Raw genomic sequence first — 55286 nt, forward strand, 5'->3', positions numbered from 1 at the left:
GATCCGATCCCCAGCGACGCCTTCTCCGCGGTCGTCACCGATCCCGATGGCGCGCGGATCGGCATGGTGGGGCCGCGTCGCGGCTGATCCCCCCTTGAGCCGCGAGGGAGAATAGCTACGTAGGCGGCAACGGGCATGTTTGCGGCAAGCCCCGCGATCGTGTACCCGCCCCATGAACGGTGCCGGTGCGTGTTGGTGCGCGCCGACGATCCACCACGAAGACGAGACGCGCGCATGGCCGAGTTCACGCTCCCGAAGAACAGCAAGATCAAGGGCGGGCAGAAGCATCCCTCGCCGCAACCCGGCGGCACGATGCGCAACTTCAAGGTCTATCGCTACGATCCCGATTCGGGCGAGAACCCGCGCTACGATACGTTCGAGGTCAATCTCGACGAATGCGGCCCGATGGTCCTCGACGCGCTCATCAAGATCAAGTCGGAGCAGGATTCGTCGCTCACGTTCCGCCGCTCGTGCCGCGAGGGGATCTGCGGCTCGTGTTCGATGAACATCGACGGGCGCAATGGCCTCGCCTGCACCACCGCGATCGAGGACGTGAAGGGCGAGATCAAGATCACGCCGCTGCCCGCGATGGACGTCATCAAGGATCTGGTGCCGGACTTCACGCATTTCTACGCGCAATATGCCTCGATCACGCCCTGGCTGCAGACGGTCACCCCGCCGCCCGCCGGCAAGGAGCGGCTCCAGTCGCCGGAAGAGCGCGCCAAGCTCGACGGCCTGTACGAGTGCATCCTGTGCGCCTGCTGCTCGACCAGCTGCCCGAGCTACTGGTGGAACGGCGAGCGTTACCTGGGCCCGGCGATCCTGCTGCAGGCCTACCGCTGGATCATCGACTCGCGCGATGAGGACACCGGTGCGCGCCTGGACGATCTGGAAGATCCGTTCAAGCTGTACCGCTGCCACACCATCATGAACTGCGCCCGGACCTGCCCGAAGGGCCTGAATCCGGCGCTGGCGATCGCCGAGATCAAGAAGCTGATGATGGAACGCCGCGCCTGACACGGCTCGGCTGCACCCGGTAGAGCCACGCCACGCGTGGCTGTGCCACCCCAGTAGAGCCACGCCATGCGTGGCTTTGCTGTATCTGGAGAAACACGATGGAAGAAGACGTTCTGCTGAAGAAGCTGCGCTGGCGCTGCCGCCGCGGCATGCGCGAGCTGGACCAGCTGTTCGGGCGTTACCTCGACCACGAATGGAGCACTGCGCCGACCGAAGAGCGCGAGGTTTTCCTGTTCCTGCTCGACTGCGAGGACGATAAGTTGTGGCGCTGGTTCATGGGCTACGAGGCCTGCCCGCATGCGCACGCGATCCCCCTCATGCAGAAGATCCTCGCCCTCAAGCCTTGAGTGGCGCCCTTCGCGGCTGCAGGCCGCCGCTCAGTTGGCGGTGCTGCTGGCCGCACCCTGGTTGTTGCGCGCCTCGGACCTGCCGTCTCGGCTGTTGATTCCTGCCGTGCTGCTGGCCTGGGCGGTTGGCCTCGCCGAGACGCTGTGGCGGCTGCGCAGGCCGCACCAGGCAGTGTTGCTGCCGCCGGCCCCGGCGTCGCTGCAGGTGGCGGGGCAGGACATCGAGGCGCCGCGGCTGGTGGTGCGCGGGCCGTGGCTGCTGCTGCACTGGCGTGAGGATCGGCGCCGCCGCCGCCTTCTGTTCTGGCCGGATGTGCTCGATTCCGGGCAGCGACGTGAACTGCGACTGGCCGTGGCCGCACGCAGCGTTTCCCGTCGGCCCCGGTCAATGGCACCATAAGCTGAATTGACCGGCGTGCCTGCATGTTCAAACCCATCCCCGTGGCTATCGGCCTGCGCTACCTGCGCGCCAAGCGCCGCAACGGCTTCATCTCCTTCATCTCGATGGCATCGATCCTGGGCATTGCGCTCGGCGTGACGGTGCTGATCACCACCCTGGCGGTCATGAGCGGTTTCCAGAAGGAAATCCGCAGCCGCCTGCTGCAGATGACCGCGCATACCACCATCAGCCGCGACGGCGAGCCGATGCCGGACTGGATGCGCGTGGTCGAGGTGGCCCGCAAGGACCCACGCGTGGCCGGTGCTGCGCCGTACATCGAGATCCAGTCGATGATCAGCGGCCCGCGCGTGCAGGGTGCGATCATCCAGGGCATCGACCCGGCGCTGGAACCGAAGGTGTCGGTGATCGACAAGAAGGTCACCAAGGGCAGCTATGACAGCCTCAAGCCGGGCAGCTTCAACCTGCTGCTGGGCAAGGAACTGGCGATCTGGCTGGGCGTGGATGTCGGCGACCAGGTGCTGGTGACCTTAGCCGAAGTGCAGGGCACGCCGGCCGGCGCGGTGCCGCGGATGAAGCGCTTCACCGTCAGTGGCATCTTCGAGGCCGGCTACAACGAGGTCGACCGTGGCGTCGGCTTCGCCAACATGCAGGACCTGGAACGCGTGCTGCGCAGCGACGGCGCCACGGGCGTGCGCTTGAAACTGCACGACATGGACCGCTCGCTGGAAGTGGGTGTGGATCTTGCGCAGAGCCTCGGCGGTGCCTACCGGGTGAGCGACTGGACACAGCAGAACGCCAACCTCTACCACTCGCTGCGCATGGAGAAGGTGGTGATGGGCATCCTGCTGTCGCTGATCATCGCGATGGGCGCGTTCAACCTGGTCTCCTCCCAGGTGATGCTGGTGACCGACAAGCAGGCCGATATTGCGATCCTGCGCACGCTGGGCCTGACCCCGGGCGGGGTGATGCAGGTGTTCATGGTGCAGGGCTCGCTGATCGGCATCTTCGGGACGCTGGCCGGCCTGATCGGCGGCATTACCCTGACCCTCAACCTGGAGCGCATCCTCGGCGCCATCGAAAGCGTGTTCAACGTCAAGCTGCTGCCGGAGGATGTCTACTACATCACCGGCCTGCCGACCGACATGCAGACCGGCGACGTGGTGGCGATCACCGTGGTCGCGCTGCTGATGAGCTTCCTGGCCACCCTGTATCCCGCCTGGCGGGCAGCACGCACCCAGCCGGCGGAGGCCCTGCGTTATGAATAAGGTCTTCAATCGCGGCGATGAAGTGATCCGCGCCGAAGCATTGGGCAAGACCTACGCCGAGGGACGCATGCAGACCCCGGTGTTCGATGGCCTGGACCTGACCGTGACCGCTGGCGAAACGGTGGCGATTATCGGTGCTTCAGGTGCCGGCAAGAGCACGCTGCTGCACCTGCTGGGCGGGCTCGACATTCCGACCGCCGGCGAGGTCTATGTGACCGGCCAGCGCATGTCGGCGCTGTCGGACACCGCGCGAGGCCTGCTGCGCAACCAGGCGCTGGGCTTCGTCTACCAGTTCCATCACCTGCTGCCGGAGTTCACCGCGCTGGAAAACGTGATGATGCCGGTGCTGCTGGCAAAGTCGCATTCGGTGCTGTCGCAGCGCCTGGCGTACGCGGGACTGGGCGTGGTGGGGTCGGCGCTGGCCAGCATCGTCAACGGCGCGACATCGTTCGTCCGCGGTCGCCCAGAGGTGGAAGAGGCGGTTGCGCGCGCCACCGCGCTGCTGGAGTCGGTCGGGCTGGGCCATCGCCTTGACCACAAGCCGGGCGAGCTGTCCGGTGGTGAGCGCCAGCGTGCCGCCGTGGCGCGCGCGCTGGTCAACCATCCGGCCTGCGTGCTCGGTGACGAGCCGACCGGCAACCTGGATGACCGCACGGCTGCAACGGTGTTCGAGCTGATGCTGGAACTCAACCGCGCGCGACACACCAGCCTGGTGCTGGTCACCCATGACCGCAGCCTGGCAAGGCGCCTGGACCGGGTGCTGGAACTGCGCGAAGGGCGCCTGCACGCGCTGGCCCACGCCGACGTCTGAGCGCAGGGCCCGCTTTGGTGGAAGCCGACCTCGGTCGGCCGCGGGAGCCGCCGACCGGCGCCTGAATGGGTCCGCCCATCGTCGCGCCGGCGCCACCTGACCGGGCGCATGATGGCGACAGTTCCCCGAGGAGATCGCCATGAAGACCCCGCTTCTGCTGGCCGGCCTCTGTCTGGCCCTGGCCGCCTGTGCCACCACTGGTCGCCTCAGCAGCACTGAAAAACTGGACCTGTACCGCGCCCATGCTGGCGCGCCGCAGAACGACATGCAGTTCTTCGGCAGCCTCAATGGCTGGACCGAACTGGGGGACAGCGCGCTGGCGGTGTGGACCCGGCCCAGCGAGGCTTATCTGCTGGAATTGAGAGGCCCCTGCCAGGACCTGCCGTATGCCACCGCCATCGGCCTGACCAGCCAGATGGGCCGCGTGTCGTCGCGCTTCGACAAGGTGCTGGTGCGCGACCCCACCGGCGGCCCGCGCATGCCCTGCTTCATCGACAGCATCCGGAAGCTGGACGTGAAGGCACTGCGCACCTCCGAACAGGAACTGCGCCAGGCGCAGGTGCAGGAGCGCGAGGAAAATACGAAGTAGCGCGGTAGTGCCGGCCGCTGGCCGGCATCCCGCGGATACCGGGTCTCTGGCCTGCGGCCGGCACTACCTGTGCGTCAGGCTTCCGGGGTGAAGCCAGCGGGCTTCTCAGCGTCCTTCTCGAACAGGAACTTGACCAGCTCGGTTTCCAGCATCGCGCGGTGCTCCGGCGTGCGCGGCGACAGGCGGTTTTCGTTGATCAGCATGGTCTGGTGCGCCAGCCACGCGGCCCAGGCCTGCTTGCCGATGTGGTTGAAGATGCGCTGGCCCAGCTCGCCCGGATAGGGCACGAAGTCCAGGCCCTCCGCATCGCGTTGTTCGTACTGGCAGAAGACGGTTCGGGGCATGGCACTCACTCGTGGTTGCGGGGTTTCGATGGTTTTCGTTTCGGCGCCTTGATGATGGCGCCATCGAGCAGCTTGCGGATCGGTGCCGGCAGGCCCAGTGCGGGCAGCTCGTCGGCGGCGACCCAGCGCAGCGTGGGTTCTTCCACGCGCAGGCCATGTACCTGCCGCGACAATACCTGCAGATGCAGCCGGTAGTGGCTGAACGTGTGCTGCAGCACCGGCAGTTCTTCGGCATCTTCCAGTGAGCCCTCGACGTGCGCGTCGAACCAGTCCTGAAGCTCGCTGCCGGCCTCGGCCTGCGGCAGGGTCCACAGCTGCGCCCAGATGCCGCTGTCCGGCCGCTTCTGCAGCAGTACGCGCTGCTGGGCGTCGCGCAGCAGCAGGGCGACCGCTTCACGCTCGGGCAGCGTCTTGCTTGGCTTGGGCGTGGGCAGCTCAACGGTGCGGCCTTCGCGGCGTGCCACGCAGTCGTCCTGCAACGGGCAGATCACGCACGCCGGCTTGGCACGGCTGCACACCGTCGCGCCCAGGTCCATCTGCGCCTGGGTGTAGTCGGCCATGCGCCCGGCCGGTACGTGCGTCACGTGCGCCTCTGCGATTGCCCACAGCTGCTTCTCGATGGCCGGCAGGCCGGGGAAGCCGTCAACGCCGTGGTAGCGGCTGAGCACACGCTTGACGTTGCCGTCGAGGATCGCAAACGGATCGTTCCAGGCCTGGCTGAGGATCGCACCGGCAGTGCTGCGGCCGATACCGGGAAGGGCGTGCAGCGCATCGAAGTCGCGTGGCAGGTCGCCCTCGTGCAGTTCCACGCAGCGTTTGGCTGCTGCGTGCAGGTTGCGCGCGCGGGCGTAGTAGCCAAGCCCGGCCCACTGCGCCATCACCGCGTCATTGCTGGCGGCGGCGAGGTCGGGCAGGGTCGGGAAGTGCTGCAGGAACCGCAGGAAATACGGGATGACCGTGGCCACCTGGGTCTGTTGCAGCATGATCTCCGACAGCCAGACCCGATACGGGCTGCGCGGGTGCTGCCAGGGCAGGTCGTGGCGACCGTGGTCGTCAAACCAGTGCAGCAGGCGGGCGACGAAGCCGTCGTGCTGGGCGGTGTCGGCGCTGGCGTGCGGCTGGCGGGGCATCGGGGTTCCGGGAAAGGGCAGCCACCCGTGGGGTGGCTCTACCATGGTGTCGCGCGGGACCGGGGCGTCGCGCGCGGGGCAGTAGAGCCACGCCATGCGTGGCTGCGCGGCATATCAGCCGCCCAGCGCTTCAGGCAGCAGGGCGTCGACGAAGGCTTCCGGATCGAACACGCGCAGGTCTTCCGGGCGCTCGCCGATGCCGGCGAAACGGATCGGAATGCCGAACTCGCGGGCCAGCGCGAACACCACGCCACCCTTGGCGGTGCCGTCCAGCTTGGTCACCACCAGGCCGGTCACGTTCACCGCGGCGTTGAACTGGCGCAGCTGCGACAGCGCGTTCTGGCCGGTGGTGCCATCGATCACCATCAGCACCTCGTGCGGTGCGGTGGGGTCGATCTTGCCGAGCACGCGGCGGATCTTGCCCAGCTCGTTCATCAGGCCGGACTGGGTGTGCAGGCGGCCGGCGGTGTCAGCAATCAGCACCGAGGTGCCGCGGGCCTTGCCGGCCTGCAGCGCGTCGAATGCCACCGAAGCGGCATCGGCGTTCTGGCCCTGCGCGACCACGGCCACGCCGTTGCGCTCGCCCCAGGCCTGCAGCTGGGCCACAGCGGCGGCACGGAAGGTATCGCCGGCGGCCAGCATCAGACTGTGGCCCTCGTCCTTGAAGCGCTTGGCCAGCTTGCCGATGGTGGTGGTCTTGCCGACGCCGTTGACGCCTACGGTCAGCACCACGAAGGGCTTGGCATTGCGGTCGATCACCAGCGGCTTGGCCACCGGCTGCAGGATCGCGATCAGCTCGGCGCGCAGGGCGGCCAGCAGCGCATTGGCATCGGCGAACTCGCGCGACTTCATGCGCTTGCGCAGGCCTTCGACCAGATCGGTGGTGGCGCCAACGCCGACGTCGGCAGTGATCAATGCGGTTTCCAGCTCGTCCAGCAGGTCGTCATCGAGCTTGGGGTTGCGCGAGAACAGGCCGCCGAAGCTGCGCGCGATGACGCTGTTGCGCAGGCGCTCGCGCCAGCCGGGCTTGCCGGCGGGGGCCGGCGGGGCATCCACCAGGGCCGGCAAGTCGGCGGCGGGCGCGGCCGGTTCCTCGGCCAGAATGACCGGGGCCAGCGGGGCAAGCACGGCGGCGGCGGCGAGCGCTTCGGCCTGCACGTCTTCGGCCACGACCACCGGCTCGGCGGCCTGCAGCGGCGGAGCTTCGGCGATGGAGGCCTCTACCGGTGCCGGGGCAGCCGGCGCGGGCTTGGCCACCGCAGCGGTGGCGGCTTGCTCGGCGGGCGCGGCAGACGGGAACGCTGCCGCCAGCTCTTCAGCCGAGTAGTGCTGGGTCTTGGGCGCGTCCGTTACGGCGGCGTCCTGGGGCTTCTTGCGGCGGAAAAAACTGAGCATTGGCAAAAGGCGCTGAAATCAGGGGGATATGCTACCACTCGTGCCTGTCGGGCCGATGTGGACTCAAGGTCGCGGCCCGCCGGCCGTTAACCTGTCCGGAGGGCTGCGTCGTGCGGCCCGGAGACGGCCATGGACAACGTGATGGGAACCGCCCTCGGTGGCATGCGCGCGGCCCAGCAGGGCCTGCAGGTGGCTGCACGCAACGTTGCCAACCTGGCGAGGCCCGAAGCCGAGCGCTTGCAGTTGCAGCGAAGTGCTGTGGCGCAGGGCGGGGTGGAGACAGCGGTGGCCGCCAGCGGCGCTGATCCGAGCGCGCCATTGGGCGATCTGCTGGCGGCCAAGGCCGAAGTCGTGGCCTTTGCCGCCAATGCCGCAGTGATCCGTCGCCAGGACCAGCTGCTGGGGTCGCTGCTGGATCGGAACGCCTGAGGCGACTGCTCTGGTAGGTGTCAACGGACGCCTCTGGGGGGTCCCGACCTCAGTCGCCACGCCCGACCCGCCCTCGCAAGTGCCAACCTTGGTTGGCACCCACAAGGCAGCCGAGCATGGCTCGGCTCTACAGAAGCCTGCCATGCCCGGCGCTCAGCCGATCACTCAGGCCGACAGCTCCAGCAGCAGCTTGTTCAGGCGTGCCACGTAGGCGCCTGGGTCCTTCAGGCTGTCACCGGCGGCCAGCGCGGCCTGGTCGAACAGCACCCGGCCCAGATCATCGAAGCGTGCACCATCGGCCTCGGCATCGAGCTTGGCGATCAGCGGGTGGCCCGGGTTGATCTCCAGCACCGGCTTGCTGTCCGGCACCTTCTGGCCGCTGGCTTCCAGGATCTGGCGCATCTGAAGGCCCAGGTCCTGTTCGCCGATGGCCAGCACCGCCGGCGAATCGGTCAGGCGGTGCGACACGCGCACTTCGGCCACGTCATCGCCCAGCACGGTCTTCAGGCGCTCGACCAAAGCCTGCTTGTCCTTGGCGGCGGCTTCCTGTTCCTGCTTGTCCGCTTCGGTCTCCAGCGCGCCGAGGTCGAGGTCGCCGCGGGCGATGTCGACGAAGCCCTTGCCATCGAAATCGGTCAGGTAGCCCATCAGCCACTCGTCGATGCGATCAGTCAACAGCAGCACTTCCACGCCCTTCTTGCGGAACACTTCCAGGTGCGGGCTGTTGCGCACCTGGCTGTAGCTCTCGCCGGTCAGGTAATAGATCTTGTCCTGGCCTTCGGCCATGCGGGCGATGTAATCAGCCAGCGACACGGTCTGCGCGTCAGCGTCGCCGCGGGTGGAGGCGAAGCGCAGCAGGCCGGCCACCTTCTCGCGGTTGTTGTAGTCCTCAGCCGGGCCCTCCTTCAGTACTTGGCCGAATTCCTTCCAGAACGTGGCGTACTGCTCAGGCTTGTCGGCAGCCAGCTTCTCCAGCATGTCCAGCGAGCGCTTGGTCAGCGCGGCCTTCATCGAATCGATGACCGGGCCGGACTGCAGGATCTCGCGCGAGACGTTCAGCGACAGGTCGTTGGAATCGACCACGCCCTTGATGAAGCGCAGGTACAGCGGCAGGAACTGCTCGGCCTGGTCCATCACGAACACGCGCTGCACGTACAGCTTCAGGCCCTTCGGCGCATCGCGGTGGTACAGGTCGAACGGCGCACGGCCCGGCACGTACAGCAGCGAGGTGTACTCCAGCTTGCCCTCGACCTTGTTGTGGCTCCACGCCAGCGGGTCGCTGTGGTCGTGCGCCACGTGCTTGTAGAACTCGGTGTACTCGCTGTCGCTGATCTCGGTGCGCGGGCGGGTCCACAGGGCGCTGGCACGGTTGACGGTTTCCCATTCGACCGCGGCGCCTTCTTCGCCACCTTCCTTCGTCATCTGGATCGGCAGGCCGATATGGTCCGAATACTTCTTGAGGATGCTGCGCAGGCGCCAGCCATCAGCGAAGTCGTGCTCGCCGTCCTTCAGGTGCAGCACGATGCGGGTGCCGCGCTCGGCCTTGTCGACCGTGGCCACTTCGAAATCACCTTCGCCGCGCGAGGTCCAGCGCACGCCTTCGCCTGCGGCCAGGCCGGCGCGGCGCGAGGTCACTTCGACTTCGTCGGCGACGATGAACGCGCTGTAGAAGCCGACGCCGAACTGGCCGATCAGCTGCGAATCCTTCTTCTGGTCGCCGGACAGCTGGCGCAGGAAATCGCCGGTGCCGGACTTTGCAATCGTGCCGAGGTGGGCGATGGCTTCGGCGCGGCTCATGCCGATGCCGTTGTCTTCGATGGTGATGGTGTGGGCGGCGGCGTCGAAGCTGACGCGCACGCGCAGCTCACTGTCACCTTCCAGCAGGGCCGGCTGGGTCAAGGCCTCGAAGCGCAGCTTGTCGGCGGCATCGGCGGCGTTGGAGACCAGCTCGCGCAGGAAGATTTCCTTGTTGGAGTACAGCGAGTGGATCATCAGCTGCAGCAGCTGCTTGACTTCGGTCTGGAAGCCAAGGGTTTCGGTCTGGGTGGTCTCGGTCATCGATTAGGGCTCCATGTGCAATGCCGCGCCAGCGCGTGCGGCCTCGCCAAGGGGTAGGGATGATTGTCCCGAAATCAAGGGGTTGGTCGGGCAGGGCGGCGCCCTGCACCCGCAGAGCCCGAAGCAACACCAGCAGCAACAGCAACAGCAACAGCAACAGCAACAGCAACAGCAACAGCAACAGCAACAGCAGCCCATCCGTGCGATGGCGGGGCGGCGTGGGTTGGCAGGACACGCCGTCAACCCGTCCCTGGGGGCTCGATGGCGCCATCCATGGCGCCAACGGTCCTGCCAACCCACGCCGCCCCGCCTTCGACAGTTGGCCGGTGGCCAGTAGATCCACGCCATGCGTGGATGAGATCTCTCAGATCTCGAAATCCAGACTGGGGTCAGATCCGTTTTCCGTAGGAAAACGGATCTGACCCCAAGAATCGTTCCGACAGATCGCAGGACACTGTCGAAGGCGGGGTGGGTCAGGTTGTGGGGGTGTCCGCGGCATGGATGCCGCGGCCAAGCCCCCATGGACGGGTTCACGGCGTCCCCCACAGCCTGACCCACCCCGCCTACCCGCAGGAAACCAGCTTCTGCGGTTGCTTCGGCCGTTGCTTCGGCCTCTGCGGGTTCCGGGCGCCGCCCGGACGACTACAATCCCGCTCATGCTGAAATTCTCGAATGAACCCCACCGGGGGCGCCGATGAGCGGCCGCGGGGGCAATGATGGCCAGGTCCGCATCATCGGCGGGCGCTGGCGCAACACCCGCCTGCCGGTGCCGTCCGTGCCGGGCCTGCGGCCGAGCAGCGACCGGGTGCGCGAGACCCTGTTCAACTGGCTGATGCCCAAGCTGGGCGGTGCACGGGTGCTGGACCTGTTCGCAGGTAGCGGCGCGCTGGGGCTGGAGGCGGTCTCGCGCGGTGCCGCCCACGCCACCCTGATCGAGCGCGATGCACAGCTGGGCCGCAACCTGACCGCCGCCGTCGCCAAGCTTCAGGCCAGCGACCAGATCACCGTCGTGCAGGCCGATGCCCTGCGCTGGCTGCAGAGCGCGTCGGCACAGCAGGCCGATCTGGTGTTCATCGACCCGCCGTTCGCCGATGGCCTGTGGCAGGAGGTGCTGGCCCAGTTGCCACGGCACCTCTCCGCCGAGGCCTGGCTGTACCTGGAATCGCCGGCCGGCCACGTGCCGGTGCTGCCGCCGGGTTGGCTGCTGCACCGCGAGGGCGGCAGCCGCGAGGTGCGCTTTGCCCTGTACCGCCGTGCCACTGCTACACTTTGACCTCATCTGAACATCTGCAACCGCCCATGACCGTGGCCAACCGCCGCATCGCCGTCTACCCCGGCACGTTCGACCCGATCACCAATGGTCATATCGACCTGGTCAGCCGGGCCGCGCCGCTGTTCGAAAAGGTCGTGGTCGGCGTGGCGCAGAGCCCGTCCAAGGGCCCGGCGCTGCCGCTGGAGCAGCGCGTGCAGCTGGCGCGGGGCGCGCTGGGTCACCACAGCAATGTCGAGGTGATCGGCTTCGATACGCTGCTGGCCCATTTCGTACGCTCTGTGCAGGGTGGCGTGCTGCTGCGTGGCCTGCGTGCGGTGTCCGATTTCGAGTACGAGTTCCAGATGGCCAGCATGAACCGCCACCTGATCCCCGAGGTCGAGACCTTGTTCCTGACCCCGGCCGAGCAGCACAGCTTCATTTCGTCCTCGCTGGTCCGCGAGATCGCGCGCCTGGGCGGCGACGTGTCCGGTTTCGTGCCGGCCGCGGTGCTTGAGGCCCTGCGCAAGGTCCGCGAAGCGAAGGCGGCACAGTCGTAAGCCCCGCTGTACCCGCACCCCATTACGTACAACACCACGCACCATTCCGGGAGGAAACCCATGAACACCACCATGCGCGCGATGCTGATCGCTTCGTTGGCCCTGGCCTTCACCGCCTGCAAGAAGGAAGAGGCCGCTCCGGTCGACGAGGCCAAGCAGGCCCTGGTCGCGCCGTCCAGGGACGACGATGCAGGCTGGAAGAAGTACCTGCAGGAAGTGGCCATCCAGAACATGGGCAACATCACCAACAGCCCGTTCCTGTACTACCTCTCGCCGGAATCGGACCCGGACTTCCAGGCCAAGTACGAGCGCCAGACCGAGAGCGCGACCCAGGCCGTGGCCCGTGGCGTGCAGCCGGGCAACATGCTGGCCTTCGGTTCGTCGGCCTCGGGCAAGATGGCTGACATGATCCAGGCCGTGTTCAAGGACGTATCGCCGGATTCGATGAAGGGCGTGCGCGTCGTCTTCATCGGCCAGTCGGCCGACAACGCCCGCGTGCAGGCAGCGATCCAGCCGACCGGTGCCGAGTACATTTTCGTCGAAGCCAAGTAATACCGAGCCATGGCGGCCATGCTCCGGCATGGCCCGGGCGGCGCTCCGCAAGGGCGCCGCTGATGACCTGACCGGCCCGCGCGCCCGCGCTGGCCGGTCCTTTGTCCCAGGGCGCGGGCGAGGAGTATCGCCGTGTCGCTGAAAATCAACGAGCTCTGCGTCAACTGCGACGTATGCGAGCCGGCCTGCCCGAACCAGGCCATTGCGATGGGTGAAACCATCTACGTGATCGACCCTGCGCGCTGCACCGAATGCGTGGGCCATTTCGACGAGCCACAGTGCGTGGTCGTCTGCCCGGTCGAGTGCATCGACCCGGACCCGGAGATCGTGGAAACGGAAGACCAGCTGCTGGCCAAGCTGCGCCAGCTGCAGCACGATCACCCCGAACTCTACGCGGAGCCCCCATCCGAATGAAGACGCTGATCGTCCGCCCCCTGTTGCTGCTTGGCCTGCTGCTGAGCCCGATGGCCTGGGCCGACAGCCCGGCCCGTGCCGAGCGCCCCGATGGCGCGGCCATTGCCAGTGGCCACGCGCTGGCCACCCAGGCCGGCATCGATATCCTGGCGCAGGGCGGCAATGCCTTCGATGCCGCCGTGGCAGTGTCGTCCACGCTGGCGGTGGTCGAGCCGATCAGCTCCGGCCTGGGCGGCGGCGGCTTCTTCCTGCTGCATGACGCGGCCACCGGCAAGGACGTGATGCTGGACGCCCGCGAGACCGCGCCAGCAGCCGCAACTCCGCAGGCCTTCCTCGACAAGCAGGGCAACCTGGACCGTGACCGCTCGGTCAACGGCGCGTGGTCGGCCGGTATTCCGGGCCTGCCTGCGGCGCTGGTCGAACTGTCGGCCAAGCACGGCAAGCTCCCGCTGTCGGCGTCGCTGCAACCGGCGATCCGCATCGCGCGTGAAGGCTTCCCGGTGTACGACCGCATGGCCAAGGGCTATGCCTCGCGTCGTGAAGTGATGGAGCGCTATCCAGGCACCCGTGAGGTCTACCTGCGCAATGGCCGGCCGATCGCCAGCGGTGACCTGTTCAAGCAACCGGAGCTGGCGCAGACGCTCGAGCGCCTGGCGGCCGGTGGCTTCGATGGCTTCTACAAGGGCCGGACCGGCAAGCTGCTTCTGGCCGGCGTGAAGCAGGCCGGTGGCCAATGGACGGCTGAAGAGCTGGCCGGCTACCGCGTGAAGCTGCGCGAGCCGATCGTGTTCAACTACAACGGCTGGAAGATCACCACCGCGCCGCCGCCGTCGTCCGGTGGCATCGCGCTGGCCAGCATGCTGCAGATCCTGGAAGGCTGGGACATCAAGCAGATGGACCCGGCACACCGCACGCACCTGGTGGTGGAGTCGATGCGCCGCGCCTACCGCGACCGCACCTTCTTCCTCGGCGATCCGGACTTCGTGCAGATCCCGCAGAAGGTGCTGACCAGCAAGGACTACGCACAGGGCCTGCGCGCCACCATCCACCCGGAGAAGGCCACGCCCAGCGACCTGCTGTCGGGCAACCCCACGCCGCTGGAAGACGACGAGACCACCCACTTCTCGATCATCGACCGCGACGGCAACCGTGTTGGCGCCACCCAGACCGTCAACCTGCTGTACGGCTCGGGGCTGATTCCGAAGGGCACCGGCGTGCTGCTGAACAACGAGATGGACGATTTCGCGCTGAAGCCGGGCACGCCCAACGCGTTCGGCGTGATGGGCTACGCGGCCAATGCACCGAAGCCGGGCAAGCGCATGCTCAGCTCGATGACGCCGACCTTCATGGAGAACGACGACAAGGTGATCGTGCTGGGCACTCCGGGGGGCAGCCGCATCATCACCATGGTGCTGCTGGGCATCCTCGGCTACGACGCCGGCCTGGATGCGCAGCAGGTGGCCGCGTTGCCGCGTTACCACCACCAGTGGCTGCCGGACCTGATCGAAGCGGAGGACGATGCGTTCGACGCGGCCACGGTGAAGCAGCTGCAGGCGATGGGCCACAAGATCGACCTGCCGGGCGACACCGCTGCCGGTGGCCGCGGCTCCAGCCACGTCTGGGGCAACCTGCAGACCGTGGAATGGGACCGCAAGGCCAATAAACTGTTCGGCGGCAGCGACCCGCGCAACCCGGTGGGCAGCGCCCAGGTCGTGCCGGCCCGCTGATGCGGACGCACATCTTGGACCCCCGCCACGGCGGGGGTTTCCGTTTCCTTTCTAGCGATTATTTAACGGCCCGGCGCCGATAATCGACGCATGAAACTCTGGTCTATTCGTGGAAACTCGCAGCGCCTCGATGGCGGTGCGATGTTCGGCAACGCGCCACGTGCGTTGTGGGAAAAATGGGCGGCACCGGACGAGCTCAACCGTATCGAGCTGGCCTGCCGTGCGTTGCTTGCCAGTCCGCTGGAAGGCAAGACGGTGCTGTTCGAAACCGGTATCGGTGCATTCTTCGATCCGCGCATGCGTGAGCGCTACGGCGTGCAGGAAAGCCAGCACGTGCTGATCGATTCACTGCGCGAAGCCGGCTTCGAGCATGAGGACATCGACGTGGTGGTGCTCAGCCACCTGCATTTCGACCATGCCGGTGGGCTGCTGGCCGCGTGGAGCGAAGGGCGTGAACCGGAGCTGCTGTTCCCCAACGCGATCTATGTGGTCGGCGCACAGCATTGGCAGCGTGCGCTGCAACCGCATCCGCGCGACCGCGCCAGCTTCATTCCCGAGCTGCCGGGCCTGCTGCAGGCCAGCGGCCGCCTGGAAGTGGTGGATGGCGAGTATTCAAGGGCACTCGGCCGCAGCGTGCGCTTCAGTTACAGCGACGGCCACACGCCGGGCCTGATGCTGGCCGAGATCGTCGGCCATGCGCATGCGGGGCAGGGTGCTCATGGCGGCGTGGTGTTCTGTGCCGACCTGATTCCCGGTCGCTCGTGGGTGCACGTGCCGATCACCATGGGCTACGACCGCAACGCCGAATTGCTGATCGACGAGAAGCGGCAGTTCCTTGAAGACAAGCTGGCGCGCAACGTGCATCTGTTCTTTACCCACGATCCGCAGGTGGCGCTGGCGCAGCTGGGGCGCGATGACAAGGGCCGTTTCGTGACCCTGCATGAGCAGGGCGAACTGAAGGCGCGCGCGCTGGGGTAATGAAATGGCCGGGCATTGCCCGGCCTTTCGCTGATGCCCGTAGATCCACGCCACGCATGGATGGTTTTCCACAGGTGCGACCGTTACGACGCCTTCAGGCAGCTGCTCATGAAGGTCTTGCGCGCGTCACCGGCCAGCTTCTTGGCGCCCGCATCGGCGTTGCACTTCTTCATGCGTTCCTGCGGGGTGGTCGCGGCCTTGGTTTCGGCGGCGTGGCCACTGAGGCAGGAGCTCTGCGCGGTCTTGTAGGCGTCACCCTTCAGGCCCTTGTTCTTGGCCGAGCATTCGGCCATCCGCTGCTGCTGAGGGGTGGTGGCGTTGGCGGCCAGCGGCAGGCCGACCAGCAGGACAGCGGCCAGCAGGAAAGAGGCTTTCATCGAGGACACTCCAAGCGGTGGCGGGTGCGCGGAGCATTGGCCTGCGGGCAGCAAGGCCACGTGAAGAATCACGCGTCGGCCACACCCGTGTCCACGGGCGTTCACGTGCCGCGGTGAAGCGCGCCTGCGAACGGTCGGCGGTCAGCGCCCTCTCCTGCGGAGAGGGGGCCGACTCGGTCACCGGGATTATCCGACGCGGGTGCCGAAGATGCGGTCGCCGGCATCGCCCAGGCCCGGCAGGATGTAGCCCTTGTCGTTGAGCTGGGCGTCGATGGCTGCGGTGTAGATCTCCACGTCCGGGTGCACGGCCTTGACCGCGTCGATGCCTTCCGGTGCAGCCACCAGGAAGATGCCCTTGATGCGGCGGGCGCCGGCGCGCTTGAGCATGTCGATGGTGGCGATCAGGGTGCCGCCGGTGGCCAGCATCGGGTCCAGGATCAGCGCGTCGCGCTCTTCCAGTCGGCCGGTCAGACGCTCGAAATAAGGCACCGGCTGCAGGGTTTCCTCATCGCGCTGCAGGCCGACCACGCTGACGCGCGCGGCCGGGATCAGTGACAGCACGCCGCTGAGCATGCCCAGGCCGGCACGCAGGATCGGCACCACGGTGATCTTGGCACCGGCGATGCGCTGCACGGTGACCGGGCCGGCCCAGCCGGGCAGGGTATGTGGCTCCGTGTCCAGGTCGGCGGTGGCCTCGTAGGCCAGCAGGGTGCCCAGCTCGTTGGCCAGTTCGCGGAAATCCTTGGTGCTGAGCGCGGCGTTGCGCATCAGGCCGATCTTGTGCTGCACCAGTGGGTGGCGCACTTCGACGATCTTCATGGTCGGGAAGGGGAAAAGGAGAGAGGACGCCATTTTGCCGGATCGGTGGCCCGAACCCAAACCAGGCCAGGACGTGCCTTGCAGCAAATGTGCAGATCCATGTCACGGCCATGCAACCTTGCGGACATACCGTGCAGACCCATTCTTAACAGGAATGGGGATTCCCAGTGCATATCAAGACTCCGTTGGCCGTTGCCATCACCCTGACCCTGGCGATGGGGGCTGCCGCCCCGCTGCAGGCCGCCGGGCAGCAGGCGGTCGCCGCCACCGGCGCGGTGGCCGCCGATGCGGTCGACCTGGACCGTATCGACGTCCGCGCCCAGCTCGAATCGCAGATCCGCGCCGTCGACCTCAAGCGCAGCAGCGACGCGATCGAAGACGCGGTGTCCTCCGATGCGCTGGGCCAGTACCCGGACAAGAACGTGGCCGAGTCGCTGCAGCGGCTGCCGGGCATCAGCGTGACCCGCGACCAGGGCGAAGGCCGCTTCGTGGTCATCCGGGGCCTTGATGCCAATCTCAATAGCGTCAGCGTGGATGGCATCGCCGTGGGTACGCCGGAGGACTCCAGCCGCGCTGCACCGCTGGACGTCATTCCGTCCGATTCCACCGAACGCCTGCGCGTGGTGAAGTCGCCGACCCCGGACATGCCCGGCGACGCCATCGGAGGCGCGGTGCTGGTCGAGTCGGCCTCGGCCTTCGACCGCGACGGCCGCAGCCTGCGCGGCAAGATCGAAGGCAGCCACCAGCAGCTGTCCGGCGATACCAGCCCGAAGGCGGCCTTCAACTACAGCGAAGTGTTCAATGACACCTTCGGCGTGGCGGTGGGCGTGAACTACCAGAAGCGGACGTTCGAGTCGGACAACACCGAAGTGGAGTACGACGGCGACAATGACACGGCACCTGGCGACGTCACAGCGATCAACCTGCAGCACCGCAAGTACGAGATCGAGCGCAAGCGCATCGGCGCCAACCTCAACCTCGACTGGCGCCCGAACGAAGACAGCAGGTACTACCTGCGCACGCTGTACAGCCAGTTCGACGATGCCGAAACCCGCCAGCGCGTGATCTTCAACTTCGACGACGCCAACATGGTCAAGACCGGTACCGACCAGTACCGCCTGGACGGCATGCCGAAGGATTCGATCGACAAGCGCATGCGCTATCGTACCAAGAAGGAAAACACCTTCGCGGCCAGCCTCGGCGGCGAGAACAAGCTGAGCAACGCTGTGGTCGATTACCGTATCGGCTACACCCGTACCGAAGAGCGCGTCAACGACGAGATGGAGGCGCGCTTCAAGCTGAACGGCAAGGCCTTCAACGGCACGCTGGACCAGCGCAGCCGCCTGCCCAGCTACAGTTTCGACAACCCGCAGTGGCTGGACAACGGCAACTACGCCTTCGACCGTTTCGTGCTCTCGCCCAAGCAGGTCAATGACAAGGAGCACAGCGCGCAGGTCAACGTGCGCTTCGACGGTGATAGCGGCAGCATCAAGATGGGCCTGCTGGGCCGCTGGCGCGACCGCGACGTCAATGTTGATGAGAGCGAACTGCGCGTCGGCCCGAAGGTCGCGCTGTCGAGCTGGAGCACCTCATCGCCGGAATACCGCCACGGCAACCTGGGGGACGGTATGGATTCGGCGGCGATGCGCGCGTTCTGGGCGGCCAATGGCAACCAGTACAGTGCGCGGCCGCAGGACGTTGGTGGCAATGCAATGACCTCGCTGGAAGAAGACTACGTGGCCAGCGAGGACATCTTCGCCAGCTACGTGATGGGCACCTGGGACATCGGTGCGCTGCGCATCATTGGTGGTGTACGCGTGGAGAACACCCAGTTCAAGGCGACCGGCAACCAGGTGGACGTGGCCGCCAACGGCCGCAGCTTCACCGTCACCCCGCGCGTGGCCAACAGCAGCTACACCAACGTGCTGCCGGGCCTGCACCTGCGCTACGACGCCGCAGATGACTGGGTGCTGCGTGCCTCGGCCAACATGACCGTATCGCGCCCTTCGTTCGGCGATATCTCGCCGCGCGTAGGTTACAGCCGCGGTGACGAGGAAGTGCGCCTGGGCAATCCGGAGCTGGATCCTTACGAATCGAAGAACATCGACCTGTCGGTGGAGAAGTACATCGGCAGCAGCGGCATCGTCTCGCTGGGCCTGTTCCACAAGTCGATCGACGGCTACATCGTGGAAACCGTGCGCACCAATGATCCGGCCTACGGTGGATTCGACGTGACCCAGCCGATCAACGGCCGCAAGGCCACCGTGCGCGGTGCGGAGTTCAACTGGCAGCAGCAGCTGGCGTTCCTGCCGGCCGGCCTGGACGGGCTGCTGGTCGGTGCCAGTGGCACCTGGCTCGACACCACGTTCGACGCCGGCATCAAGGATCGCGCGGGCGAGGACTTCACCCTGCCGCGGGCTTCCAAGCACGTCTACAGCGCGCACCTCGGCTACGAGAAGTACGGCCTGAGCACGCGGCTGGCGGCGGTGTACCGCAGTGAGTACCTGGACAGCATCGGCAAGGGCCGCGCGTTCGACATCTACGTGGCGCCCAACACACAGCTCGATTTCTCACTGGACTACAAGTTCACCCCGCGCGTGAGCCTGTATTTCGAAGCGCAGAACCTGCTGGACAAGCCGCTTGAGCTGTACCAGGGCACGCGCTCGCGCACCCTGCAGATGGAAGAATATGGCCGCACCTACGCACTGGGCCTGAAGGTGGCACTGTGATGGCGCGTTGCATCAGCTTGTTGGCCGCCGCGCTTGCCACGACCCTGGTGGCTGGCTGCACGCCAGCCACCAGCAACGATCCGGTCGTGGCCACGCCCGAGGCAACGGCCACGGCAGGGCGTGCAGTGGCCACCATCGCCGAGGCATTCCTTTCACCGATGACGCCGGCCGACAACATCGATTCCCCGGCCGCCTGGCGTGCGCCTGACGGAACGCTGTGGTTGATCGCCACCGCCAAGGCCACCGACAAGCTGATGGTCTACGACGGCAGCACTGGCCAGCACCTGCGCGACGTCGGCAGCAGCGGCACGGGGCCCGGACAGTTCGACCGCCCAAACGGCATCGCGGTGACCGACGATCTGCTGTGGATCGTGGAGCGCGACAATCACCGCGTACAGGTGCTGAGCCTGCCGGACTTCACCCCGCTGGGGACCTTCGCTGCGGACGACCTGCGCAAGCCGTACGGGCTGTGGGTCGACCGCCGTGCCGATGGCTACAGCGTCTACGTCACCGACTCCTGGGACAACGGCGAGGATGCACAGGGGCGTGACATCCTGCCGCCGCTGGCGGAGCTGGACAAGCGTGTGCGCCAGTACCACGTGACCCGCGACGGTGCGAAGGTCGAGGCTAGGCGGGTGGCCGACATCGGCGACACCACCGAAGCCGGTGCACTGCGCGTGGTCGAATCGATCTGGGGCGACCCGGACAACGACCGCCTGCTGATCGCCGAAGAGGACGAGCGCTACGCCAGCGAGTTCAAGGTCTACACCCTGGCCGGGCGTTTCACCGGCACCACCTTCGGCCGCGATGTGTTCAAGGCGCAGGCCGAGGGCGTGACCCTGCGTACCTGCGGCAAGGACGGCTGGTGGATCACCACCGAGCAGGGCAAGCAGCGCAGCGTGTTCCACCTGTTCGATCGCCATACGCTGAAGCTGGTCGGCGCCTTCCAGGGCAATACCGTGGCCAATACCGATGGCATCTGGATGATGCAGCAACCGAGCGCGCGCTTCCCGCACGGCGTGCTGTACGCGGTGCATGACGACCAGGGTGTGGTGGCGTTCGATTGGGAGAGCATCGCCAAACAGCTGGCGCTGCCGCTGGAGTGTGGCGCGTGAGCGGCCGTTGGCTGATCGGCACCTTCACCCTGGGCCTGCTGCTGGCACTGCCGTCGCAGGTGTTCGCGGCCGCCGAGCCGAACACCCAGGTCGTGGCTGGCAGCCGCCACTATGCGGCAACGCCGGTGCCGGACCGCATCGTCGCCTCACCCGCGGCGGATCCCAGTCGCGGTTTTGCCGTGGCCTGGCGCACCGATGGCAGTGTGCAGGCGCCGTTGCTGGAAATCGCCCTGGCTGGTGATTCACCTGCCGTCGAGGGCATCCGCCAGATCCGCGCGACGACCCGTGCGCTGCAGACCGAGAATGGCTCGTCACACCATCATCGTGCCGACGTCGAGGGGCTGCAGCCGGACACCCTGTACGTCTACCGCGTGCAGGGCAACGGCAGCTGGAGTGCCTGGAACCAGCTGCGTACGCTGGCCAGCGCCGAGCAGCCGCTGACCCTGCTGTACTTCGGCGACACCCAGAACAAGAACGTCAGCCATGTCAGCCGCGTGGTGCGCGCGGCGCAGAAGGTGGCGCCGGAAGCGCGGATGAGCTTGTTCGCCGGTGACCTGGTCAGCGGCGGCGACAACATGGACGACAGCGAGTGGGGCGAGTGGTTCGCCGCAGCCGGCTGGTTGGCGCAGGAAACGCTGGTGGCGCCGGCGATCGGCAACCACGAGTACTTCGAGGAATTCGAGGACACCCCGCAGGAGCGCCGCGTGCTGGGCCGGCACTGGCCGGTGACGTTTGCGCTGCCGGGCAACGGCGCCAGCGCTGCGCCGCAGACCAGCTATTGGTTCGACGCGCAGGGCGTGCGGGTGGCAGTTCTCGATGGCACTTCAGCGCTGGATCTGGGCACAGCCAAGGCACAGGCACAGTGGCTGGACAAGGTGCTGGCGGCCAACCCGCAGCCGTGGACCGTGGTGCTGCTGCACCAGCCGTTCTATTCGCCGCGCGAGGGGCGCGAGAATACCGCGCTGCGTGACGAGCTGCTGCCCGTGGTGCGTCGCCACAAGGTGGACCTGGTGCTGCAGGGCCACGATCACACCTACGGGCGCCGTGGCGAAGGGCAGGCCGCGACGCCGCAGTACGTGGTGACCGTGGCCGGGCCGAAGCAGTATCGCCTGTCCGACGAAGCACGAAAGACGATGGCTCCGGTGGCCGAGGACACCCAGCTGTTCCAGGTGCTGCGTATCGACCCACAGCACCTGCGTTATGAGGCGCGCACGGTCACCGGGCGCCTGTATGACGCCTTCGAGCTGCGTCGCGATGCGAGCGGCGGCAAGCAGCGCGTCGAGCTCACCGACGGCCGCATCACGCCGCGTGACTGCCCTCGCGCGCAGACTGCCAAGGGTCGCGCCGATCGCTGCTGGGAATGAGGAGATCCAGATGAAAACCTTTCGCCGTCTTGTGCCCATGGCTGCCATTGGCGGGGCCCTGCTGCTGCTCGCTACTGCGGTGACCGCCGCCGATGGCGTGCTGCACCCGTTCCTGGCGGCGCAGCCGAAGCAGGCGCCGCAGGAAGTGAACCTGGCGGTGGAGATCCCGGCCGGCAGCTTCACCAAGTACGAGATCAAGGAAGATGGGCTGGTGCATGTGGACCGCTTCCAGTCGATGCCGGTTGCCTATCCGGCCAACTACGGTTCGATGCCGCGCACGCTGGCCGGCGACAACGACCCGCTGGACGCACTGGTGCTGACCCGCGAGCCGCTGCATCCGGGCGTGATCGTGCGCTTCCGGCCGATCGGCTACCTGAAGATGATCGATGGCGGCGAGCACGACGAGAAGATCATCGGCGTGCCCACCGACAAGGTTGATCCGAGTTACGCCAACATCCGCGATCTGGCCGATCTGCCGGAGATCGAACGGCAGCGCATCGAGGCGTTCTTCCGTGTCTACAAGGACCTGCCGGCAGGGCGCAATCCGGTGCAGCTCAACGGCTGGGGCAACGCCGCCGAGGCGCGCGCGTTGATCAGCGAGGCGATGCAGCGCTTCAGGCCGTAGATCCAGGCCATGCGTGGATGCCCCGCCCACGCATCGCCTTCACCGCCGCTGGCTATCATGTGCGCCTTCCACAACGAAGGCAGTGTCTGTGTCGGTAGCGTTGGTATGGTTCCGCCGTGATCTGCGGCTGCAGGACAACCCGGCCCTGCAGGCCGCGCTGGATGCTGGCCACGACGTGGTGCCGGTCTACGTCCATGCGCCGCAGGAAGAAGGCGAGTGGGCACCGGGTGCGGCCTCCAATGCGTGGCGCCAGCGTTCGCTGGCGGCGCTGGATGCCGACCTGCGCGCGCGTGGCTCTTCGCTGGTGCTGCGCAGCGGCGACAGCCTGCCGACCCTGCAGGCGTTGATCGAGCAGACCGGCGCTGAAGCGGTGTACTGGAACCGCAAGTACGAGCCGGCCACGCAGCCACGCGATGCCACCATCAAGCGCACGCTGCGCGAGCAGGGCATCGATGCGCAGAGCTGCAATGGCAGCCTGCTGTTCGAGCCCTGGGACATCGCCACCCAGCAGGGACAGCCGTACAAGGTCTTCACCCCCTACTGGCGCAACGTGCTCAGCCATTGGCGCCTGCCCGCGTTGCAGGCTGCGCCGCAGGCGTTGGCGACGCACACGGTCGGCAGCCTCGCGCTGGACGAGTTGCAGCTTGCGCCAACGCTGGACTGGGACACCGGCTTCTGGGAGCACTGGCAGCCGGGCGAGGCCGGCGCGCTGGAGGCGCTGTCGGTTTTCGAGGACGGCGCCCTGCGCGGCTACCGTGAGCAGCGTGACCTGCCGGACCGGGTCGGAACCTCACGCATGTCGCCGCACCTGCATTTCGGCGAGATTGCGCCGTGGCGCATCGCCCACGCGCTGCAAGGGCTGCGCAGCGCCGCTACCGACGCCGACATCGATGGCTACCTGCGCCAGCTGGGCTGGCGTGACTTCGCCTACCACCTGCTGCACCACTTCCCGAAGACACCCACCGACAACCTCAACCCGCGCTTCGATCGCTTCCCCTGGGCAGACCCCACCGCCGCGCAGCTGCGCAACTGGCAGCGCGGCCACACCGGCGTGCCGATCGTCGATGCCGGCCTGCGCGAGCTGTGGCACACCGGCTACATGCACAATCGGGTGCGCATGATCGTCGCCAGCTACCTGTGCAAGCACCTGCGCGCGCACTGGCTGCACGGCGCACGCTGGTTCTGGGACACCCTGGTCGATGCCGACCTGGCCAACAACACGATGGGCTGGCAGTGGGTGGCCGGCACCGGAGCCGATGCCGCGCCGTACTTCCGCGTGTTCAATCCGGTGACCCAGGCCGAGAAGTTCGATCCGCAGGCCCGTTACATCAGCCGTTGGGTGCCCGAACTGGCGGCGCTGCCGGTAAAGGCCCGCTTCGCACCGTGGCAGCATCCACAGTTGCTGGCCGCGCATGCGCCGGGCTATCCGCGCACGCCGCTGGTGGATCTTGCCGCCGGGCGCGACGCCGCGCTGGCGGCTTACCGCCAGTCGGGCGCGGGGTAAAGCGCCGGCCGCGCGAGCCAGTCAGTTAGCTGAACGCGCCCTTGTCGAGCGGAGGGATCATCATCCCGACATCGCATCTGCCTGTTTATCCTTTTTGCGCCCGCAAGCCGCCGGCCCGACCGGAAACCAAGGAGAACCTCATGATCCGCAACACCACCCGCAACGTCGCACTGGCCCTGATGAGTGCGGCCGTCCTGTCGGCCTGCGCCACCGGCGGCTCCTATGTGCAGAGTGACCAGTACGGCAATCCGACCGAGCAGCAGAACCGCACCGGTCGCAATGCGCTGATTGGTACCGCCATCGGCGTCGCCGCCGGCCTGCTGACCGGCGACAGCGCCACCGAGCGCCGCCAGCATGCACTGATCGGTGCCGGTATCGGCGCACTGAGCGGTGCTGCGGTCGGCCAGTACCAGGATCGCCAGGAACGCGCGCTGCGCGAGCGCACCGCCAACACCGGCATCGATGTGCAGCGCCAGGGCGACAACATCATGCTGAACCTGCCGGACGGCATCACCTTCGACTTTGGCAAGTCGACCCTGAAGCCGCAGTTCTACGGTTCGCTCAACGGTGTTGCCGGTACCCTGCGTGAATACAACCAGACCATGATCGAAGTGGTCGGCCACACCGACAGCATCGGCAGCGACGCAGTCAACAACCGCCTGTCGAAGGAGCGTGCCGACTCGGTGGCGCAGTACCTGATCGGCCAGGGCGTGCAGAGCGTACGCATTGAAACCCTGGGTGCCGGCAAGGCATACCCGATTGCCGACAACAGCACCGATGCGGGCCGCGCGAAGAATCGCCGCGTCGAGATCCGCGTGATTCCGCTCAAGCAATAACGCATAGCGTTACTGCGTAAGCTGGTCCGGCCTTCGGCCGGAACGAAAATGCCGCCCTTGCAGGCGGCATTTTTGTGGGTGCCGAGCGTTGCTCGGCACGCCGATAGCCTGCGACGTGGCCTTGCCCACGTCAGATCGTGGCGGTGGGCCGCACCACGATCTCGTTCACATCCACGTCGCTCGGCTGCTCGATCGCAAACCGTACCGCGCGGCCAATCGCATCGGGCTGCAGTGCGATGGCGCGGTACTGCACCATCGCTTCTGCCGCGACCGGATCAGTGATGGTGTCAGCCAGCTCGCTTTCCACCACACCCGGATGAATGCAGGTCACCCGCAGCTCGCGGTGCTCCTGGCGCAGGCCCTCGGAAATCGCACGCACCGCGTATTTGGTCGCGCAGTACACCGCCGCCGTCGGTACCACCGACAACGCACCGATCGAGGCGATGTTGATGATCTGCCCCTGGCCGCGCGCCTGCATGTGCGGCAGCACGGCGGCGATGCCGTGCAGCACACCGCGGATGTTGACGTCGATCATCCGGTCCCACTCGTCCACCTTCAACGAGGCCATCGGCGAGAGCGGCATGACGCCGGCGTTGTTGACGATCACATCAATGCTGCCGAACTCCGCCAGCGCGGCGGCGGCGAAGGCCTCGACCTGCGCGCGCTGGGTCACGTCCAGCGCCTGCACCAGCACCTGCGCACCTTGCCCGCGCAGTTCGTCGGCCAATGCCTGCAGGCGGTCCACGCGGCGCGCGCCCAGCACCAGGCGTGCACCCGGCTGGGCCAGTGTGCGGGCAATGCCGGCGCCGATGCCGCTGGACGCGCCGGTGATGAGGATGGTTCGGGAAACGCTCATGGCAGGACTCCTGATCGGTGGAAAGGGTCGGTCTGGACCCGGTGTCGCCACGGTAGATCGCCCGCATTGTCGCGATAAGATGGCCATTGCCGATCAGCCTGTTAAGAACTGCTAACCAATGTCCGTCGATCTCAATGCCCTTGCCGTATTCCAGCGGGTGGCCGAGTGCCGCAGCTTCACCGGTGCGGCCGACCAGCTGGGCGTGACCCGGTCCGCGGTCAGCCAGACGATCAGCAAGCTGGAGCAGGCGCTGGGCATCGCCCTGGTCCTGCGCACCACGCGCAGCGTCAATCTGACCGACGCTGGGCAGGCGCTGCTGGCGTCGGTGCGCCCGGCGCTGGCCGAACTGGATACCGCACTGGAGGCCACCCAACGGCGCCAGTCCGCAGTGTCCGGACAGCTGAGGCTCGCCGTCTCCTCCATCGCCGAGGCGTTCCTCGCCGGTCCGTTGCTGGCCACGTTCGCGGCACGCTATCCGGCGCTGCAGTTGGACATCACCGTGACCGACGAAGCGTTCGACATCGTCGGCGCGGGCTTCGACGCCGGCGTGCGACTGGGCGAGGTCATTGCGCAGGACATGGTCGCGGTCCCGGTGTCGGCGCGGCAGCGCCAGCTGGTGGTGTGCTCGCCGGGTTATCGCGACGCACACGATCTGCCGACCCATCCGCGCGAGCTGGGGGCCCATCGTTGCATCGGCTGGCGCAGCGCGCCGGGCAGGGCGCCTTATCGCTGGGAATTCGAAGAGCGTGGCCGCGAATTCAGTGTTGATGTGCGGCCGGAAATCACCAGCAACGACATGGGTGTGATGCTCAGGTTGGCATTGGCCGGCGCAGGCCTCGCCATCGGCATGGAAGAGACCTGGCGGCCCTGGCTACAGCGCGGCGAACTGGTTCCGGTGCTGGAAGCCTATTGCCCGTGGTTTGCGGGCTTCTTCCTGTATTACCCCAGCCGCCGCCAGGCCGAGCCGAAGCTGCGCGCGCTGGTGGAACACGTGCTGTCCGAACTGTAGAGTCGAGCCGTGCTCGACTCTACAAGCGGCGGTCATGCCGCCGAAACGGCCACCTTCTCCAGAATGCGCTTGCCGCTGCTTTCCAGCGCCGCGTCTTCCTGCGCCTTCTGCTGCTGCGCCAGCTTCGCGCCCGGGCACTGCGCCAGCATGTAGTTGGCGTCGAAGTTGAGCTTCTCGACCAGGAAGTCGACGAACGCACGCACCTTCGGCGAGACCAGGCGGCCACCGGCGAACACGGCGTTGAAATCCACTTCCGGGCCGGTCCAGCCGGCCAGCACGCGGCGCACCATGCCCGACTCGACGAACGGCTTGGCCATCACATCGCCGGTCAGCAGCAGGCCTTCGCCACACACCAGCGCGCCGTTCAACGCTGACATGTCGTTGGCGGTCATCAGCGGGGTGACCGGGAAATCGCGCAGTTCGCCGCCGTTCTCGCCCAGCTGCCAGGTAAAACGAGGCGAGTTGCCGGTGTGGTAGGGCTTGCGCATGGCCAGGATGCGATGGAACTGCAGCTCTTCCGGGTGCAGCGGTTCGCCGTAGCGTTCGATGTAGGCCGGGCTGGCAAACACTTGCGTGCGCAGGCTGCCCAGCTTGCGTGCGACGAGGTTGGAATCGGGCAGGGCACCGACACGCAGCGCAAGGTCCGCTTCACCTGCAATCAGGTCCAGCTTCTCGTTGCCCATGTGCATGTCCAGGCGGATTTCCGGATACTGCGCATGGAACTGGCCCAGCAGCGGTGCGATCCAGGTGATGCCGATCGAGTAGGGCACGGTGAAGCGCAGCCAGCCGCGCGGGCCGGACTGCAACTGGCTCACCGCGCTCTCGGCTTCTTCCAGCTCGCGCGCGATGCGTTGGCAGTGCTCGTGATAGATCGAGCCGGCTTCGGTCAGGCCGAGGCGGCGCGTGGTCCGGTGCAGCAGGCGCGCGCCCAGGCGCGTTTCCAGTTCCTGCACTTTGCGGCTGACCGTGGTCTTGGGCAGGCCGAGCGATTTGGCAGCGGCAATGAAGCTGCCTTGCTCGACCACCTTGACGAAGATCAGCGTCTCGTTGAGATCGTGGGACATGGTCGGGGGTCCTGGACGTCGGGAATGGGACAATCGTGACAGAACGATTGGACCGGGTGCGGGATGATTATTCCCCTTAATCAGGACTAATCAAGTAAAGGTTTGAGGTCTATCGTGGCGCCATTCGTTAATTGGAGCCCGTCCGCCATGAGCCTGCGCAACATTCTTGCCCGACTCCGGAACGCCGGCCAGAACACCCTGGACCTGGCGATGACCGTCGAAGCCCGTCCGAGTTCCTTGGTGCACAAGGACTTCCGTGAGTTTACCGCGCCCATGCGTCAGCAGCGTGGCGGCGCCATCCGCCTGGCCCCGCATAAGGGCGACCGCCTGCGTCGAATCGGGACTATCCCGGATTTGGGAGGAAATGTCCCGTGAATGGGATACTGACGCCCGAAGTCCTGGTCCTCGGTGGCACCGGTGCGGTCGGCCAGGGCGTGGTCGGCGCATTGCTGGAGGCCGGCAGCCCGGTGCTTGTGGTTGGCCGCGACCCGGGCCGGCTGGCGGCACTGCACGAGCAGTTTGCCGATGAGCCGGGCCTGGAGACGGTGCTGGGTTCGCTCAGCGACGATGGATCGGCGCGCGCGCTGGCCGAACGCATCGCGCAGCGCCCGCGACCGCTGGCGGCGGTGATCGCCGCGATGGGCGGCCCGTACCGCCGCGGCCGGGTGACCGATCGCAACGGTGACGAACTGATGGGCGCGATGCAGGCCGATCTGATGCCGCACGTACACGCGGTGCGTCACCTGCTGCCGCTGCTGCAGGACAACGTGCACGCGCGCCGCTACGTGATGATCGGCAGCCCGGCCAACGCCAAGCCATGGGCGGGCTACGGCGAAACCTCGATCACCACCGCCGCACTGCGCATGTATGCGCAGGTGGTGCACCAGGAAGCGCAGGCGCTGGGCGTGCGCGCGCAGATGCTGGAAGTGTGCAGCCCGGTGTGCACCCCGGCCAACGCGGCCAACGCCTGCATCGAGTGGCCCAGCTCGCTGCTGGTCGGCCGCCGCGTGGTCTCGCTGCTGGATGGTTGCCGTGACAACCGCGCCATCGTCCGCTGTGACAGCAGCGATGCCGAATTGCCGCGCGGCCTCCTGCGCCTTGAAGTTCCTCCTTTGTGGCGCGATACCGCCGGCGTCGCTTGACCTCGACCTTGGTTGAGGTCGCAGTATTCGCCGCCGCTCTTTGCAACACGTTCTCATATAGCTGTACCACCCCTCCGTACGGATGCATGCCATGACTTCCCCCAATACCACCCCACATCGTTTCGGCCATCGCATTGCGATGGTCGGCGTGTCGATCCTCGCCGCAGCCGTACTGGCGGCCTGCAGCGGCGGCCATGCCGAAGAAGCCGGTGCGCCGCCGCCGCCGCAGGTCAGCGCCGCGCCGGTGCTGGTCAAGCAGGTCAGCCAGTGGGACGAGTTCAGCGGCCGCGTCGAGGCGGTGCAGAGCGTTGAACTGCGTCCGCGCGTTTCCGGTTACATCGACAAGGTCAACTATGTCGAAGGCCAGGAAGTGAAGAAGGGCGAAGTGCTCTTCACCATTGACGCCCGCAGCTACCAGGCCGAGTACGATCGCGCTGCCGCCGAACTGGCCCGCGCACGTACCCAGGCCACGTTGGCGCGCAGCGAGTCCGAGCGTGCCAAGCGCCTGTCCGAACAGCAGGCGATCTCCACCGAGACCGCCGAGCAGCGTCGTGCCGCCGCTGACCAGTCCGGTGCCGCCGTGCAGGCCGCGCAGGCGGCGCTGGATGCGGCCCGCCTCAACCTGGAGTTCACCAAGGTGCGTGCACCGATCGACGGCCGTGCCGGCCGCGCGATGGTCACCGCCGGCAACCTGGTCACCGCCGGCGACAGCGCCAGCGTGCTGACCACGCTGGTTTCGCTGGATACCGTGTTCGTTTACTTCGATGCCGACGAAAGCACCTTCCTGCGCTATGCCCAGATGGCACGCAAGGGCGAGCGCCCGAGCGAGCGTGACAGCGAGCTGCCGGTGAAGGTCGGTCTGTCCGGTGAAGAAGGGTACCCGCACGCGGGCAAGGTCGACTTCCTCGACAACCAGGTCGCGCGCAGCACCGGCACCATCCGCGTCCGCGCTCTGCTGGACAACGCCGACCGCCAGTTCACGCCGGGCCTGTTCGCCCGCGTGCAGCTGCTCGGCAGTGGCCAGTTCCAGGCCATGCTGATCGACGACAAGGCCGTGCTGACCGACCAGGACCGCAAGTACGTGTACGTGGTCGACAAGGATGGCAAGGCCCAGCGCCGTGACATCCAGCTCGGCCGCACCGCCGACGGCCTGCGCATTGTCGAGCACGGCCTGGCCGCCGGCGACAAGGTGATCATCGACGGCGTGCAGAAGGTCTTCATGCCGGGCATGCCGGTGCAGGCCAAGGCGGTGGCGATGCAGCCGCAGGCTGCGCCGGCACCGGGCCGCGATGCCACCGCCGCCCTGAAGCACTGATCCGCCGTCTCCTGATCCGCGTTTCCGCTTAGCTGCCGGCGCCAGCGGCAGCCGTCCCTGCCTTCGTCATCCCGGCGAGGGGCAGGGTGGCTGTTGCCCGCCGGCGGCCTTTCCCAGGAATTCCTCCATGGACTTTTCCCGTTTCTTCATCGACAGGCCGATCTTCGCGGCGGTGCTGTCGATCGTGATCTTCGCCGCAGGCCTGATCACGATTCCAATCCTGCCGATCAGCGAGTACCCGGAAGTGGTGCCGCCGTCGGTGGTCGTGCGCACGGTCTATCCGGGCGCCAACCCCAAGGTCATTGCCGAGACCGTTGCCACGCCGCTTGAAGAAGCCATCAACGGCGTCGAAGGCATGATGTACCTGAAGTCGGTCGCCGGTTCCGACGGCGTGCTGCAGATGACCGTCACCTTCCGCCCGGGCACCGACCCGGACGCGGCGGCGGTGAAGGTGCAGAACCGCGTGGCGCAGGCGCAGGCGCGCCTGCCCGAGGACGTGCGCCGGCAGGGGGTGACCACGCAGAAGCAGTCGCCGACCTTCCTGATGGTGGTGCACCTGACCTCGCCGCAAGGCAAGTACGACACCCTGTACCTGCGCAACTACGCACGCCTGCACGTCAAGGATGCGCTGGCGCGTATTCCGGGCGTGGGTGACGCGCAGATCTTCGGTGGTGGCGACTACGCCATGCGCGCCTGGCTGGACCCGGACAAGGTAGCCTCGCGCGGCCTGACTGCCAGCGATGTGGTGCGTGCCATGCGCGAGCAGAACGTGCAGGTCTCGGCCGGCCAGCTTGGCGCCGAACCGCTGCCGGACAGCAAGTTCCTGACCCTGATCAACGCCCAGGGCCGGCTGAAGACCGAAAAGGAATTCGGCGACATCGTGCTCAAGAGCGGCACCGATGGCGAGATCGTGCGCTTGGCCGACGTGGCCCGCCTTGAACTGGGTGCCGGTGACTACACCCTGCGCTCGCAGCTGGATGGCAAGAACGCAGTGGGTATCGGTATCTTCCAGTCGCCGGGCGCCAACGCGCTGGAGATCCGCGACAAGGTCATCTCGACGATGGACGAGATGCAGAAGACGATGCCGGCCGACGTGAAGTACGAAGCCGTGTATGACACCACCATCTTCGTGCGCGACTCGATCAAGGCCGTGGTCTCCACGCTGCTGGAAGCGATCGCGCTGGTGGTGCTGGTGGTGATCCTGTTCCTGCAGACCTGGCGCGCGTCGATCATCCCGCTCATCGCGGTGCCTGTGTCGGTGGTGGGCACCTTCGCTGCGCTGTACCTGCTGGGCTTCTCGATCAACACGTTGAGCCTGTTCGGCCTGGTGCTGGCGATCGGCATCGTGGTCGACGACGCGATCGTGGTGGTGGAGAACGTCGAGCGCAACATCGAAGAGGGCCTGTCGCCCACCGCGGCGGCACACCAGGCCATGCGTGAGGTGTCCGGCCCGATCGTGGCGATCGCGCTGGTGCTGTGTGCCGTGTTCGTGCCGATGGCGTTCCTGTCCGGTGTCACCGGACAGTTCTACAAGCAGTTCGCGGTCACCATCGCGATCTCCACGGTGATCTCGGCGATCAATTCGCTGACCCTGTCACCGGCCCTGGCCGCGCGCCTGCTTAAGGCCCACGGCGCACCGAAGGATGGCCCGAGCCGGCTGATCGACCGCCTGTTCGGCTGGGTGTTCCGGCCGTTCAACCGCTTCTTCAAGTCCAGCTCGGAGAAGTACGAGCGTGGCGTGGCCCGCATCCTCGGCCGTCGTGGCGCGGTGTTCGTGGTCTACGCGATCCTGCTGGTCGGTACCGGCGTGATCTTCAAGCTCGTGCCGCCGGGCTTCATCCCGACCCAGGACAAGCTGTACCTGATTGCGGGTGTGAAGCTGCCGGAAGGTTCGTCGATCGCACGCACTGATGAAATGCTGCGCAAGGTCGCCAAGATCGCCCAGGAAACCGATGGTGTCGCCCACACCATCTCGTTCCCCGGTCTGAACGCGCTGCAGTTCACCAACACGCCGAACACCGGTGTGGCGTTCATCCCGCTCAAGCCGTTCGCCGAGCGCCATGGCCGCACCGCCGCGCAGATCAATGCCGAGATCAACCAGAAGATCGCCGGGCTGCAGGAAGGCTTCGCGTTCGCGATGATGCCGCCGCCGATCCTCGGCCTGGGCAACGGCAACGGCTACCAGATGTTCATCGAGGACCGCGGCAACCTGGGCTACGGTGCGCTGCAGAACGCCGTGCAGGCAATGCAGGGCACTGTTGCGCAGACCCCGGGCATGGCCTTCCCGATTTCCAGCTACCAGGCCAACGTGCCGCAGCTGGATGCCGAGGTGGACCGCGTCAAGGCCAAGGCACAGGGCGTGCAGCTCACCGAACTGTTCGACACGCTGCAGACCTACCTGGGCTCGGCCTACGTCAACGACTTCAACCAGTTCGGCCGTACCTGGCAGGTGATCGCCCAGGCCGACGGTCCGTTCCGCGAGACGGTCGAGGACATCGGCAAGCTGCGTACCCGCAACGACCGCGGCGAGATGGTGCCGATCGGTTCGATGGTCACCATCAAGCAGACCTTCGGTCCGGACCCGGTGCTGCGCTTCAACGGCTATCCGGCCGCTGACCTCGCCGGTGAAGCCGATCCGCGCCTGCTGTCCTCGGCCGAGGCGATGAACAAGCTGACCGAGATCGCCGGCAAGGTACTGCCGGTGGGCATGGCCACCGAATGGACCGACCTGAGCTACCAGCAGGCGACCCAGGGCAAGGCCGCGTTCATCGTGTTCCCGGTGGCGATCATGCTGGCCTTCCTGGTACTGGCCGCGTTGTACGAAAGCTGGTCGCTGCCGCTGGCGGTGATCCTGATCGTGCCGATGACCCTGCTGTCTGCGCTGTTCGGCGTGTGGTTGACCGGCGGTGACAACAACGTGTTCGTGCAGGTCGGCCTGGTGGTGCTGATGGGCCTGGCGTGCAAGAACGCGATCCTGATCGTCGAATTCGCCAGAGAGCTGGAGATGGGCGGCAAGGGCATCGTTGAAGCCGCGCTGGAAGCCTGCCGCCTGCGCCTGCGCCCGATCGTGATGACCTCCATCGCGTTCATCGCCGGCACCGTACCGCTGGTGCTGTCGCACGGTGCAGGCGCCGAGGTGCGCTCGGTGACCGGCATTACCGTGTTCGCCGGCATGCTGGGCGTGACCCTGTTCGGCCTGTTCCTCACCCCGGTGTTCTACGTGGCGCTGCGCAAGCTGGTTACCCGCAACGGTGGCGGCCAGCTGGTGCAGCACGGCGAACCGACCATCCACCACTGATACCGAACTCCGCCGCCGGTCGTTGGCCGGCGGCCACTCTCCCCACAGACAAGGCATGCATCCATGAACACCCATCAGAACAAGATCGCGCTGGTGACCGGCGCCACCCGTGGCATCGGCCTGGAAACCGTCCGCCAGCTGGCAGCGGCCGGCGTGCACACGCTGCTGGCCGGTCGCAGGCGCGATACCGCGGTGGAGCTGGCACTGAAGCTGCAGGCTGAAGGCCTGCCGGTCGAGGCCCTGCAGCTGGACGTGACCGACGCGGCCAGCATCGCCGAAGCGGTCGAGCAGGTGCGCCAGCGCCACGGTCGCCTCGACATCCTGGTCAACAATGCCGGCATCATGATCGAAAACCCGGCGCAGGCGCCGTCGGAACAGTCGCTTGATACCTGGAAGCGCACCTTCGACACCAACGTCTATGCGCTGGTCGCGGTAACCCAGGCCTTCCTGCCGCTGGTCAAGCAGGCCAAGTCCGGCCGCATCGTCAACGTATCGAGCATGCTCGGCTCGCAGACGCTGCACGCCGACCCGGCGTCGGCCATCTACGACTTCAAGATCCCGGCCTACAACGCCTCCAAGGCGGCGGTGAACAGCTGGACCCTGAGCCTGGCCTACGAACTGCGCAACACCCCGATCAAGGTCAACACCGTGCATCCGGGGTACGTGAAGACCGACATGAACGGCGGCAACGGCGAAATCGAAATCAGTGAAGGCGCACGTTCCAGCGTGGAAATGGCGCTGATCGGTGAATCCGGCGCCAGCGGCAGCTTCACCTACCTGGGCGAGGTGCTGCCATGGTGATCCGCACGTTGGCGATGGCCGTCTCCAGCCTGGTGCTGGCGGGCTGTGTCAGCGTCGGCCCGAACTACAAGGCGCCGGTGCAGGAGCCGGTGGTGCTGCAGGGCGCGCAGCAGCCGGTGTTCAGCACCACCTCGCCGGTGGCCAGCTGGTGGGCGCAGTTTGATGACCCGGTGCTGGAAGAGCTGGTGCATGGCGCACTGTCGGATAACCTCGACCTGCGCGTGGCGGTGGCCCGCGTCAGCCAGGCCCGGGCGGTGTTCGTCGAAAGCCGTTTCGACCAGGCCCCGCACATCACCGCAGGCGGCAGCTACGACCGCCGCAAGCAACCCGATCCGCAGCTGGGTGGGCAGCGAGTGTTCAGTGAAAGCTACCAGCTCGGCTTCGACGCCGGCTGGGAGCTGGATCTGTTCGGCCGCAAGCGCCGTGCTGCGGAAGCCGCGCGCGCAGACCTCGACGCCGAGCAGGCCAACCTGGCTGATGCGCAGGTACTGGTCGCCGCCGAAGTGGCACGCAACTACTTCGAACTGCGTGGCACGCAGAAGCGCATCGCTGTGGCCCAGCACACTTTGGCCAACCTGCGCGATACGCAGAAGCTGACCGAGGCGCGCTGGGAGCTGGGCGCGGGTAGCGAGCTGGACGTGCAGAGCAGCCGTGCCCGGCTGAAGGCGATCGAGGCCGATATCCCGCTGCTGGAAGTGGCCGAAACGCAGTCGCGCAATCGCCTGGCAGTGCTGCTGGGCCAGCGTCCGGAAACGCTGACCGCGATGCTGGCACCGCATGAGGTGCCGGCGTTCGCCAAGGCGCTGCCGCTGGGCGACACCCGCGAGCTGCTGCGCCAGCGCGCCGACGTGCGTGTGGCCGAGCGTCGCCTGGCGGCGGCGACGGCGCGCGTGGGCGTGGCCACTGCGGACCTGTTCCCGCGGCTGTCGTTGTCCGGTTTCGTCGGCTTCCTCGGCGGCGACGCCAGTGGCCTGGTCAATGGCAACAACAAGGCCTGGTCGCTGACGCCGTCGCTGAGCTGGGCTGCGTTCGACTTCGGCACCGTGCGTGCGCGCCTGCGTGCCAGCAAGGCGGAAGCTGAGGGTGTGGCTGCGCAGTATGAGCAGGCCGTGCTGTTGGCACTGGAAGACACCGAAAACGCGCTGACCCGCTATTCCAAGCAGCAGGCGCGGCTAGCGATCGTGGTCGAGCAGGCGCAGGCGGCACGACGTGCAGAATCGCTGGCTCAGATCCGCTATCGCGAAGGCTCGGAAGACTTCCTGACCCTGCTGGATGCGCAGCGCACGCAGTTGGCGGCGGACGATGCATTGGCGGCGGCCGAGGCGGAAGTCAACGTCAGCGTGGTTGGTGTGTACAAGGCGCTGGGCGGCTGGGGGCAATCGCCGCAGCAACCCAGCGTGGCGCAGCTGCAGTAGGCATGAGGGGACGGAAGCCGCGGCTTCCGTCTCTTTCTGCTTCAGGGCCAGAGATTGGCCGGTACTGCGCGTTCGCGCATGCGTACGATGCAGAAGCGATGGCCGGTGGGCGCTTCCATCACCCACCAGCGTTTGACGAAGCCGATCCGGCGCGCGCCAAGTTTTTCCAGTCGATCTGCCTCGGCATCGATATCGTCGCTCTCGATGTCCAGGTGCACCCGCGAGGGGTGAGCGACCCGCTGCACCTCCACCTGCAGCCCTCCCGGCGCATTCTGCAGTTCGGCGTACTCGGCGCCATCTTCGCCATACGATGGCTGCGCCTGCAGACCGAGTGCAGCCGCCCAGAAGCGTGCGCCTTCGTCAGCGGGCGTGTCCTGGCAGTCGATGATGAATCCGGCCAGACGACTCTGGTGGGCCATGGCGTCCTCCACACTTTGGAGATAGCGACAGCGTAGCGCAGTGCATGCTGTGGACGCCGTCACAGTTGTGACGTTTATGACTCTGCCGGAAGCGCTGTCCGCCGTGTAACTAGTGGGTCGGGCCCTTGGGAGGAACGGCGATGAGCAGTGAAAAACGGGATACACGACGCATGTTGTTCGGTGATCCGGGGCCACCCGGTGCCGGACTATCGGTGGCGGTCGTGGTGCTGCTGGTGCTGGCGACGATGGCTGCTGCCATCGGCTTCGTGCGCCTGGCGGATCCCCTGGTGGGTCTGGGCCTGATCGGAATCGCCGTGTTCCTCGCGGTCGGTGCCCGCATCTGCCAGGCCCGTGACCAGCACCAGGCGTTGTATCGGCTTTTGTCACGGCAGCCACGGCAGTAGCCGCGGCTGCCGCGCAGGTTCAGGGCGAGGGCCAGTCCAGCTCGACCACCAGCGGGAAGTGGTCCGACGGCAGCACGCCGTTGATGCGGCGGTCGTCGGTGAGGAAACTACGTGCGTGGAAACCACGCACCAGTACCCAGTCCAGCTGTGCGGTGGCCTTGCCGGTGAAATCATGAAAGGTCAGGCGCGGGCCCTGCGGTGCTTTCACCTGCGTGCGGGTGTCCTGCAGCAGGCCAGTGAATGCCTTGTAGGTGTCGCCGCCGGGTTCGCTGTTGAAGTCGCCGGTCAGCACCACCGGCAGCTCGGACGGCAGTGTGGCCAAGCGCTTGCCGATCAGCGCGGCGCCCTTCACCCGGCGCGGTTCGTCTTCGTCGCGGTAGGGCAGGTGGGTATCCATGAAATAGAAGCGGCGGCCATCGTCGAGACGGCGGAACAGCGCCCAGGTGACCATGCGCGGGTACAGGTTGCCCCAGGTGATGCTGCCCGGCACGTCCGGCGTATCGGACAGCCAGAAGTTGCCGGACTGCTCGATGGTCAGGACCTGGGTGTCGTAGAACACTCCCATGTGTTCGTCACCGCTGCCGCCACGGCGGCCTTCGCCGAACCAGCGGTAGCCGGGCAGATGCTGGGCGAGGTACTCGGCCTGTTCCTGCACCAGCTCCTGTGTGCCGATGACTGCCGGATGCGCATCGATAATGACCTTGACCATCGCATCGCGGCGGTCGGGCCAACGTTTGCCCGGTTCAGTATCGGCCGGGGTGCGAACGTTGAACGACATTACTTTCAGTGGCGCCGGTGTGGCGGCCCAGGCAACAGCGGGCAGAGCAAGCGCCAACAGCGCGCACAGCGCGGGGCGACGGAAACGCGACAACATCGTGGAATCCCTCCATTCCATGAAAACGGTTTCAAGGAGCATGCCATGGAAGGCAAGGGCAGCGGTATGCCGGGATGGGCGGCTGGCAGGGGCCGGGCGGGCAGCGAGGGCCCGCCCGGCGGGCGACGGTGGCACGATCAGGGGTCGTAGATCATCCCGTTCTCGTCACGGTTGTAATGCCCGGTGACTTCACGGGTGCCATTGTCGTAGACCACGTACGATGTGCAGCGCTGGTGGAACACGTTGCCAGCGACTCGGAAGGGCACGCATTCTTCCTGCACCTCGACGATTTCGGCGGCTGTCGCGGTGGCGACAGGGGCCAGCATTGCTGCGGCCAGCAGGGCGGCAAACGCACCTGCCGACAGACCTTCATGCAGTCTCATCCTCACGCTCCTTGTTGATGGGGGCCTACTTCAGGTAGGGATTGCCGTACTCGTCGATCCAGTACTCGGCCTCGTGCACGTTGCCCTGCTCGTCGACGTAGGTTTCCGTACAGTGCTGGTGGACGCGGTTGCGGTCCACGTTTACCGGTACGCAGGAGATCGTTGTTCCCGGAACTCCGGCATTGGCATCCGCCGACGGAGCCAGCGTTGCGGTTGCTACCACCAAGGCGGCCATCGCGGCCAGTTGCAGTTTCATCAGCATCTCCCTGCCTTCTGCAATCGCGCACATGCGCAGGGGGATGTGTAGCACGCAGGCCTGCGCGTCGGAAGTGCCGGGCTCGGGATCAGTCCTCGATCTCGCCGCGACGGCTGGCCGCACGGATCGCCTGTGCCGTGGTTGCCACGCCGAGGCGCTGGCGCGCGCGGCGCAGGTGGTTTTCCACGGTTCGTGCCGACAGTCCCAGCGTGGCGGCGATCTCGGCCTGGCGTCGTCCAGCGGCGACCCAGCGCAGCACTTCGCGCTCGCGCGTGCTGAGTGCACCGACTGACAGTTCCGCAGGCGCCTCGGCGAGGTGTCGCGCGGCGCGGAATGCTGCGGTTGCACCAGCGTCCAGCAACAGGCGCGCGCTGGCCGAGGCATCGATCGACGTGCCAGCGAAGCTGACCGCGCCTTCAAGGCCGGTGATGCCGAACACCGGCACCTGCAGCCCATGCAGGCCTTCGCCGCGCGGCTGCTTCACCACCTAGTAGCGTTCACCGCGCACGCTCTGGCGCTTGCTCCAGAAAAACGGCGCGTCGCAGTCCAGCACATGGCGATTGACCGGACAGGCATGCAGGTAGCGGGCGAGGTCGGTGGCGCGGCCGTCACCGAACCAGTCGCCCTCGATCCAGTACACGCGTTGCGCGCCACGCTCCAGGCCGGTGCCGGTGGCGAACACCAGCACACGGTCATAGCCGAGCGGTGCCGCGATGCTGCGCAGGACCGCACCCACCGCACTCAGCGAGCGGGCGCGTTCCAGTTCCAGCAACGCCTGCACCAGCGCAGTCATCCGATCAGCGTCCCGCCAGTGCGTCGAGCAGGGTGCGTGCGGCCAGCTTGCCGAGTGCATTGCCGGCCAGCGGGCTGTCGCCGGTCAGCAGCAGGCGATCCTGCAGCACGCTGCCGTCGATGCCTGCGTTGACGACCTGCACGCCCTGCTGCGCCAGCCGCTCACCGAAGAACCACAGCAGCTGGCCAGGCATGTAGCCGATCTCCGGCGTCTGCCGGTCCAGCGCATCGGGGAAGGCACAGATGCGATAGCCGCGGAACAGCGAGCCGCCATCGGCTTCGTCGACGCCGGCGGCGAGCAGGGCGGCCGGGCCGTGGCAGAGGGTGATGATGTGGCGCTGCTGGGCCATTGCCCACTGCAGAGTGGCCTTCACCGCACGGCTCTGCGGCAGGCCGATCAGCGCGCCGTGGCCGCCTGGGATGAACACGGCCGCGTACTCGGAATCAGCACCCAACGATGCCACCACATCGTCCAGCCGCAGCGGCTGGCGGAAGCGCGACTCGTAACGCTCGTACAGCCCGCCGATCTCCTTGTCCTCGCGCGGGAACGCCCACCACTCGAACTTGGCGGCGTTGCCCGACAGCGTGGCAACGTCGATATCGAAGCCAGCCTTGTCGAGGTGGTACATCGGCAGCAGGGTCTCGACCGGATGGTTGCCGGTGGAGAACAGGTGGCCGCTGGCGGTCGGAAGGTAGCGCTCGTCCGCGGCGATCATCAGTACTTTCCAGCGACCATCGCGGCGCGCGTCGGGATAGTCGGCGCCGGACAGGTCGCTCTTCGCCGACGTGAACTGCGATAGCGAGTAGGGCGACGGAAAGAAGGCGTCGCGCTCGGCCGGGTCAGGGCTGGGCTGGTGGCTGGGTTCGGGCGTGTTCATGCGGACCTCCTGCGGGGATGTGCGGCCAGCATAGGAGGGCCGGTGCGCACGCGCGATGAGGGATTTCCCTCAGTTGCCGGCCACTACTTCATCGCCGCGTCATGCTGCTGCATGTCTTCGTGAAGGATCCGCCGCAGCTCGACGATGGCCGGCGTGGCTTCCTGCACGCTGTGGCCGGACACGATCACCTTCTCCGAATCGGCATGCGGCAGGTGCGAACTCCAGTACGGCACCAGCCCGTCATCGGTCCTGTCCAGCGGGCCATCGGCCTTGGCGCGGGCAATGATCGAGTGGTAATGCACCTTCGGCGACATCGGCAGGTTGGCCACCGCGCGGACGAAGGGATCATCCTTGTCCAGGTTCTGGATGCTGTTCATCGGGTAGCCGTGCTTGCCATCGCTGCGATCGATCTGGCCATCATTGGCCAGCGTGGTCACGTCCTCCAGTACGGTCAGCGGCAGCCGTACCAGGCGCCCGATCCAGCGCCCGAGCCGGGTGCCGGCCACCTCGGTGCCGCGGTGCGGCGTGGCGATGAACACCACCCGCGTCACTTCCGGTTCGGGCAGGAAGGTCAGCACCGGTGCGCCCTTGGTGCGCAGCAGTTCGCGCTGTGCCAGCGTCATCTGCGCGGTCGCCAGCAGGGTATCGACCAGGTGGTCGCCGGAAGACGATACCATCAACCGCGCGATCACTCCGCCCATGCTGTGCCCGACCAGCACCATGTCATGCGACGCCTGTGACTTGCCGCTGGGGTCGAAGTGCTTGAGCACCTCGGCCAGCGTGCGGCGCATCGCATCGTGGCTCATCGCGATGGGCATGTTGGTCGGGTAGTAGAACTGCCAGATCTGGAAATGTTCGCGGATCTCGTCGTCGCGCATCAGTTCGTTGGCGACGTTGACCCAGGCTTCCGGGCTGCTGGCCAGTCCATGGATCATCAGCAGCACGCGTCGGTTCGGGTCGTAGGGCTGCATCATGTACAGATGCGGCGTGTCGATGCCGCCCTTGCCGCCGAACAGCGAACGCAGCGACTGGTGGCTGAAGTTGGAACGGGCCAGCCACAGCGCATAGCCGGCGGTGAAGTTGGCCGCCAGCGGCACCTGCTGGCCGTGCAGGGTGACTTCGGTGACCTGGTAGGGATCGTGGATCTCCAGTTCGGGCTCGTCGTCGTGCAGCACTTCCCACAGGTTCTTGCCCGAGAAGCGCAGCAGCACCGTCATCGACGGCGAGGGCATCTCGCTCCAGCTCTGCGTAGTTGCAACGGGGGTGTCCGAGGCGGGCGTGGCTGCCGCTGTCGTGGCGGCCGGGTCGTTCATCACCGCGACCAGCTCGGCACCGAAACCGTCGCGGCGATGCACGCTGCGCAGCGTGCCGGTGAACGACAGCGAGGCCGCCGGCACCAGCTCGCTGGGGGTGCGCGTATCCAGTTGCGAGTCTTCACCGGACGGTGCCAGCACGAAGGTCCAGCGGCCCAGCTGGAAGCGGTTGGCCTGGCTTTGCACGCGGCCGGTGGCGTAGGCGTTGTACAGCTGCACCGAGGCTTCCTGCACGGCCAGGTTGTAGTAGTCGCGCACCTGCGTCTGTCGGTCTTCGAAGCCGCGCTGGTTGGCGGTGCGCTCGGTAAAGAACAGATAGGCGTAGGCCTGCCGCGCGACCTGCATCCACGCGTCCAGGCGCGGCTGGAAGTCGACATCCAGTTCGGTGATGGCGGTCTTGGCGCGGCCCGAGGTGGAATACTCGCGCTTCGGCGCGGGCAGGGTCATCGCGTACTGCAGCCACAGCTCGGCCAGGCTTGAACGCTTGTCCTCTTCGCGCACCACGATGCTGGCTTCCATCGCTTCGATGCAGGGCAGACCGGGCTTGGCACAGGCCGCCTCATCGAGCCCGGCCACGCGCAGAGTCTCGGTGGTCGCCGCGCTGAGCTTGCCGGAGGTGAGGATATCGCCGCGCTTGAGCGCGATGTACTGGCCGGGCGTGACCGAAGCGACCTGCACCGACGGCCCGAACTGGCGCAGCGTCGCGCAGCCGCCCAGGCCGAGCAGCACGATGATGATGAGGGTCGTGCGGCCGATGAAGCCCAAGCCCGTGGTAGCCATTCGATCCTCCTGCGCGGTGGCGCCACTCTAGCGGTCGGCCTGTCAAATCGGAAGATACCGGGCAGTCGGTTTGCACGCGGGTCGTGCCGCCTGCCTGGCGATTCAGGCATTTCCGTGTGATTCTGGAGTGAAAAGGTCCGATGCAGGAGCACCGATGGCGTGGCTTGAAACGCGGATTCCGCCGCCGCTGGTGATGCTGCTGTGTGGGGTAACCGGTTACGCGGGTAGCCGCCTGTTGCCGTGCGCGTTGCTGCCGCTACCGTGCCCCGTCGTGCTGGCGAGCGCAGTGATGGCGATTGGCGTGGCGTTGAACCTTCTGCCGAAGCTGGCCTTCCAGCGTGCGCGCACCACGGTCAATCCGCTGCGCCCATCGGCGTCGAGCGCGCTGGTCACCCACGGGGTATACCGCCACACGCGCAACCCGATGTATCTTGGGCAGGCGATTGTTCTGGCGGGCGCCATGTTGTACCTGCAGAATCCGGTCGCGCTGCTGGCCGTGCCGATGTTCGTGCTGTACATCACCCGCTGGCAGATCGTGCCGGAAGAACGCGCACTTTTGGCGCGTTTTCCCGAGGCCTACGTGCTGTTCTGCCAGCGCGTGCGGCGCTGGGTGTAGCGTAGGCCAGGCGGTTGCCGCGTGATCTGGCACTTCGCCGCAGCGGAACAACATTCGTAATCGTCGCCTGCGATCGCGTGCGGGGTATGGCCCGCAGCACGGTGCGGTGCGGGTAGTCTTCTGATGCGACAGTGCGCGATGATTTTCCGCAAACGGCAGGTTACCCAGAGGACGGGTGACCGGGCTGACCCGGCCACCGGCCCCACCCGGCGTCAGGTGTCAGTCGAACCAGACAAGGGGCATGTCGGCGTTGAGCGACATGTGGCGGAAATCTCCCAGAACCTGCGCGACCGCTTGTACGGTGTGGCAGCCCGTTGCCAGCGCGGACGATCCCGCACTCAGATAGCTGGCTGAAATGGTCCGGGTGCTCACGGCGTCCGGCTGCGATCCCAACTGCTGGGTGCCGAGGCTGCCCACCTGCTGGCCATCGATCTTCAGGAACAGGAACACGCTGCCACCACCGTCGTTCGGGTCACCCTGCACGCGGGACTTCGTCGAGAACAGCACCACCCCGTTGTGCCCCTGCGGGATGCAGACCTGGCCCTCACCAATGACCACCTGTGAGCCCACCGGAGGGCAGCCGGGCGCGAATCCATTGGTCCCAACGCAGACATAGGCGAAGCGGCGGTAAGGGCCCGCCGCGGCGTAGTTGAATCCTGGGTTCAGCCCCTTGCCGACCACGCCAAAGCCGTTGGACAGGGTGACCAGCCGCGAATTTGCACCGAACTTGTACTTCACGTTGTTGGTGTTGGCGTCCTGCGGCTGGTAGTACGGCGATTCAGAGGCGACGAAGCTGACGCTGCTGTAAGCCGGCGGATTGACGAACAGGCCCTGCGAATAGAAGGGGGCCTGCGTTTCTGCGCCACTGAAGATGTCATTGATCGACCAGGTCATCGATTCGATGCCCGGCTCCTGCTCGTTCAGGAAAATACCCAGCATGCCGTCGCCGTAGTTTCCCCAGGCGAACGCGCGGCCCGATGCCATGGCCACGATGGGGCCGCCGGGATTGCCTGCCTGGGCGGTCATCAGCAGCTTGCGGTCCTTGGTCTGCAGTGCCATCCCTTCCGGGCTGCCTACGGTACTGAAGTCAAGCTGCGCGCTGTCGCCCGGGAGACGGCTGTTGGTAACCGACCCCGCCGAGGTGATGAGTACGGAGAGGTTGCTTGCCGAACCGAAGTTGACCGCCGAGCCGATGGCTTGTCCGGCCAGCGTTACCGTATGTCGTCCGGCCGGCAGGTACTTGGCGCCGATGGCATTGAACGAGTGCTGCTGGGCGGACGTCGACTGCCGCCAGTCGATATAGCTGTCGTTGGAGACGATTTCGCCGTTGATGGTGATGTAAGCGTTGGCAGCAGAACTCCCACCCGGGAAATAACGCCCGTCCGACTGTACATACACCCAGCCAGGCGCACTCAATTCGATCTGACTTGAAAGCAGCGTGCTAGTGCCGGGTTGTACCCGTTGATCAGCGGCAAGCTGCAGATAACGCGAGCCTGGCGTGGCAGCGGAGGCCTGCCCCAATGCCAACGCTGCGGCCAGGCCCACGTACAGGGTGATGTGCTTCATCTGATGTCCTTTCAGGTGTTGGGTCACGTCGTGTGACGGAAGGACTCTATTGGATATGGGTCTCAGAATCTGTGACTGCCTGCCATGCACATGGCATTGGCAGGGACATCGGGACAAGGCAGGTGAGGGCATCGTCGCAAAACAAAAAAGCCGGACCCCAATCGACGGGCTGTCCGGCTTTTCGTGGCCCCGAGAGGCCATACAGATGGTGGAGGTGGGCGGAATTGAACCGCCGTCCGAAGGCACTCCATCCCCAGCACTACATGCTTAGCTCACCGTTGGATCTCGTCCCCGAACAGCACGGTGCGCAAAGCGCATCCGGGAACCAGCCTGTTGTGTTCTAGTGCCGGACTGACAGGCAGCCGCCCAGCGCGATTCCATGATAGTGACTCTACGCTGCGAGCATGGACACAAGCAGTTTCGAGGCTCCGCCTAAGTCGGCAGAAGGTCACGCACCGCAGTTTTTAGGCTGCGAGAGCGACCGGAGCGTAGTTGTCGTCGTTGGCAACTAGAGTTTTGCAGCTGGATTTACGAGGAAAGCTACCCCCTCGGCATGCGCCAGGCGACTTCACAACCCCCGTCGAAACCAATGCACCCCCGGTTTCTACAGTGCTGCAAGGTACAGGGCCGATTCCGTGTCGCCACGGGCAGGGCCTGCCCAACGCTGGCAATGCTACGGCAAAACAGCTGAACAGTCACCTTGGCAATCGTCAGCAAGATGTAGTGCCACCGGCATAGCGGATTGGTAACTTCATTGGCACGAATTTGCGACACACTGGCGGCGACCATCCGGGCCAGGACAGATACGGAGTTTGTAGGTGACCGATGCAAGCCAACAACGCAGCCTGCGGCAGCTGATCGGTCCGGTCGGCGCCGACTACCAGCGCCGTGCGTTGCCGCCGGGCTGGGTCTGGGCGGTGCTGGCGGTGCTGCTCGCGGCCACCTGGCTCACCGAGCTGCCGGCCACCGCCGCCGCGGCGCTGGTGGCCAGTGCGGTGGTGGTCCACTGGCCGCAGCGTGGGCGTATCCACTGGCTGGGCTGGCGACTGCCGGCCCTGGGGGTAGTGGCGGCCCTGCTGTGGGGGCCGGAGGTGTTGTCGCAGTGGTTCGAGCACGGCCTGGCCGTGGTCCTGATGTCGCTGGCCAGCCTCAGCATCGGTGTGCATGTCTGGCAGTCACGGCAGATGGCCCGCCAGCTGCAGGGCGCGGCCGATGCGCTGGACGATACCCAGCTGCTGGCGCTGCTGCCGGACGACGCCGCCGAGCTGGCCCGGCGATGGCGGGCGGGGGATGACCGCTGCGCGCGCGAACTGGCTGTGGTCATGCACCTGGCGGTGATGCATGCAGCGCTGGCGCCGCGGATGCGCAAGCTGGGTGTGCTGGCCGGCTGACCCAGCTTGTAGAGCCGTGCCTGCGCTCGGCGGCGTTCCTGCCGAAGCCGAGCATGGCTCGGCCCTTCAGAAGCCCAGGATGGTCGAGCATGGCTCGACGCTACAGATACGCGGTTGGCTTACGCGTCGCGGTTGCCGCGACGCATCACGCGCTGCTTCTCGATTGCCCAGTCGCGGTCCTTGGCGGCATCGCGCTTGTCGTGGGTCTGCTTGCCCTTGGCCAGCGCGACTTCGAGCTTGATCTTGTTCTTGCTCCAGTACATCGCGGTGGGCACGATCGTGTAGCCATCGCGCTCGACCTTGCCGACCAGCTTGTCGATCTCGCTCCGGTGCAGCAGCAGCTTGCGCTCGCGCCGGTCGTTGGCCACCACATGGGTCGACGCCTGGATCAACGGCGTGATCTGCGCGCCGATCAGGAAGATCTCGCCATCCTTCACATAGGCGTAGGCGTCAACGATGTTGCCGCGGCCGGCGCGGATCGACTTGACCTCCCAGCCCTGCAACGCCAGGCCAGCCTCGAAGCGATCTTCGATGTGGTACTCGTGGCGGGCACGCTTGTTCAACGCGATGGTTTTGTTGGCCGTCGCGCTCTTTGCTTTATCCTTGCCGCTGTTCTTGCTCATTTCCGTATTGTCTCCGATTCGGGCCCGCCCGGTCGATTGCCGAAACGTCCTGTATTCATGCCTACTATCCGCCGCAGCGCCCTGGTCGAACATTCGGCCGCGCGCATGTTCGACCTGGTCAACGATGTCCAGGCCTATCCGCAGCGCTTCCGCTGGTGCTCGGCTGCCCAGATCCTGGAGCAGGGCGAGGACCGCCTGGTGGCGCGCCTGGATCTGGGCCTGGGTTCGTTCAGCACCTGGTTCCAGACCGAGAACACCCTGCAGCGGCCACACAGCATCGACATGCAGCTGCGTGATGGCCCCTTCAAGCAGCTGCACGGCCGCTGGGAATTCCATGCGCTGGCCGAAGATGCCTGCAAGGTCACGCTGACCCTGGAATTTGAACCCAGCTCGCGCCTGCTGGGCCCGGCCCTGGCGATCGGCTTCCAGGGGCTGGCCGATCGGATGGTCAATGATTTCGTTCGCGTCGCCGACGAGGCCTGAGCGATGATCGAGGTAGAGGTAGTGCTGGCCTGGCCGCAACGTGTGCTGTCACGCCGGCTGCGGCTGGAAGACGGCGCGACCGTGGCCGATGCCATTGCCGCCGCCGCGCTGGAGGGCAGTGACGGCTGTCCGGCCGTGGCCGTGCATGGCGTGCTGGCGCGCCCGCAGCAGGCCCTGCTGGAGGGCGACCGCATCGAGCTGCTGCGCCCGCTGCTGGCTGACCCCAAGGACAACCGCCGGCGACGCGCGCTCGGCGGTTGACACCCGCGACCCGTCCGTCGGGATGGGCAGGGGGGCTCAGCGGCCCTTCTTCTTCTTGTCCTTCGGCAGATTGCGGCCGAACTGGCGCACGGTCTGCTGGGCCAGGGCCTTGTCATTGCCCGGGAAGTAGTCGCCTTCCCAGCGGGTCACGTTGTCGTTCTCGAAGAACACGACGAAGTTCTTCACTTCGGTACGGCCCAGGCGGTTCACGCGCTGGCTGGAGGTGTAATCCCAGCGCTGGGCGTGGAACGGGTCGGGAATGGACGGGGTGCCCAGCAGCGCGGTGACCTGCTGCTTGCTCTGCCCGACCTGCAGCTTGGCCACGGCATCTTCCCGGATCAGGTTGCCCTGATAGATGGGTTGCTTGTAGATGATGCCGCACCCGGTGGTGGACAGGGCGACGGCGGCGACCAACAGGAGATTGCGCATCGGGACTGGCGGTTGGGGAAATCAAACCGATGATACACTCCCGGCGTGCCACCGCGACCCAATCCGAGGCAGCTGGCGCTAAATCGCCAATGAACGGAGACCTATGGAAACCCACGACCTGCGTAAAGTCGGCCTGAAGGTGACCCATCCGCGGATGCGGATCCTGGCGCTGCTCGAGCAGCGCAATGCCCAGCACCACATGACCGCCGAAGACATCTACCGCCAGCTGCTGGAGCACGGCGACGAGATCGGCCTGGCGACGGTGTACCGGGTGCTGACCCAGTTCGAGGCCGCCGGCCTCGTGCTCAAGCACAATTTCGAAGGCGGCCAGGCCGTCTACGAGCTGGACCGCGGCGGCCACCACGACCACATGGTCGATGTCGACAGCGGCAAGATCATCGAGTTCGAAAGCCACGAGATCGAGGAGCTGCAGCGCAAGATCGCGGCAGATCACGGCTACGAGCTGGAAGAACACTCGCTGGTGCTGTACGTGCGCAAGAAGCGCAAGTAAGCCGTTCCGGGCAGCCGGACGCGACAGATCCCCGGGCTTGCCCGGGGTTTTTCGTTGATGGGGTCAGAGCCCTTTCCCTTCAGAAGAGGGCTTGCTACCCAGCAGGATCTCCAGATCCACCGCCTCGGCCATCGCGCGGTTGCCCGCATCGCCCGGGTGCAGGTGGTCGCCGGAGTCATAAGGGACGGCCATCCGTGACGGATCGGCGGGGTCCCGCAGGGCCGCGTCCAGGTCGATCACCGCATCGAACGGTCCGTCGGTGCGCAGCCAGGCATTGAGCCGCTGGCGCAGCGCGTCCTTGTCGGGCTGGTAATAGTCGTCCAGCGGCGTGCCGGGCAGGGCGCCGGCAAACGGTGTCAGCGTGGCCCCCAGGATGCGCACGCCCCGGCGGTGGGCCTCTCCGGCCAGCGCACGGTAGCCCGCCTGCAGTTCTGCGAGCGAGGGACGGCGCTGGTCACGGGCGAAGGCGGTGCCGGGCCAGCTGATGTCGTTGATGCCGATCAGCACGATCACGCTGGCCAGGCCAGGCTGATCCAGCACATCGCGCTGGAAGCGGGCCAGCGCGGCTTCGCCCATGCCGTCGTGCAGCAGCCGGCCGCCGGAGATGCCGGCGTTGACCACGGCCACCCCCTGTGGGGCCAGGCGTGCGGCCAGAAGATCGGTCCAGCGCTGGTCACCATCGAGGCTGGCGGTCGCGCCGTCGGTGATCGAATCGCCGATCACCACGACGCTGCGAGCACTGGGGGCGGCCTCGACCTCAATGCCGGCCAGGAACAGGCGGGCAGTGGTGCTGCTGGCGCCGCTCAGTGCCTGGGCTTGGCTCTGGTCGCCGGGCGCAATCCAACTGGTCTGCCGACCCTCCCAATGGAACGTCTGCACCGGCGCCGGCCCGGGCACGAAGACACTGATCTGCAGCGCCTGCCGGTCATCCGTGGCCAGTGGCAGCGGATCGCTCAGCCGTTCCTGTCCGGGGCCGATCAGCACGCCGGGCTGGTCGTCAAAACGGAGCGCCTGCGGCGTTGCGCCGGCGTGCGCGGCCACGCTGGCAGCGCCGATCCGCAGCGGCTGCGTGCCATACGCATTGCTCAGCCGGATGCGCAGGCGCGGGCCGCCCAGGCTGATGCGCGCGGTCTGGCGGAAGGTCTGGCCGTGCAGTGAGGCCGGGACCAGGGTCGGAAACAGGAAATCCGTGCCCCAGACGGGTTGCGGACTGGCCTGCCAACTGGCCACCCAGTGTGGTGGAGGGGCGGCGCTGGCGACGCCGGACAGGGTGATCAGTGCGGTGGCTGCGAGCTGGAGGAGGCGGTCCATCGGGCGGTTCCGGAGTGGGGAGCCGCCATGGTGATTCCGCCCTCATCTGTGAACTAGACTGCGCACGGATAATCATCTGTGAACTGGATTCATCGCCATGGCGCGCTCCGACATCAACCGATCCGGCGAACTGGAAGTGTTCGTGCGGGTGATCGAGACCGGCGGCTTTTCCGCGGCCGCCCGCACGCTGGACATGACCCCGTCGGCGGTCAGCAAGCTGGTGGCGCGGCTGGAGCAGCGGCTGGGTACGCGCCTGCTGCAGCGGTCGACCCGGCAACTGCAGTTGACCCCGGAAGGCTGCGCGTTCTACGAGCGCGGCCTGCGCGTGCTGGCCGATCTGGACGAGGCCGAACGCTGTGCCAGCGCCCATGCCGAGCCGCGCGGGCGGCTGCGGGTCAATTCCAATGTGCCGTTCGGCCAGCATTTCCTGCTGCCGCTGCTGCCGGCGTTCCTGGAGCGCAACCCGCAGGTAGGCGTGGACCTGACCCTCAATGACGAGGTGATCGACCTGCTGGAACAGCGCACCGACGTGGCGGTACGGGCTGGGCCGCTGAAGAGCTCCAGCCTGGTTGCGCGGCGGCTGGGCGCGACGCGGATGATGATCGTGGCCGCACCGTCGTATGCGCAGCGCCACGGCTTGCCAGCCACCGTTGATGCACTGCAGGCGCACAACCGGCTGGATATCGGCCATGCGCGGGCAATGCAGGGCTGGCCACTGCTGCACGACGGTCGCGAGCGCATGCTGCTTCCCAGCGGCAATGCCCGCGCCAGCAATGGTGATGCGCTGCGCCAGCTGGTGCTGGGGGGGCTGGGGCTGGCACGGCTGGCGGCGTTCCAGGTGCAGGCCGATATCATCGCCGGGCGCCTGCTGCCGGTGTTGGAGGAGGCCAACCCCGGCGACCTCGAAGAGGTGCACGCGGTGTTCCTGGGGCAGGGCGGCTATCTGCCCCTGCGGGTGCGCGCGTTCCTCGATTTCCTGGTGGAGCACGTGAATCTGGCCAAGCCCCTGGCGTGATCCGGCACTGCCGTGCGGAAGCCGGGCATGGGCGCGGCCGGCGTTACACCTGCAGCAGCTTGCGTGCAGCGGCGCGGGCTTCCTTGCTGACTTCCACGCCGCCCAGCATGCGCGCCAGCTCTTCCTCGCGCGCCTTGCTGTCCAGCTTTTCCACCGCGCTCTGGGTCATGCCTTCCACCGGCGCCTTGCTGACCCGGTAATGCGCATGGCCCTTGGAGGCGACCTGCGGCAGGTGGGTCACGCACAGCACCTGCCGCTTCTCGCCGAGCGCTCGCAGCTTCTGGCCGACGATGTCCGCCACCGCGCCACCGATGCCGGAGTCGACTTCATCGAACACCATGGTCGGCACTGCATCCAGGTCCAGCGCGGCCACTTCGATAGCCAGCGAGATGCGCGACAGTTCACCGCCCGAGGCGACCTTGCGCAGGGCGCGCGGCGGCTGCCCGGCGTTGGCCGCGACCAGGAACTCCACGCGTTCGGCACCCTGCGGGTCGGGCTTGCCGGTGTCCTGCGGTTCCAGTTCGATCAGGAACTGGCCGCCGCCCATACCCAGCTCGGCGATGATGCCGGTGGTGGTGGCCGACAGCTCGGCGGCGGCGGTGCGGCGGCTGGCGGTCAGCAGCTCGGCCTGCACGCGCCACGCGGCCGCGGCCTTGTCGATCTCGCCGGCCAGTCGCTGCAGGCGCTCGTCGGCGCCGCGCAGCAGTTCCACTTCCGCATGCATGCGCTCGCGCTGTGCGCCGAGTTCGTCCATCGGCACGCGGTGCTTGCGCGCCAGGTCGTGCAGCCGGCCGAGCCGGCGCTCGTTCTCTTCGAACTGCTCCGGGTCGGCGTCGAGGTCGTCGTGCACCCGGTCCAGCAACGACAGGGCTTCGTGCAGCTGGATCGAGGCGTTCTCGATCAGGCCGTCCACCTCGCCCAGGCGCGGGTCGTGTTCGATCAGGCGCGACAGCTCGTGTCGCACCTGCTGCAGCAGGTCCAGCGCGGAACTGCCGTCGTCACCGTTGAGCTGGTTGCTGGCTGCCTGGCAGGCGCTCAGCAGGGCGCTGGCATGGGCCTGGCGGCGATGGCTGGCGCCCAGCGCGACAATCGACTCCGGTTGCAGGTCCTCGCGGTCCAGTTCGCGCAGCTGGTGCTCCAGGAAGCCGATCCGGTCACTGACGTCGCCCTGTTGCGACAGTGCCAGCGATTCGTCGACCAGCGCCTGCCAGGCCGCTGCCGCGCGGCGCACCTGGCGGCGCTCAGCCTCGTTTCCGGCATAGGCGTCGAGCAGGGCCAGCTGCGACGGACGGGTCAGCAGCGCCTGCTGCTCATGCTGGCCATGGATTTCGACCAGCAACCCGGCCAGGTCGGCCAGCTGTGCCAGGGTGACCGGGCGGCCGTTGATCCACGACCTTGAGCCGCCGTCGGCGCGGATCACCCGGCGCAGCTGGCACTGTTCCTCATCGTCCAGCTCGTTGTCGGCCAGCCACTGGCGCGCGGCCTGCAGCTGGTCCAGCGCGAACTCGGCCGACAGTTCGGCGCGGGCGGCGCCGTGGCGGACCACGCCGCTGTCGGCGCGCAGGCCGGACAGGAAGCCCAGCGCGTCGACCATCAGCGACTTGCCGGCGCCGGTCTCGCCTGAAACCACGGTCATGCCTGGCCCGAACTCCAGTTCGGTGGCGCGGACGACGGCGAAATCCTTGATCGAAAGATGTCTGAGCATGGGTAAGGGGGTATCAGCAGCCGCGCAACGCTAGCACGCGGGCGGGGGAGGTCCAATGACTTGCCAAGGTGATGCGCCGCCATTATCTAGTGTCCGTGTCTCACAGGTTGATTCCATGCACGGTTCTCCCGACCAGCTTGCCCCGCGTGCGCGCCATCTGCTGCGCACGCTGATCGCGCGTTACATCCAGGACGGCGAGCCGGTCGGTTCGCAGACGCTGGCGCGCGTGGCCGGCCTGGAGGTCAGCCCGGCCACCATCCGCAACATTCTGGGGGACCTGGAGGACCTGGGGCTGCTGGCGTCGCCGCATACGTCGGCCGGGCGCATCCCGACCGCACATGGCTACCGGGTGTTCGTCGACAGCCTGCTGCAGATGCAGCCGCCCGGCGAAGGCGAGCTGGCCCGCCTGCGCCAGGAGCTGGCCGGCGGCGGCAGCACCCAGGCCCTGCTCGGCAGCGCTTCGGAGCTGCTGTCGGCAATGAGTCACTTCGTCGGCGTGGTCAGTGCGCCGCGGCGCGAGCAGTTCGCCTTCCGCCAGATCGATTTCGTGGCGCTGGACGGGCGCCGGGTGCTGGCGATCCTGGTGTTCGCCGACAACGAGGTGCAGAACCGGGTCATCGAGACCCGCCAGGAGTTCGCGCCGGGGCAGCTGGAGCAGGTCGCCAACTACCTCAACGCCCACTTTGCCGGCCTGCCGATGGCCGAGATCCGTACCCGCCTGCTGCTGGAGCTGCGCGACGCGCGCTCCGAGCTGGAACAGCTGCTGGCACACAGCATCGAGCTGGCTGAGCAGGCCCTGCAGCCACCGGCCGACGACATGCTGGTGGCCGGGCAGACCCGGCTGATGGGTGTGCAGGACCTGTCCGACCTGGAGCGCCTGCGCGAGTTGTTCGAGCTGTTCTCCAGCAAGCGCGAGATCCTGCAGCTGCTGGAGCGGACCATCCAGGCGCCGGGCGTGCGCATCTTCATCGGCGAGGAGACCGGGATGATGCCGCTGCAGGGAGTCTCGCTGGTCACCGCGCCGTATACCGCCAATGGCCAGGTGCTGGGCGTGCTGGGCGTGATCGGCCCGAAGCGGATGGCCTACGACCGTGTGATCCCGCTGGTCCAGGCCACCGCCGATGTGCTTGGCGCGGCCTTTTCGCCGGCCGGGCGCACTCCCGGAACATCCGACGCTTGAAACGCAGCATCCCGCCCACACTAGGGTGGGTGGAAGGCGGAGACTGACCGCCAGGGACCCAGACATGAACCACGAACATCCAGATATCGAATCCCAGCAGAGTGCCGCCGATGCGGCCGCCGCCGCCGGCGTGAATGACGAAGTGGAGCGCCTGCGCGCCGAAGTCGAGCAGGTCAAGGCTGATGCGCTGCGCGAGCGCGCCGACCTGGAGAACCAGCGCAAGCGCGTGGCCCGCGACATCGAGCAGGCCCGCAAGTTTGCCAACGAGAAGCTGCTGGGCGAACTGCTGCCGGTGTTCGACAGCCTGGATGCGGGGCTGAAGGCCGCTGGCGACGACCCGCACCCGCTGCGCGAAGGCCTGGAGCTGACCTACAAGCAGCTGCTGAAGGTGGCCGCCGACAACGGCCTGGTCCTGCTGGACCCGACCGGCCAGCCGTTCAACCCGGAACACCACCAGGCGATCAGCCAGGTGCCGGCGCAGGGCGCGGAACCCGGCACCGTGGTGACCGTATTCCAGAAGGGCTACCTGCTCAACGAGCGCCTGCTGCGGCCGGCGCTGGTGGTGGTGGCCGCCGATTGATTCTGCGGGGCCGGGCGACGGGAATGACCCGTCACCCGACCCGACCCGACGCTGAACGCGCCGGGCGACCGGAAACACAGCGTTCGGGGGATGGCTTGAATGTTCCACGGGCCTCCCCCACATCGTATTCATCCACCGGCCGAACGGCCGGACTGACCCCAACAAGCATCCTCAGGAGTCTCCCCATGGGCAAGATCATTGGTATCGACCTCGGCACCACCAACTCGTGCGTGGCGATCATGGACGGCGGCAAGGCCCGCGTCATCGAGAATTCGGAAGGCGATCGCACCACCCCGTCGATCGTCGCCTACACCAAGGACGGCGAAGTCCTTGTCGGTGCCTCGGCCAAGCGCCAGGCCGTGACCAACCCGAAGAACACCTTCTACGCGGTGAAGCGCCTGATCGGCCGCAAGTTCACCGACGCCGAAGTGCAGAAGGACATCGCGCACGTCCCGTACAGCATCCTGGCCCATGACAATGGCGACGCCTGGGTGGCCACCAGCGATGGCAAGAAGATGGCGCCGCAGGAAATCTCGGCCAAGGTGCTGGAAAAGATGAAGAAGACCGCCGAGGACTTCCTCGGTGAGAAGGTCACCGAAGCGGTCATCACCGTGCCGGCCTACTTCAACGACAGCCAGCGCCAGGCGACCAAGGACGCCGGCCGCATCGCCGGCCTGGACGTCAAGCGCATCATCAACGAGCCGACCGCGGCCGCGCTGGCCTATGGCCTGGACAAGGGCGACAACAAGGATCGCAAGATCGTGGTGTACGACCTGGGCGGCGGCACCTTCGACGTCTCGGTGATCGAGATCGCCAACGTCGACGGCGAGAAGCAGTTCGAAGTGCTGGCCACCAATGGCGACACCTTCCTGGGCGGCGAAGACTTCGACAACCGCGTCATCGAATACCTGGTTGAAGAGTTCAACAAGGACCAGGGCATCGACCTGCGCAAGGATCCGCTGGCCCTGCAGCGCCTGAAGGACGCCGCCGAGCGCGCCAAGATCGAGCTGTCCAGCGCCCAGCAGACCGAAGTGAACCTGCCGTACGTCACCGCCGACGCCTCGGGTCCGAAGCACCTGAACATCAAGCTGACCCGCGCCAAGCTGGAAGCGCTGGTGGACGACCTGATCAAGAAGTCGATCGAGCCGTGCCGCGTCGCCCTGAACGATGCCGGCCTGCGTTCGAGCGACATCAGCGAAGTGATCCTGGTCGGTGGCCAGACCCGCATGCCGAAGGTGCAGCAGGCGGTGACCGAGTTCTTCGGCAAGGAACCGCGCAAGGACGTCAACCCGGACGAAGCCGTGGCGCTGGGTGCTGCGATCCAGGGCGGCGTGCTGGGCGGCGACGTCAAGGACGTGCTGCTGCTGGACGTGACCCCGCTGTCGCTGGGCATCGAAACCATGGGTGGCGTGTTCACCAAGATCATCGAGAAGAACACCACCATCCCGACCAAGGCCTCGCAGGTGTTCTCCACCGCCGAGGACAACCAGTCGGCGGTGACCGTGCACGTGCTGCAGGGTGAGCGCGAACAGGCCCGCTTCAACAAGTCGCTGGCCAAGTTCGACCTGTCCGGCATCGAGCCGGCCCCGCGCGGCCTGCCGCAGGTGGAAGTGTCCTTCGACATCGACGCCAACGGCATCCTGCACGTGTCGGCCAAGGACAAGAAGACCAACAAGGAACAGAAGGTCGAGATCAAGGCCGGTTCGGGCCTGTCCGAGGAAGAGATCGCGCGCATGGTCGCCGACGCGGAAGCCAACCGCGAAGAAGACAAGAAGTTCCAGGAACTGGTGCAGGCCCGCAACCAGGCCGACGCCCTGATCCACGGCACGCGCTCGGCGATCACCGAGCACGGCAGCAAGGTCGGCGGCGATGTCATCGGCAAGGTCGAAGCGGCACTGGCCGATCTGGAAACTGCGATGAAGGGCGACGACAAGGCACAGATCGAAGCCAAGTCGAAGGTGCTGGAAGAAGCCGGCCAGGCG

55 protein-coding genes, 1 other RNA gene and 1 pseudogene (1 of these 57 running past the window's edge) are annotated in these 55286 nt (G+C 66.8%); 36 read left to right on the plus strand and 21 right to left on the minus strand.

The window, feature by feature from the left end:
• Positions 1-234 precede the first annotated feature (234 nt).
• From QZ853_RS08370 to QZ853_RS08395, 6 genes are all read left to right on the plus strand, one after another.
• Positions 235-1017, plus strand: coding sequence for a succinate dehydrogenase iron-sulfur subunit (locus QZ853_RS08370; protein WP_295571966.1), 783 nt, complete (start codon positions 235-237; stop codon positions 1015-1017).
• 98 nt (positions 1018-1115) lie between these two features.
• Positions 1116-1364 carry a succinate dehydrogenase assembly factor 2 gene (locus tag QZ853_RS08375; RefSeq protein ID WP_005409080.1) on the plus strand — a complete coding sequence of 83 codons (249 nt, stop codon included), beginning with the start codon at positions 1116-1118 and terminating at the stop codon, positions 1362-1364.
• Positions 1315-1764 carry a hypothetical protein gene (locus tag QZ853_RS08380; protein WP_345777899.1) on the plus strand — a complete coding sequence of 150 codons (450 nt, stop codon included), beginning with the start codon at positions 1315-1317 and terminating at the stop codon, positions 1762-1764. Before QZ853_RS08375 ends, QZ853_RS08380 begins: the two co-directional genes overlap by 50 nt.
• Positions 1765-1787: 23 nt before the next feature.
• Complete coding sequence (locus QZ853_RS08385) at positions 1788-3029, plus strand: lipoprotein-releasing ABC transporter permease subunit (RefSeq protein ID WP_295571968.1); 1242 nt, start codon at positions 1788-1790, stop codon at positions 3027-3029.
• Positions 3022-3840 (plus strand): ATP-binding cassette domain-containing protein, encoded by an 819-nt coding sequence (locus QZ853_RS08390; RefSeq protein ID WP_295571969.1) that lies wholly within the window; start codon positions 3022-3024, stop codon positions 3838-3840. Before QZ853_RS08385 ends, QZ853_RS08390 begins: the two co-directional genes overlap by 8 nt.
• Positions 3841-3979: 139 nt before the next feature.
• The gene (locus tag QZ853_RS08395; RefSeq protein ID WP_295571970.1) at positions 3980-4429 is read left to right on the plus strand and encodes a DUF6491 family protein; all 450 of its coding nucleotides are present in this window, start codon (positions 3980-3982) and stop codon (positions 4427-4429) included.
• 74 nt (positions 4430-4503) lie between these two features.
• On the opposite strand, the gene QZ853_RS08400 is transcribed toward QZ853_RS08395, so the two are convergent.
• The 3 genes from QZ853_RS08400 to ftsY all read right to left on the minus strand — a co-directional run bounded on the left by QZ853_RS08400 (position 4504) and on the right by ftsY (position 7298).
• Positions 4504-4773 (minus strand): oxidative damage protection protein, encoded by a 270-nt coding sequence (locus QZ853_RS08400; RefSeq protein ID WP_295571971.1) that lies wholly within the window; start codon positions 4771-4773, stop codon positions 4504-4506.
• Positions 4774-4778: 5 nt separating this feature from the next.
• Complete coding sequence (gene mutY, locus QZ853_RS08405; protein ID WP_295571972.1) at positions 4779-5903, minus strand: A/G-specific adenine glycosylase; 1125 nt, start codon at positions 5901-5903, stop codon at positions 4779-4781.
• A 114-nt stretch (positions 5904-6017) separates the two neighbouring features.
• Positions 6018-7298: a signal recognition particle-docking protein FtsY gene (gene ftsY, locus QZ853_RS08410; protein ID WP_295571974.1), complete on the minus strand. Its 1281-nt coding sequence runs from the start codon at positions 7296-7298 to the stop codon at positions 6018-6020.
• 129 nt (positions 7299-7427) lie between these two features.
• Between ftsY and QZ853_RS08415 the strand changes: the two genes are divergently transcribed.
• Positions 7428-7727, plus strand: coding sequence for a hypothetical protein (locus QZ853_RS08415; RefSeq protein ID WP_295571976.1), 300 nt, complete (start codon positions 7428-7430; stop codon positions 7725-7727).
• A gap of 165 nt (positions 7728-7892) precedes the next feature.
• On the opposite strand, the gene htpG is transcribed toward QZ853_RS08415, so the two are convergent.
• Positions 7893-9785 (minus strand): molecular chaperone HtpG, encoded by a 1893-nt coding sequence (gene htpG / locus QZ853_RS08420; RefSeq protein ID WP_295571977.1) that lies wholly within the window; start codon positions 9783-9785, stop codon positions 7893-7895.
• A gap of 694 nt (positions 9786-10479) precedes the next feature.
• On the opposite strand from htpG, the gene rsmD reads away from it, so the two are divergent.
• The 6 genes from rsmD (at position 10480) to QZ853_RS08450 (ending at position 15265) form a co-directional block, all read left to right on the plus strand.
• Entirely contained in the window at positions 10480-11058 is a 579-nt protein-coding gene (gene rsmD / locus QZ853_RS08425) for a 16S rRNA (guanine(966)-N(2))-methyltransferase RsmD (protein WP_295571978.1), read from the plus strand.
• Positions 11059-11084: 26 nt separating this feature from the next.
• The gene (gene coaD, locus QZ853_RS08430; RefSeq protein WP_010484372.1) at positions 11085-11594 is read left to right on the plus strand and encodes a pantetheine-phosphate adenylyltransferase; all 510 of its coding nucleotides are present in this window, start codon (positions 11085-11087) and stop codon (positions 11592-11594) included.
• 60 nt (positions 11595-11654) lie between these two features.
• Positions 11655-12146 carry a hypothetical protein gene (locus QZ853_RS08435; RefSeq protein ID WP_295571979.1) on the plus strand — a complete coding sequence of 164 codons (492 nt, stop codon included), beginning with the start codon at positions 11655-11657 and terminating at the stop codon, positions 12144-12146.
• A 132-nt stretch (positions 12147-12278) separates the two neighbouring features.
• Positions 12279-12560 (plus strand): YfhL family 4Fe-4S dicluster ferredoxin, encoded by a 282-nt coding sequence (locus tag QZ853_RS08440; RefSeq protein WP_004153175.1) that lies wholly within the window; start codon positions 12279-12281, stop codon positions 12558-12560.
• Positions 12557-14287 carry a gamma-glutamyltransferase gene (gene ggt, locus QZ853_RS08445; RefSeq protein WP_295571981.1) on the plus strand — a complete coding sequence of 577 codons (1731 nt, stop codon included), beginning with the start codon at positions 12557-12559 and terminating at the stop codon, positions 14285-14287. The genes QZ853_RS08440 and ggt overlap by 4 nt, the downstream gene beginning before the upstream one ends.
• A gap of 90 nt (positions 14288-14377) precedes the next feature.
• On the plus strand, positions 14378-15265 hold the full coding sequence (locus QZ853_RS08450; protein ID WP_295571983.1) for an MBL fold metallo-hydrolase: 888 nt from the start codon (positions 14378-14380) through the stop codon (positions 15263-15265).
• An 83-nt stretch (positions 15266-15348) separates the two neighbouring features.
• Here QZ853_RS08450 and QZ853_RS08455 read toward each other — a convergent pair whose 3' ends face one another.
• Both QZ853_RS08455 and upp read right to left on the minus strand, forming a co-directional pair.
• The gene (locus QZ853_RS08455) at positions 15349-15642 is read right to left on the minus strand and encodes a PsiF family protein (RefSeq protein WP_295571984.1); all 294 of its coding nucleotides are present in this window, start codon (positions 15640-15642) and stop codon (positions 15349-15351) included.
• A gap of 186 nt (positions 15643-15828) precedes the next feature.
• The gene (gene upp, locus QZ853_RS08460) at positions 15829-16461 is read right to left on the minus strand and encodes a uracil phosphoribosyltransferase (RefSeq protein WP_049457648.1); all 633 of its coding nucleotides are present in this window, start codon (positions 16459-16461) and stop codon (positions 15829-15831) included.
• A 167-nt stretch (positions 16462-16628) separates the two neighbouring features.
• Here upp and QZ853_RS08465 point away from each other — a divergent pair, with 167 nt between their 5' ends.
• The 6 genes from QZ853_RS08465 to QZ853_RS08490 all read left to right on the plus strand — a co-directional run bounded on the left by QZ853_RS08465 (position 16629) and on the right by QZ853_RS08490 (position 24634).
• On the plus strand, positions 16629-19190 hold the full coding sequence (locus QZ853_RS08465; RefSeq protein ID WP_295571985.1) for a TonB-dependent receptor: 2562 nt from the start codon (positions 16629-16631) through the stop codon (positions 19188-19190).
• On the plus strand, positions 19190-20305 hold the full coding sequence (locus QZ853_RS08470) for a phytase (RefSeq protein ID WP_295571987.1): 1116 nt from the start codon (positions 19190-19192) through the stop codon (positions 20303-20305). The genes QZ853_RS08465 and QZ853_RS08470 overlap by 1 nt, the downstream gene beginning before the upstream one ends.
• Positions 20306-20316: 11 nt before the next feature.
• Positions 20317-21669: a metallophosphoesterase family protein gene (locus tag QZ853_RS08475; protein ID WP_295572061.1), complete on the plus strand. Its 1353-nt coding sequence runs from the start codon at positions 20317-20319 to the stop codon at positions 21667-21669.
• Between the two features lie 10 nt (positions 21670-21679).
• Positions 21680-22294, plus strand: a complete 615-nt coding sequence (locus QZ853_RS08480; RefSeq protein ID WP_295571988.1) for an inorganic diphosphatase — start codon at positions 21680-21682, stop codon at positions 22292-22294.
• An 88-nt stretch (positions 22295-22382) separates the two neighbouring features.
• Entirely contained in the window at positions 22383-23798 is a 1416-nt protein-coding gene (locus QZ853_RS08485; protein ID WP_295572062.1) for a deoxyribodipyrimidine photo-lyase, read from the plus strand.
• Positions 23799-23938: 140 nt separating this feature from the next.
• Complete coding sequence (locus QZ853_RS08490; RefSeq protein WP_021203976.1) at positions 23939-24634, plus strand: OmpA family lipoprotein; 696 nt, start codon at positions 23939-23941, stop codon at positions 24632-24634.
• Positions 24635-24764: 130 nt separating this feature from the next.
• Here QZ853_RS08490 and QZ853_RS08495 read toward each other — a convergent pair whose 3' ends face one another.
• Positions 24765-25490, minus strand: a complete 726-nt coding sequence (locus tag QZ853_RS08495; protein WP_295571989.1) for an SDR family oxidoreductase — start codon at positions 25488-25490, stop codon at positions 24765-24767.
• 118 nt (positions 25491-25608) lie between these two features.
• Here QZ853_RS08495 and QZ853_RS08500 point away from each other — a divergent pair, with 118 nt between their 5' ends.
• On the plus strand, positions 25609-26499 hold the full coding sequence (locus QZ853_RS08500) for a LysR family transcriptional regulator (protein WP_295571991.1): 891 nt from the start codon (positions 25609-25611) through the stop codon (positions 26497-26499).
• 32 nt (positions 26500-26531) lie between these two features.
• On the opposite strand, the gene QZ853_RS08505 is transcribed toward QZ853_RS08500, so the two are convergent.
• On the minus strand, positions 26532-27563 hold the full coding sequence (locus QZ853_RS08505) for a LysR family transcriptional regulator (protein WP_295571992.1): 1032 nt from the start codon (positions 27561-27563) through the stop codon (positions 26532-26534).
• Positions 27564-27710: 147 nt separating this feature from the next.
• Here QZ853_RS08505 and QZ853_RS08510 point away from each other — a divergent pair, with 147 nt between their 5' ends.
• From QZ853_RS08510 to QZ853_RS08535, 6 genes are all read left to right on the plus strand, one after another.
• The gene (locus QZ853_RS08510; protein WP_005409108.1) at positions 27711-27938 is read left to right on the plus strand and encodes a hypothetical protein; all 228 of its coding nucleotides are present in this window, start codon (positions 27711-27713) and stop codon (positions 27936-27938) included.
• Positions 27935-28705, plus strand: coding sequence for an SDR family NAD(P)-dependent oxidoreductase (locus QZ853_RS08515; RefSeq protein ID WP_295571993.1), 771 nt, complete (start codon positions 27935-27937; stop codon positions 28703-28705). The genes QZ853_RS08510 and QZ853_RS08515 overlap by 4 nt, the downstream gene beginning before the upstream one ends.
• Before the next feature lie 91 nt (positions 28706-28796).
• Positions 28797-30020 carry an efflux RND transporter periplasmic adaptor subunit gene (locus tag QZ853_RS08520; RefSeq protein WP_295571995.1) on the plus strand — a complete coding sequence of 408 codons (1224 nt, stop codon included), beginning with the start codon at positions 28797-28799 and terminating at the stop codon, positions 30018-30020.
• A gap of 127 nt (positions 30021-30147) precedes the next feature.
• Positions 30148-33318, plus strand: coding sequence for a multidrug efflux RND transporter permease subunit (locus QZ853_RS08525; RefSeq protein WP_057493810.1), 3171 nt, complete (start codon positions 30148-30150; stop codon positions 33316-33318).
• A 63-nt stretch (positions 33319-33381) separates the two neighbouring features.
• Entirely contained in the window at positions 33382-34119 is a 738-nt protein-coding gene (locus QZ853_RS08530; protein ID WP_295571998.1) for an SDR family oxidoreductase, read from the plus strand.
• Positions 34113-35534, plus strand: a complete 1422-nt coding sequence (locus QZ853_RS08535) for an efflux transporter outer membrane subunit (RefSeq protein ID WP_295571999.1) — start codon at positions 34113-34115, stop codon at positions 35532-35534. Before QZ853_RS08530 ends, QZ853_RS08535 begins: the two co-directional genes overlap by 7 nt.
• A gap of 41 nt (positions 35535-35575) precedes the next feature.
• On the opposite strand, the gene QZ853_RS08540 is transcribed toward QZ853_RS08535, so the two are convergent.
• Positions 35576-35953 carry a VOC family protein gene (locus tag QZ853_RS08540; RefSeq protein ID WP_295572001.1) on the minus strand — a complete coding sequence of 126 codons (378 nt, stop codon included), beginning with the start codon at positions 35951-35953 and terminating at the stop codon, positions 35576-35578.
• 140 nt (positions 35954-36093) lie between these two features.
• Between QZ853_RS08540 and QZ853_RS08545 the strand changes: the two genes are divergently transcribed.
• A complete protein-coding gene (locus tag QZ853_RS08545; RefSeq protein ID WP_295572002.1) occupies positions 36094-36357 on the plus strand; it encodes a hypothetical protein in 264 nt (87 codons plus the stop codon).
• Between the two features lie 19 nt (positions 36358-36376).
• Here the strand turns inward: QZ853_RS08545 and QZ853_RS08550 are convergent, their stop codons facing one another.
• The 6 genes and pseudogenes from QZ853_RS08550 to QZ853_RS08575 all read right to left on the minus strand — a co-directional run bounded on the left by QZ853_RS08550 (position 36377) and on the right by QZ853_RS08575 (position 41633).
• The gene (locus QZ853_RS08550) at positions 36377-37231 is read right to left on the minus strand and encodes an endonuclease/exonuclease/phosphatase family protein (protein ID WP_295572004.1); all 855 of its coding nucleotides are present in this window, start codon (positions 37229-37231) and stop codon (positions 36377-36379) included.
• A 137-nt stretch (positions 37232-37368) separates the two neighbouring features.
• A complete protein-coding gene (locus tag QZ853_RS08555) occupies positions 37369-37614 on the minus strand; it encodes a hypothetical protein (RefSeq protein ID WP_295572005.1) in 246 nt (81 codons plus the stop codon).
• 25 nt (positions 37615-37639) lie between these two features.
• Positions 37640-37870 (minus strand): hypothetical protein, encoded by a 231-nt coding sequence (locus QZ853_RS08560; protein WP_295572007.1) that lies wholly within the window; start codon positions 37868-37870, stop codon positions 37640-37642.
• Positions 37871-37958: 88 nt separating this feature from the next.
• Positions 37959-38663 (minus strand): annotated as a pseudogene (locus tag QZ853_RS08565) (PA1136 family autoinducer-binding transcriptional regulator).
• Between the two features lie 4 nt (positions 38664-38667).
• Positions 38668-39540, minus strand: coding sequence for a glyoxalase III HchA (hchA, locus tag QZ853_RS08570; protein ID WP_295572009.1), 873 nt, complete (start codon positions 39538-39540; stop codon positions 38668-38670).
• 83 nt (positions 39541-39623) lie between these two features.
• Positions 39624-41633: an alpha/beta fold hydrolase gene (locus tag QZ853_RS08575; protein WP_295572011.1), complete on the minus strand. Its 2010-nt coding sequence runs from the start codon at positions 41631-41633 to the stop codon at positions 39624-39626.
• A gap of 154 nt (positions 41634-41787) precedes the next feature.
• On the opposite strand from QZ853_RS08575, the gene QZ853_RS08580 reads away from it, so the two are divergent.
• On the plus strand, positions 41788-42249 hold the full coding sequence (locus QZ853_RS08580; protein ID WP_295572013.1) for an isoprenylcysteine carboxylmethyltransferase family protein: 462 nt from the start codon (positions 41788-41790) through the stop codon (positions 42247-42249).
• 219 nt (positions 42250-42468) lie between these two features.
• On the opposite strand, the gene QZ853_RS08585 is transcribed toward QZ853_RS08580, so the two are convergent.
• Together QZ853_RS08585 and ssrA are read right to left on the minus strand one after the other, a co-directional pair.
• Positions 42469-43815 carry a hypothetical protein gene (locus QZ853_RS08585; RefSeq protein WP_295572014.1) on the minus strand — a complete coding sequence of 449 codons (1347 nt, stop codon included), beginning with the start codon at positions 43813-43815 and terminating at the stop codon, positions 42469-42471.
• Between the two features lie 206 nt (positions 43816-44021).
• Positions 44022-44414, minus strand: a transfer-messenger RNA (tmRNA) gene (gene ssrA, locus QZ853_RS08590).
• 219 nt (positions 44415-44633) lie between these two features.
• Here ssrA and QZ853_RS08595 point away from each other — a divergent pair.
• The gene (locus QZ853_RS08595; RefSeq protein ID WP_295572015.1) at positions 44634-45206 is read left to right on the plus strand and encodes a hypothetical protein; all 573 of its coding nucleotides are present in this window, start codon (positions 44634-44636) and stop codon (positions 45204-45206) included.
• 119 nt (positions 45207-45325) lie between these two features.
• On the opposite strand, the gene smpB is transcribed toward QZ853_RS08595, so the two are convergent.
• On the minus strand, positions 45326-45829 hold the full coding sequence (smpB, locus tag QZ853_RS08600; RefSeq protein WP_040007975.1) for an SsrA-binding protein SmpB: 504 nt from the start codon (positions 45827-45829) through the stop codon (positions 45326-45328).
• A gap of 57 nt (positions 45830-45886) precedes the next feature.
• Here smpB and QZ853_RS08605 point away from each other — a divergent pair, with 57 nt between their 5' ends.
• Both QZ853_RS08605 and QZ853_RS08610 read left to right on the plus strand, forming a co-directional pair.
• The gene (locus QZ853_RS08605) at positions 45887-46312 is read left to right on the plus strand and encodes a type II toxin-antitoxin system RatA family toxin (RefSeq protein WP_295572016.1); all 426 of its coding nucleotides are present in this window, start codon (positions 45887-45889) and stop codon (positions 46310-46312) included.
• Between the two features lie 3 nt (positions 46313-46315).
• Positions 46316-46573, plus strand: a complete 258-nt coding sequence (locus tag QZ853_RS08610; protein WP_295572018.1) for an RnfH family protein — start codon at positions 46316-46318, stop codon at positions 46571-46573.
• A gap of 36 nt (positions 46574-46609) precedes the next feature.
• Here the strand turns inward: QZ853_RS08610 and bamE are convergent, their stop codons facing one another.
• Positions 46610-47002 (minus strand): outer membrane protein assembly factor BamE, encoded by a 393-nt coding sequence (gene bamE, locus QZ853_RS08615; RefSeq protein ID WP_049446301.1) that lies wholly within the window; start codon positions 47000-47002, stop codon positions 46610-46612.
• A gap of 103 nt (positions 47003-47105) precedes the next feature.
• Between bamE and fur the strand changes: the two genes are divergently transcribed.
• Positions 47106-47513 (plus strand): ferric iron uptake transcriptional regulator, encoded by a 408-nt coding sequence (fur, locus tag QZ853_RS08620; protein WP_005409235.1) that lies wholly within the window; start codon positions 47106-47108, stop codon positions 47511-47513.
• Between the two features lie 63 nt (positions 47514-47576).
• On the opposite strand, the gene QZ853_RS08625 is transcribed toward fur, so the two are convergent.
• Positions 47577-48824 (minus strand): SGNH/GDSL hydrolase family protein, encoded by a 1248-nt coding sequence (locus QZ853_RS08625; RefSeq protein ID WP_295572020.1) that lies wholly within the window; start codon positions 48822-48824, stop codon positions 47577-47579.
• 97 nt (positions 48825-48921) lie between these two features.
• Between QZ853_RS08625 and QZ853_RS08630 the strand changes: the two genes are divergently transcribed.
• Entirely contained in the window at positions 48922-49839 is a 918-nt protein-coding gene (locus QZ853_RS08630) for a LysR family transcriptional regulator (protein ID WP_295572022.1), read from the plus strand.
• A 43-nt stretch (positions 49840-49882) separates the two neighbouring features.
• Here the strand turns inward: QZ853_RS08630 and recN are convergent, their stop codons facing one another.
• Complete coding sequence (gene recN, locus QZ853_RS08635) at positions 49883-51544, minus strand: DNA repair protein RecN (RefSeq protein ID WP_295572023.1); 1662 nt, start codon at positions 51542-51544, stop codon at positions 49883-49885.
• Between the two features lie 115 nt (positions 51545-51659).
• On the opposite strand from recN, the gene hrcA reads away from it, so the two are divergent.
• From hrcA to dnaK, 3 genes are all read left to right on the plus strand, one after another.
• Positions 51660-52724 (plus strand): heat-inducible transcriptional repressor HrcA, encoded by a 1065-nt coding sequence (gene hrcA / locus QZ853_RS08640; protein ID WP_197591844.1) that lies wholly within the window; start codon positions 51660-51662, stop codon positions 52722-52724.
• Between the two features lie 64 nt (positions 52725-52788).
• Positions 52789-53304, plus strand: coding sequence for a nucleotide exchange factor GrpE (grpE, locus tag QZ853_RS08645; RefSeq protein WP_295572024.1), 516 nt, complete (start codon positions 52789-52791; stop codon positions 53302-53304).
• Positions 53305-53489: 185 nt separating this feature from the next.
• Positions 53490-55286 carry the 5' portion of a molecular chaperone DnaK gene (gene dnaK / locus QZ853_RS08650; protein ID WP_295572026.1) on the plus strand. The gene runs 129 nt beyond the window's last position, so 1797 of the gene's 1926 nt are visible here — the first part of the coding sequence; its start codon is at positions 53490-53492; the stop codon falls past the right edge of the window.

It is taken from the genome of uncultured Stenotrophomonas sp. (genome assembly GCF_913778665.1).
GTDB lineage: Bacteria > Pseudomonadota > Gammaproteobacteria > Xanthomonadales > Xanthomonadaceae > Stenotrophomonas.

Coding starts and splice junctions, on each gene's coding strand:
- QZ853_RS08585 (WP_295572014.1), bottom strand. CDS start 43,815: ATGAAGCACATCACCCTGTACGTGGGCCTGGCCGCAGCGTTGGCATTG.
- QZ853_RS08400 (WP_295571971.1), bottom strand. CDS start 4,773: ATGCCCCGAACCGTCTTCTGCCAGTACGAACAACGCGATGCGGAGGGC.
- bamE (WP_049446301.1), bottom strand. CDS start 47,002: ATGCGCAATCTCCTGTTGGTCGCCGCCGTCGCCCTGTCCACCACCGGG.
- QZ853_RS08580 (WP_295572013.1), top strand. CDS start 41,788: ATGGCGTGGCTTGAAACGCGGATTCCGCCGCCGCTGGTGATGCTGCTG.
- QZ853_RS08555 (WP_295572005.1), bottom strand. CDS start 37,614: ATGAGACTGCATGAAGGTCTGTCGGCAGGTGCGTTTGCCGCCCTGCTG.
- QZ853_RS08385 (WP_295571968.1), top strand. CDS start 1,788: ATGTTCAAACCCATCCCCGTGGCTATCGGCCTGCGCTACCTGCGCGCC.
- fur (WP_005409235.1), top strand. CDS start 47,106: ATGGAAACCCACGACCTGCGTAAAGTCGGCCTGAAGGTGACCCATCCG.
- QZ853_RS08415 (WP_295571976.1), top strand. CDS start 7,428: ATGGACAACGTGATGGGAACCGCCCTCGGTGGCATGCGCGCGGCCCAG.
- QZ853_RS08510 (WP_005409108.1), top strand. CDS start 27,711: ATGAGCCTGCGCAACATTCTTGCCCGACTCCGGAACGCCGGCCAGAAC.
- QZ853_RS08495 (WP_295571989.1), bottom strand. CDS start 25,490: ATGAGCGTTTCCCGAACCATCCTCATCACCGGCGCGTCCAGCGGCATC.
- QZ853_RS08390 (WP_295571969.1), top strand. CDS start 3,022: ATGAATAAGGTCTTCAATCGCGGCGATGAAGTGATCCGCGCCGAAGCA.
- QZ853_RS08505 (WP_295571992.1), bottom strand. CDS start 27,563: ATGTCCCACGATCTCAACGAGACGCTGATCTTCGTCAAGGTGGTCGAG.
- QZ853_RS08605 (WP_295572016.1), top strand. CDS start 45,887: ATGCCTACTATCCGCCGCAGCGCCCTGGTCGAACATTCGGCCGCGCGC.
- upp (WP_049457648.1), bottom strand. CDS start 16,461: ATGAAGATCGTCGAAGTGCGCCACCCACTGGTGCAGCACAAGATCGGC.
- QZ853_RS08375 (WP_005409080.1), top strand. CDS start 1,116: ATGGAAGAAGACGTTCTGCTGAAGAAGCTGCGCTGGCGCTGCCGCCGC.
- QZ853_RS08490 (WP_021203976.1), top strand. CDS start 23,939: ATGATCCGCAACACCACCCGCAACGTCGCACTGGCCCTGATGAGTGCG.
- QZ853_RS08560 (WP_295572007.1), bottom strand. CDS start 37,870: ATGAAACTGCAACTGGCCGCGATGGCCGCCTTGGTGGTAGCAACCGCA.
- smpB (WP_040007975.1), bottom strand. CDS start 45,829: ATGAGCAAGAACAGCGGCAAGGATAAAGCAAAGAGCGCGACGGCCAAC.
- ggt (WP_295571981.1), top strand. CDS start 12,557: ATGAAGACGCTGATCGTCCGCCCCCTGTTGCTGCTTGGCCTGCTGCTG.
- QZ853_RS08500 (WP_295571991.1), top strand. CDS start 25,609: ATGTCCGTCGATCTCAATGCCCTTGCCGTATTCCAGCGGGTGGCCGAG.
- QZ853_RS08380 (WP_345777899.1), top strand. CDS start 1,315: ATGCGCACGCGATCCCCCTCATGCAGAAGATCCTCGCCCTCAAGCCTT.
- ftsY (WP_295571974.1), bottom strand. CDS start 7,298: ATGCTCAGTTTTTTCCGCCGCAAGAAGCCCCAGGACGCCGCCGTAACG.
- QZ853_RS08530 (WP_295571998.1), top strand. CDS start 33,382: ATGAACACCCATCAGAACAAGATCGCGCTGGTGACCGGCGCCACCCGT.
- QZ853_RS08470 (WP_295571987.1), top strand. CDS start 19,190: ATGGCGCGTTGCATCAGCTTGTTGGCCGCCGCGCTTGCCACGACCCTG.
- QZ853_RS08435 (WP_295571979.1), top strand. CDS start 11,655: ATGAACACCACCATGCGCGCGATGCTGATCGCTTCGTTGGCCCTGGCC.
- hrcA (WP_197591844.1), top strand. CDS start 51,660: ATGCACGGTTCTCCCGACCAGCTTGCCCCGCGTGCGCGCCATCTGCTG.
- mutY (WP_295571972.1), bottom strand. CDS start 5,903: ATGCCCCGCCAGCCGCACGCCAGCGCCGACACCGCCCAGCACGACGGC.
- recN (WP_295572023.1), bottom strand. CDS start 51,544: ATGCTCAGACATCTTTCGATCAAGGATTTCGCCGTCGTCCGCGCCACC.
- QZ853_RS08545 (WP_295572002.1), top strand. CDS start 36,094: ATGAGCAGTGAAAAACGGGATACACGACGCATGTTGTTCGGTGATCCG.
- rsmD (WP_295571978.1), top strand. CDS start 10,480: ATGAGCGGCCGCGGGGGCAATGATGGCCAGGTCCGCATCATCGGCGGG.
- htpG (WP_295571977.1), bottom strand. CDS start 9,785: ATGACCGAGACCACCCAGACCGAAACCCTTGGCTTCCAGACCGAAGTC.
- QZ853_RS08455 (WP_295571984.1), bottom strand. CDS start 15,642: ATGAAAGCCTCTTTCCTGCTGGCCGCTGTCCTGCTGGTCGGCCTGCCG.
- QZ853_RS08480 (WP_295571988.1), top strand. CDS start 21,680: ATGAAAACCTTTCGCCGTCTTGTGCCCATGGCTGCCATTGGCGGGGCC.
- QZ853_RS08575 (WP_295572011.1), bottom strand. CDS start 41,633: ATGGCTACCACGGGCTTGGGCTTCATCGGCCGCACGACCCTCATCATC.
- QZ853_RS08520 (WP_295571995.1), top strand. CDS start 28,797: ATGACTTCCCCCAATACCACCCCACATCGTTTCGGCCATCGCATTGCG.
- QZ853_RS08630 (WP_295572022.1), top strand. CDS start 48,922: ATGGCGCGCTCCGACATCAACCGATCCGGCGAACTGGAAGTGTTCGTG.
- QZ853_RS08625 (WP_295572020.1), bottom strand. CDS start 48,824: ATGGACCGCCTCCTCCAGCTCGCAGCCACCGCACTGATCACCCTGTCC.
- QZ853_RS08525 (WP_057493810.1), top strand. CDS start 30,148: ATGGACTTTTCCCGTTTCTTCATCGACAGGCCGATCTTCGCGGCGGTG.
- QZ853_RS08550 (WP_295572004.1), bottom strand. CDS start 37,231: ATGTTGTCGCGTTTCCGTCGCCCCGCGCTGTGCGCGCTGTTGGCGCTT.
- QZ853_RS08370 (WP_295571966.1), top strand. CDS start 235: ATGGCCGAGTTCACGCTCCCGAAGAACAGCAAGATCAAGGGCGGGCAG.
- QZ853_RS08535 (WP_295571999.1), top strand. CDS start 34,113: ATGGTGATCCGCACGTTGGCGATGGCCGTCTCCAGCCTGGTGCTGGCG.
- QZ853_RS08540 (WP_295572001.1), bottom strand. CDS start 35,953: ATGGCCCACCAGAGTCGTCTGGCCGGATTCATCATCGACTGCCAGGAC.
- QZ853_RS08450 (WP_295571983.1), top strand. CDS start 14,378: ATGAAACTCTGGTCTATTCGTGGAAACTCGCAGCGCCTCGATGGCGGT.
- QZ853_RS08395 (WP_295571970.1), top strand. CDS start 3,980: ATGAAGACCCCGCTTCTGCTGGCCGGCCTCTGTCTGGCCCTGGCCGCC.
- grpE (WP_295572024.1), top strand. CDS start 52,789: ATGAACCACGAACATCCAGATATCGAATCCCAGCAGAGTGCCGCCGAT.
- hchA (WP_295572009.1), bottom strand. CDS start 39,540: ATGAACACGCCCGAACCCAGCCACCAGCCCAGCCCTGACCCGGCCGAG.
- coaD (WP_010484372.1), top strand. CDS start 11,085: ATGACCGTGGCCAACCGCCGCATCGCCGTCTACCCCGGCACGTTCGAC.
- QZ853_RS08610 (WP_295572018.1), top strand. CDS start 46,316: ATGATCGAGGTAGAGGTAGTGCTGGCCTGGCCGCAACGTGTGCTGTCA.